This window comes from Ensifer sp. Root142, from assembly GCF_001426785.1.
Classification (GTDB): Bacteria; Pseudomonadota; Alphaproteobacteria; order Rhizobiales; family Rhizobiaceae; genus Ensifer; species Ensifer canadensis.
This window is the reverse complement of sequence record NZ_LMFK01000011.1, coordinates 114,248-170,607: the sequence shown is the minus strand read 5'-3', so window position 1 is coordinate 170,607 and position 56,360 is coordinate 114,248. Positions and strand designations below refer to the sequence as shown.

Here is a 56,360-nt window from a genome sequence, read left to right as displayed (position 1 = left end):
GTGGCGCAGTCGAATGCCCGATTGTCGATAGGCGGAAAAAAGTGCCTTCCATCGAGCCCGTGCCGTGCGGGGCTGAGGTACGGCTTCAACGCCGTCGATCGGTTGGCGATATATCGCGCCGCCGACATTCGGTCGCTGCTCGATGATCTCGACTGAGAGGCCAGATCCGCTTGCCTCTAGGGCGGCGGAAATCCCGGCAACCCCGCCTCCAACAACGATGATGTCCAGATCAGTCAAGGTCCACCTCCAATCCAACAATCACCATCCCATCCCATGCCGGGGTAAGGCAGGCCTCCGTAGCGACGCCATTGATGCTGACGAGGCAACATTGGCAGGCACCGATGCCGCAAAAATATCGGGTTTCGCGGTCAACGGCGTCGCGGCCGAAGCTCGTGATCCCGGCTGCCTCCAGTGCTGCCGCGACGCTTTCACCTTGGCGAAACGGGATATCCTGCGACATCCAGCGCAACGTTTTGGGACCGTTCATGTCATTCACGCCCATGCGACGGTCTCACTTTTCCCAAACCGTGCAGGGTCGAATGCCGCAAGCGACATATCCGGCGTCTCCCCGCAGACCATCTGCGAAATTGCCTTTCCGGTGATCGGCCCGAGGCAAATGCCGTCGCCCTCGAAGCCGGTCGCGACATAGGCATTTATGAGATGCGGTAATCGCCCGACCAGTGGCAGCCCGTCGATCACCGCCGTGCGGACTCCGGCAAAGCTGCGCAGAAGCCTCACATCGGCAAGGCCCGGCACAAGGGCGACGGCATCTCGCAAGATCCGCGATACCGCGTCGATGTCATTGTTGCGGCGGTCCCCATGATCTTCGCGTGTTCCTCCAATCAGGAACTGCCCCGTTTGCAGGGGGTCGATGACAAGCCCCAGTCCCTTCGGGAGTTTGGCTTGTGGGGCATTTTGGCTGCCCTTGCTGAGCAGATATCGCCCTGACATGATCGCCCCGGGCATGGCCGCGTTCAGTGCGCGCGCCCTTTCGGTGATGAGAAGCTGACCCTTGCGTGGGATAAGGGCGTGTTCAATACCGAGCAATCGGGCCGATCCGGTGCCAGCTGCAACGACCACTGCGTCGGCTCTGACGTCGCCTTTCGCCGTGGCGACACCCTCGACACGGCTGCCGTCACTCGCAAGAAGCAGGCTCTCAACAGCGTGGCCGCGGTGAACAACGACACCGGCAGCTGTAAGGAAGCGGTGCACGATTTGATAGCCGATCGCGTGACCCTCATCATGCACCTCGACGATCATCAACGCGTCCGGCGACAGTACGGGAAATCGATTGCGGGCAGCCTGCGGGGCAAGTGTCGCCGTCCGCACGCCAGCACCTGCAAGTGCCTTCGAGTGGGCTTCAAGGACATCGCACTCCGCCTTGGAGGTTGCGACGATGAAGGTCGATCGGCTTTTGAAGCAATCTGCAAACAGACCGTCTCGCGCCAGCTGGCGATAGAGCGCGATGCCGCAAAGCGCCGCCTCCATCATCGGACCGGGGCGTTTGCTCGCCACGGAAACCGCACCGTCGGCTGCTCCCGTGGCCTGCGATGCCGGAACATCCGCATCGAAAAGGTCGACCCTCACTCCGCGGCGCGCAAGAAAATAGGCCGCCGCCGCACCGACGATTCCGGAACCGGCTATGACGACGGAAGATGGCTGTGCAAATGGCATCGTTGTTGAACCGGCACTGTTTCTAACTCGCCCTATGTTGCGGGCTGCCGGCGGCTGGCGTCGATACAAGAAGACGCCGTTGCTTGTTCACGAAATTTGTATCGGCTACTAACGAAGGGCCCCTTAATCCTCAGGGCGGGGGAATACAGTTATGGCCAAAATCAGCCTCACGCTCATCCAGACGTTCTACCAGGTCGCCAGATACGGGTCATATTCCGGTGCGGCGCGGGAGCTTAACTTGAGCTATCAGTCGGCCTCGAACCATGTTCGACGGTTGGAGCAATTGCTCAACGGAAAGCTCATAGATTCCGAGCAGGGTGCTAAGCGGATCACGCTGACCCCGAGGGGGCGCGCACTGTATAACCTCCTGCATCCCGAGCTGGACATCATGCTGGAGCGGCTGAGCAAGCTGATCGAGAGCCAACGGTCATCGCTGCGTGTTGGAATGCCGCAAGCAATTTTCTTCTACCTTTTTCCAAAGGTGCTTTCGAAATTTCGCGAGAGTTTTCCAGACATGGAGTTCGCAGTCTATGAACGCGATACGGTCTTGGCGGAGCTTGTCAAGAACGGAAGCCTGGATGTGTGTATTTCGGAGCGGTACTTCGGTGACCCGGTCGTGCCGCAGCGGCTGTTGGGTAGCTATCACCTCAGCCTTGTCTATCCTTGTCAATGGGGAGCGCCACCGGAGCAGAAGGACATCCCGTTATGGGCGAAGGATCGGCCGTTCATCACCTATGAGCCGGGTCAGACTTTGCGCAATCTTGCGGTCGACTTCCTCGGTCGCGATGGAGCCGTCGTCCAGCCCGTGATCTCTACCTCGGGAAGTTCCAGCGTGAAACGCTGCGTCGAGGAGGGTATGGGCTTTTCAATCATCCCGTCCTGGTGCGTCCTGCCGGAAGACAAAACCATCGTCAGCACGAAGCTGGCAAACCTGCCGGAGGTCCGCGTGTACTTCGGTAGTGCAGGCTTTCTGCAAAAGCATCCGGCGGTACAGCAGCTTTTTGAGGAATGTCAGTCAGAGCTGGTTGGCCCCGTCCTGGATCCTCCGCGCAGCGGCGAACTCACTCCTGCAGCGCCGTAAACCGGCAACCTACAAAAAACGGGATAAGCGTGGTCGATTCTCTAGCATTGTTCCCGGCTGACTGCGCGGTAACCTGCTCGCGGTCGCAAGGACCAAAGAAGGCGCATGACTGATAAAATCAAACAGGGGAATATGGAGAACCGAGAATGAATGTTATTGCGAAAATCTGTAGTTGCGCCGCCGTCGCCCTGTCATTGCTGGGAACGACGGCGTCTGCTGGTACGATCGAGGATATAAGGGCGCGTGGTGCTCTTCGTATCCCCGCGATCCTCAATGAAGTTCCCTATTTCAACAAGGATCCGCGCACAGGAGAATGGCAAGGATTTGTCATTGATATGGCCACCGACATCGCCAAAACGCTTGATGTGAAGCTTGAAGTGGTCGAGTCGAGTTGGTCGAATGCAATCCTCGATGTGCAAAGCGGCAAGGTCGATATGGCTTTTGCGGTTACCGCAACGCCTGTAAGGGCGATGTCCGTGTCGTTCTCCGATCCGACCTACTACAACAGCTTTGTGGTCGTGTCGTCCAAGGATGAAGTCAATAACAAGACCTGGAGCGAACTGAACGATCCGAAATACACCTTCGCCGTCGACCTCGGTTCGGCTCAGGACTTGATCACGCAACAGTATCTGCCGAAGGCAAACATCCTTCGCTTCAAGACGCGTGACGAGGCGATTGTCGCGGTGACGACGGGCAAGGCCGACGGTCTCGTCAACACGATGCTCAATGGCCTTGTGATTTCAAAGAAGGCCCCGGCAGTTGGAAGCGTCAAGGTGCCAACCCCGGTTCTGGCCACGCCCTCGGTCATCGCGCTTAACTACGGTTCCGACGAGACCTTCAAGTCCTTTGTGTCTGCCTGGGCAGAGTACAACCGCCGCATCGGCAACAATCAGACATGGATCGTCAAGAGCCTTGAGCCTTTTGGCATCACCCTTGAAGATATGCCGGTCGGTTTCGGCTTCGGCGGCTGACGACGGTGACCCTGCTCAGTTTGCAACCACCCGTACTGAGCAGGGTCTTGAGTTGGAAGGGGCGCCGTCGCGAACATCAGCAGGTCGTCGAGGAAGCTTTTGAGTGCGGGTCGGATGGCGGTCTGGACCGCGAACAGTCGAATTGGATCGCCTGCCTTCGTCGGCCGGATCTGAACGGATCCGTCCCGTGGTGGTCGTCTCCGACCATGCCGATCTTCTCTGCCACGCGTATTGACGGTAAATTGCCCGGGTCAATATCAGCGACAATACGGGTGAGGGCCGAGCGTATGAAATGCATGCTCCACGATTGGCCGAATTGCTTCAGCCGCAAATCCCTTTCCCCACGTCGAGCGACATAAGCGCCAGCCGATCTCTATTTCGGGACCAACATCGTCGTACGGTATGAGAAGAATCCAACCCGCGAACTGGTCAGGCTGCGCTTTCGGGAAGATTGACCAGTATCCGAGCCCTAACGAAGTTTCGATTCTGTCCTTCAGGAAGGCTTCATGCCTTGACGGATCGTCCCACGGGCCAGGAATGAATTTCGTTACCTCCGGGTCACGATCCATGGCAAGACACGCGTCAAAATCTGCCATTGTGCGACCTCGAACTAGAAGTCTTTCAGTTTCAAAAGTTGGCAACAGCAAACTTCCTCCTTGTTTGAAAGCTCCAATCCGTGGCAATCAGACCGTCTTCCGGCTGACAAACAAGCCGCTTTCCTTTCGACTTCAAGGATGCCCTTGCCTACCTAAATGCCTCGGTGATCGCGCCATGTGCATTGCAGCGGCATCGAAAGAACCATCCTCAAAGGGTAAAGCGGTTTCATCGGCCTCCCGGCCCGTGACGCTTTTAAAACGGTAGTAGGTAGGCCGGGAGCTGCATGATCTCGCCGGGTGTGAACAGCGGGCGGGCTGAATGCCGTTTGCGCATTGCATTCTCCCGCGAATTTCCACGATGCTACTGGCGAGCCAGCTTATACGCCTTGCTGAGAAGTTCTCGGCATTCAGGGTAGCATCTATCCGGATTGACTGCGCCAACCCAGTGCATGCGTCCATAGACGGGGTGCGGCAGGAGTTGGTCGCGGGCTGCGTAGTCGAAATCGGCAGCTTCCAAAGCCGACCGGGACGGATGATCGGGGAACAGCGCCGCAAAACCATCCCGGCCAAGCGCGATATTGAGCCGGAATGATCCATCGCCATCGAGCCGCGCGAAACTGTCGAACTCGGTATCACGCGTAACAATGGTGGCGAACGGCATGCGCATCGCCGCGCCACGGAAAAAGAAGATGTCGGGCGTGCTCGTATCAACATGAATATCCGCCCCACTTGAAATGATGTCGGATTTGATCGTCTCCAGTGATGGCATGATAACCTCCGGTTTAGCCAAATTTGGTCAAACGCGATATAGCGCTTTTGACCAAGCTTGGCTATAGGTGGCCAGAGAGATTGGGGCATCATGAACGTCACACGCCTGCTCGTCCTAGGGACGATTCGACATCTGGGCACCGCCCATGGATATGCGGTGCGCCGCCAGTTGGATGACTGGCGCGTCGAAACGTGGACAACGGTGAGATCAGGTTCAGTTTACCACGCGCTTGGGCAACTACAGAAGGAAGCAAAGCTGGCAACCTCCGGCAGCGAGGCCGGAGCGCGTGGCGCGGAACGCACTGTCTTTTCCCTAACACCGAGTGGTGAGATCGAGTTCTCTTCGCTACTGGAAGAAGCACTGGGAAGTTTCGATCTTACACAACTGAGCGCCGGCATTGCTTTCCTTGACCAACTGCCGTCAGAACACGCTCAAAATCTTCTTACGGCCTTACACGACAGGCTAAGCGCCAATAAGGATTTTCTCCTACGGCTTGCAGAGAAGGTGCCGAACGAACACGCCGTGCCCCGCACCGCTGATCTCCTGGATCTTTGGATCGGCTATCTTGATGCCACCGCACAGTCCGTGGCACGACTTAAATTGGGAATTACAAAGAAATAGCACATTTGAATGGCTGTGACTTTGGGAGCGTCTGTCGGCTATATGTCCTTTTGAGCCGCTCGATAGGTTAACGCAATGTCTCGAATACCTAGACGCCAAGAGTTCGCTACCGCCTCAACCGCCGCGAGACCTCGGAATGCCCTCCTTTAAGGTCAACCCAAGGCAGCCAGAAGTCATCCCGATCGCTGCGCGTGACGCTTCCATGCAAGCCCTGGGTTACGTCCGTGGAAAAGACCCCTCTGGATAGCGGGTGTTTTTCGCACCCGCTATCCAGCGATCGACGGCGGCGACGAAAGCCGGCGCGGTCGTCGGCCGGCCCTTGCGCTGGCGCTATTGCCCCCAGCCGGCAACGCCCTTGATTTCGAGGAAGTCCTCAAGGCCATATTCGGCATATTCGCGCCCGTTGCCCGATTGCTTGTAGCCGCCGAAGGGAAGGCCGGTGTCCCAGTCGGGATAGTTCATAAAGACGTTGCCTGACCGCATCCGCCTGGCGAACCGCCTTCCCTCCTCGACATTCTGGGTTTGCACATAGCTGGCGAGGCCATAGGGCGTATCGTTGGCCATAGTCACGGCCTCATCGGTGGTTGCGTAGGGCAGGATCGAGAGGACCGGCCCGAAAATCTCCTCGCGAGCGATGCGCATGTCGGGCGTGACGTTGGCGAAAATGGTCGGCTTAACGAAATAGCCATGTTCGCGTCCGTCGGGTCGGCCGACGCCGCCGGCAACTAGCGTGGCGCCCTGATCAATCCCGACCTGGATCAGAGCCTGAATCTTGTTGAATTGCACCTCGCTGACGACGGGTCCAAGAACCACGCCCTGCTCGTCGGCGGGGCCAACGACATAGTCGGCAGCGGCTCGGCGGGCTATCGCGATGGCTTCGTCATGCAGATAGCGTGGCACGAACATGCGGGTCGGTGCATTGCACGATTGCCCCGAATTGCCGAAGCACCCTTCGACGCCCTTGGTGACAGCCGTTTCCAGATCGCAGTCGGGGAGCAAGATATTGGCCGATTTGCCGCCCAATTCCTGGGCTACGCGCTTGACGGTGTCGGCGGCGGCCTTGGCCACGGCGATGCCGGCGCGGGTGGAGCCGGTGAAGGACACCATGTCGATGTCGGGGTGGCTCGAGAGCGCCGCGCCGACCGTTGGGCCATCGCCATTGATGAGATTGAAGACGCCATTGGGTGTGCCGGCTTCGTGCATGATTTCGGCAAAAATCAAGGCGCTGAGCGGGGCGAGTTCGCTGGACTTCAGGATCATGGTGCAGCCCGCCGCAATCGCCGGCCCGACCTTGCACATGATCTGGTTGAGCGGCCAGTTCCACGGGGTGATCAGCGCTGCCACCCCGATCGGCTCCTTCAGTACCATCGAGGTGCCCTTCTGGTGCTCGAATGAATAGTGCCTCAGTACGTCGATGAGTTTTTCGAGGTGCCCGTCGCCCGAGCCGACCTGGCTGTCCCGCGCAAAGGGACGTGGCGCACCCATTTCCGAAGAAATCGCCAGGGCCAGATCGTCGGCGCGCCTGCGGTAAACAGTGAGCATGCGTTCGAGCAATGCCAGCCGTTCGGCGCGGTCGGAAAATCCGAAATCGGCAAATGCCCGGCGGGCCGCTATGACGGCGCGGTCGACATCGGCGGTCGAGCCCATGGCAATGGTGGTGAAGGGGCGGCCGGTCGAGGGGTTGATGACGTCGCGCGTCGACAGCGCGACAGGATCAACCCATTTTCCGTCGATATAGAACTGATGATTGTTCAAGGTCTTTTGCCTTTTTAGCTAACGCGCTTCCCGACGAAAACGCGATAAACAAGGGAATTATGCAGTCAGCCGAAAGCGCCCGACGCCGCATGGGGGCAGCATGGGCCCGCCAAGAAGCGCCGTCCGCCCGGCAACGAGGGCGGAGACGTCGACCGGCTCCGGGCCGTGATTGAAGATGTAGCGATCGGGTCCATTGTCGCGCACCCGAATGTCGCGGTGCAGCTTTTGGGCGAGTATTCCAGCCTGCTCCAGGAGATTGGCCACAACCCGGTCCGCATAGGCCTGGTTCGGCTGTCCGGACAAGTAGTGGATGCAATCGCGTGAACAGAGGGCGATCTGCCCATCAACGGTTTGATCGATCACGGAGACCTCTCCGGACGTGGAAACGATCTCGCGCCAAACCTCCAGCGCGTGGTCAGCATTGCCCGCGATGCCGATCTTTGCCTGCGGGGGCAGGGTTTCGACGCGCGTAACCCGAATGGGAAGGCGCGACTGTGCCGCGGTGCCGGGTGGCAGGGTTTCGGGAATTGAAAAGCTCGTTGTGCGCGAGCCGGTTCGTGGGCCGAGCAGGGCCACCTGACCATTTTGGCCGAAAGCGGCCATGAGCTTGTCGTCGATGGTGAACAGCCCCGGCACCAATAGCAGGCGATAGCCTTCGACTGCTTCAGGTTTTGCCGGCACGATATCGACGGTGATCCCGTGACGCCGCAGGGCGCGGTAGAAGGTCAGCACGAGCTTTCGATAGTTGAACTCGCGCCCCTGTGGCTGGATCTGCCAGGCCCAGTCGCTTTCGTAGTCAAAGACAATGGCCACATCGGCGCGCTGCGCGCCGACGCCCGATTGTGTCCCGATTTCCTCGGCGACTTGCGTGGCGACGTCGATGGCTTCATTGGGCGTGCCATCGGGCAGGCACAGGGCCTCGTGCATCTGCTCCTGCGCGAAGGGGGCCTGCCGCCAGCGGAAATAGCTGACGACTTCTGCACCCGCTGCGAACGCTTCCCAGGTCCATAGGCGCACTGCTCCCGGAGCGGGGGCCGGATTGTGCGGGGCCCAGTTTACCGGCCCGGGTTGCTGTTCCATGACCCACCAGCGACCGCGCCCGCAACCGCGATAAAGATCGTGAAAGAAGGCCTGGAAGTCGGGATCGCCGACGCGCAGGTAACGCATCTTGTGCTCGTCGCTGCAATCGTCGAGATCGAGGAACCCGAGGGGGTAGCTGTCCCACGACGCGACGTCGAGATCCTGCGACAGGCGCCAATGGTCGAACAGCGTCGGCTTGCCCATGAAGTTGTGAAGGACATCGCGCCCCGGCGAGTGGGCGCGGATGATTTCGACCTGGAGCGCGTTGAACGCCACGACTTGATCCGAGGAGTAGCGATGGAAATCCAGCCGATGGATCGGCGCGGCTTCCGCAACGGTCAGGTTGGGCAGCTCGATCGCATCGAATACGCTATACTCCATCGACCAGAATACCGTGCCCCACGCGGCATTGAGCGCGTCGATGGTGCCGTATTTCTGCGCCAACCATTTCCGGAACCCCGCTTTGGCGGCGGGCGAATAGCTCAGGCCGGTATTGTGGTTGGCATATTCGTTGTCGATCTGCCAGGCGACCACGGCCGCATGGCTCCCGAAGCGCTCGGCGAGCGCCGTGACGATCCGGCGGCACTCCTCGCGAAATCCCAGATGGCTGAAGCAATAGTGCCGGCGCGAGCCAAAGCCGCGCACCCGGCCTTCGGCATCGACCGGCAGCATGTCCGGCATCTGATCCACCAGCCATTTCGGCGGCGTCGTCGTCGGGGTGCCGATAATGACCTGAAGCCCCTCGGCGGCCAGCGTGCCGATGGCCCGCTCGAGCCAGTCGAATTCATAGCGCCCTGCTTCGGGTTCCAACCGCGACCAGGCGAACTCGCCGATGCGCACCAGCTTGATCCCGGCCTCGCGCATCATGCGGGCGTCGACCGCCCAGCGCGCTTCGGGCCAATGCTCGGGATAGTAGCAAACGCCAAGTTTCATGACAGACGCTCCGGATGGCGCAAGGCGACGCCGTCCGGGTCGAAGAGGTGGCATTGGTTGAGGGACATGTAGATGGTGGTGGTTTCCCCGGCCCGCCCCGGATCGTGGCCGCCGCCCTTGACGACGACGCTCTCTCCCCCCGCGAGGGTGACGTGGAACATGGTTTCCGATCCGAGCCGTTCGACGAGGCGAATGGTGCCTAGGAGTTTGATATCGCCGGTCTGCAGGCTGACATTTTCGGGACGCAACCCGAGCGTCAACCTGCCCTTGTCGGCCCCGGTGAACTGCCCGGCATCGATCCTCGCCTTGTGGCCTCCGGGGAGCGTCAGGACGATTGCGTCATCCTGGCACGCCGCCGCGACCTCGATCAGGTTCATGCTGGGCGAGCCAATAAAACCGGCGACAAAGGTATTGGCCGGCTTATGGTAGAGATCGAGCGGGCTGCCGATCTGCTCGATCTTGCCGGCCCGCAACACGACGATCTTGTCGGCCATGGTCAGGGCTTCGACCTGATCATGGGTGACATAGATCATGGTGGCGCCAAGGCTCTGGTGCAGGTTGGCGATCTCCACGCGCATCTGCACCCGCAGCGAAGCGTCCAGGTTCGACAGCGGTTCGTCGAACAGGAACACATCGGGTTCACGCACAATGGCCCGCCCGATGGCGACACGTTGCCGTTGACCGCCCGACAATTGCGCCGGCTTGCGCAGCAGGAGTGGCTCCAGTTGCAGCAACCTGGCGGCTTTCGCCGTCTGTTCGGCGATTGCTGCCCGCTTGTGGCCTGTCATCTTGAGGCCGAAGCCGATATTTTCGGCCACCGTCATATGCGGGTAGAGCGCGTAGGACTGAAACACCATGGAGACGCGCCGCTCCGACGGCTCGAGCGCCGTCACGTCGCGTTCGCCGATCGACACGGCGCCGCCGGAGGTGCTTTCCAGCCCGGCAATCATGCGCAGCAGGGTCGATTTTCCGCAGCCGGACGGCCCTACAAACACACAGAACTCGCCATCGGCGATATTGAGGTCGACGCCCTTGATGATCTCCACTGGCCCGAACGACTTGCGCAGCGCCTTTAGATTTACTTCTGCCAATTCATTATCCCTTGGTAGCGCCGAGCGTCAGGCCCGCGACAAAGTGCTTTTGCATCAGGATGAACATCACTGCCGGCGGGATCGCCGCGACGATCGAGCCCGCGGCCACGAGTTGCCAAGCGGCCACCCATTGTCCCTTGAGGGCATAGAGCCCGGCCGTTACCGGCATGACGTGGTTGCTCTGCACCAGCACCGTTGCCCAGAAATAGTCATTCCAGACGAAGGTGAAGACCAGGACCGACAGCGCGGCGATTGCGGGCCTCACCAGCGGCACGATGATGAAGATGAAAATCCGCCATTCGCTGACCCCTTCCACCCGCGCGCTTTCGATCAGCGCGGTGGGCAGCGCCTTGATGAAATTGCGCATGAACAGAGTGCAAAAGCCGGTCTGGAAGGCGATGTGGAACAGGATCAGGCCGCCGATGCTGTCATAGAGGCCGGTTTGCAGCGTCCATTGCCGGACCGGCACCATTAGGATCTGGAACGGAACGAAATTGCCCGCTACGAATATGATGAACAGCACGATGTTGAGCCGGAAATTGTAGACCGCCAGGGCAAAGCCCGCCATCGACGACAGCACCAGCGCCCCGATGACCGTCGGCACGGTGATCATCAGCGAGTTGAGCATGTAGCGAGCCATCGGGCTGCCGGTGAACACCGCCACGTAGTTTTCGAAGGCGAAGTCGGACGGCGCGCCGAAGTAGTTTCCGGCCGCGAGATCGCTCGCCGGGCGCACCGAGGTCATGGCGACGCCAATCAGCGGCAGCAACCAGATGCACAGTACGATGGGGATGGAGAGGGTATAGATAAGCCGCGCGCGGGGCGACATGTCCGCAATGGATTTTGGAAACATCAGCCGGCGCGCTCCTGCATCAGCATCCGATAGATGATGATTGAGATGAAGATCATCATGATGGCGAAGAGGATGACCGAGATGGCCGCGCCGTAACCCATGCGGTAGCCATATTCAGACAGTGCCTGCTCATACATGAAGAACGAGAGAACCCGCGTCGATCCGTAGGGGCCGCCGCTGGTCATGATCGACACCAGGTCGAAGGATCGCAGCGAGCCGATAATGGTCACCACCAGCGCCATGAACGTGGCCGGACGAAGCTGTGGTAGGATGATGTGCCAGAGCATCTTGAGGCCCTTGGCATTGTCGATGCGCGCTGCCTCGACCTGTTCGGGATTGATGTTGTTGAGGCCGCTGAGAAACAGGATCATGCAATAGGCCGTTTGCGGCCAAAGCCCGGCTGCAATGATGCCGAGCGTGGCAAAGCGCTCGTCGGCCAGGATGGCGATCTCGACCCCGGTCAGCGCCTTGATCGCCCCGGCGACCGGGCCGAAGCCGGGCGCGTAGAACCACGAAAAAATCAGGCCGACGACAACCTGGGAAATGATGAAGGGCAAAAAGAACAGCGACTTGTAGAGGCGAATTCCGGTGACGGTCTGATTGAGAAATATCGCCAGCGCCAAGCCTACAGGAACCGCCAGCAGATAGAGCGTCAGCCAGAGCAGGTTGTTCTTGAGCGAGACATAGAACACCTCGTCGGAAAATAATTCGGTGTAATTGTCGAGGCCGATCCAGATGGGGGCCGTAAACCCGTCCCATTCATAAAACCCGATCACGATCGACTGTCCGATAGGGACAACGACATAGACCGCGAACATGATGAGGGCCGGCAGAAGGAATAGCCAGGGCGTCAGCGCGCGTCGCGCCTGTGCCCAGGAATTCGGCATTGCCTGATGGCTTGCTTGCATTGATATGGGCCTTGTTGAGAAAAATGGGGTCCCCGCGAAGGGCCCCGCAGTCGCGTTATTTGTAGACTTTGAGCCGGACGCGCTCGAGGCGCTCCAGGATCCGGTCGACGTCATCGGGCTTGACCATGAATTCCTGGAAAGCCTCCATGCCGGCCTTGGCCATTTCGGCGGGCGCATCCCGATCGTAGAACTGGGCCAGGCCATCGGCGGTCGACAGCATCTGGAAGCCCGCCTGCAGGAACGGATCGTCAGCGGCCTTGGCCACATTGCTCACCGGCAATTGCTGCAGGATTTCGTTCATCGCCGTCTGGGCCTCGGGGGAGGCGACATAGGCGAGGAAACGCAGCGCGTCAGGCTTGTTCTTGGCGCCGGCGGGGATGTGGTAGGAATCGGTCGGCGCGTCTTCGGCGCGCGGGATGCCCGCAACGATTTCGGGGAACTGGAAGAAGCCCAGAGTATCGTTGGTCAGGCCCGCTTCCTTGAGCGGAGCGACGAGGAAGTTCCCCATCAGGTACATGGCGGCATTGCCCTGCACCATCTGGGGATAGGCGTCCTGCCAATCCAGCGCGGCGTGGTTGTCGAGGAACGCACCCATCTTGGCGAGCTCGCCCCACTTTTGGAACACGGCGCGAACCCGCGGATCGGTATAGGGCACCTTGCCCGCCGTGAGGTCCATGTGGAACTGGTAGCCATTAATGCGCAGGTCGAGATAGTCGAGCCACCCTGCCGCCGGCCACAGCGCCTTGGTGCCGATGGCAAAAGGCGTAATTCCGGCGGTCTTGAGGGTCTGGCTGGCGGCGATCAGCTCAGCCCAGGTTGTCGGAACGGCAATGCCGTGCTTTGCGAAGATGTCTTTGCGATAGTAGATGCCCCACTGGTAGTAGGTGAAGGGCACGCCCCATTTCTTGCCATCGATCGTCATCGCCGAAGCGGCAGACTTGAGCGTGGTATTGAGGCCTTCTTTTTTCCAGAGCGCGGTAACGTCCTCGAACAGTCCCGCTTCCACGAATGGGGCCATGCGATTGCCGGCCATCCAGGCGACCACGTCGGGCGGATTGGCTGTCAGGAAATTGCGAATGGCGGACTTGTAGCCTTCGCTGTCGAAATTGTTGAGGGTGACGTTGACGTCGGGGTTTTTAGCCTTAAACCCCGCGATGAGCGTTTCGATGGCCTGCTTGGGTGCTACGCCCGATTTGTCGGCGTTGATGACGAGGTCCCCGGCCATCACCATCGAAGCCGACATGAGCAGCACTGCTGCAAGACCCGCCATTTTTTTGAATGTGTGCATGCATTCCTCCCTCAAGGGCGGCCTTACCCCATGGGGGAACAGCAGCCGCGACGGCAGATTGCCGACGCATTGACGGTAGGGGGAAAAGTCGTGATCATCTTCCCGAAAACCGGAATTCATTTCCAGGAATGTAAGATCCCCATGCTCCCCAAAACCGCATACCGCGAAGATTGCTTTTACGCCGAGGGCAGCGGCGGCAAGCCCATGACACCAGTGATCGACAATCACGGCTTTTGCGCCGCGCCGACGCTGGCGGTTCGCCCCATGCTGGGGCCACACATGCACAGCCAGGTGGAGCTCAACCTGCTGCTGAAGGGCTCGATGGAGCTCTGGTTCGACAACCAGCGTTTTGTCATCAACGCCGGTGAGCTGGTCCTTTTCTGGGGAATGCTCCCCCATCAGGTCACGGGTTGCTCCGAGGGATCCCAGTTTGTGGTGGTTCACGCACCCATGGCTCTGTTTCTCAATTTTTCGCGCTCCTGCGCGCTGCGGGAGGCGCTGTTCGCGGGCAATCTGATCCGCGTCGACAAGCTGCTGGCGTACGAGCAGGAACAGCTTTTGCAGTGGCGTGCCGATATCCTGACGCTCGATCGCCCCCGCGAGAAGATTTTGGAAGAGGAAGTGTCGGCCCGAGTCCGTCGCGTCGTCAGTGATGGATGGACGCTCTTGACCACTCCGGCGATGCGCAATGACCCGCAAAAACTGGCGGGCCACGAGCGGCTTCAGGCCGTCGAGCGGATGACCCGCTTCATCTACGAGAATGGCCACACCGAAATCACCGCCGTGCAGGTTGCAAAGTCGGTCGGCTATCATCCCAATTACGCAATGGCGGTGTTCAAGCGCAGCGTCGGCATCAGCATCAAGAAAGCCATTCTCAGGCATCGGCTCGACACGGCGCAGGCCCTGCTGCTATCGACCGATCGCGCCATTTCGGACGTGGCGTTCAACTCCGGCTTCGGTTCACTCTCCAGCTTTTATGCCGCCTTCACCAAGCGTTTCAACGCAAGCCCGGTGGCATTCCGTTTACAGGTTCGCACGGCGGTTCCTGCCTGTGACCAAATGGTCGTCCGTGCCTAACGCCGAATTTGAGGAAGGCCTCGGCGGCGCTCGGGCGGTTCTTGATGGCAGATCGGCAGACAGCGTCTGCCGCAGGAGACTTCGTCGGCGAAACGACGGCGGGGTACAGCGCGGCTATCTGGCGGCCTGAATCAGGCGGGAACTTGCAGTTCGATACAGTGCCGAGCCTTTCGGTCGAATGGGGCGGGCTTTACGCCTCGGTGAATGGCCGGGCGCATGGTTTGCCGAGCCCAACCTGCTGCTCGTGCCGAATAGCGGCCTGCGGGCGGCAGGAGTGCTCGATCCCGCGCTACCCGCGAGATCCTACGGCAAGCTTGCGAGAGCTTCACACTAAGCCCGGTACGACGAAGACGAGCCAGGCGACGATTGGGCCGATGATGGCGATGAGGGCGCTATAAACCAGCAGAGTTCTCAGGACGCCCTCCCGATCGGACTCCTGCGCATTGGCGACGACCAGTGCGCCGTTGGTCGAGAATGGGCTGGTATCGACGATGGTCGTAGATATGGCGATGGCGGCCACCACGCCAATGGCGCTGATATGGCCCTGCAGCAGGAAGGGCACAGCCAGCGGAATGATGGCTCCGAGCAGAGCCGTGGACGAAGCGAAGGCCGAGACGATCGCGCCGGTGAAGCATAGGAGCAGGGCCACCAGGAGTGGCATGCCGAGACTGGAAATCCCGTCCGCGACATAGTCGATCGTGCCGATCTTCTCCATGACGCTGACATAGGTGATGATGCCGGCGATCAGGAGCACCGTCGACCAACTGACCTTGTCGATCGCTGCCTTCTGCGTCTTGGGCGACAGGAGGGCCAGCGCGACCGCGACGGTGACGGCAACCAAGCCGACATTGAACTTGAACACCAGGGCGCCGATGGCCAGCGCGGTTAAGCCGATCACCGTCATCATCCGTTCCGGCGTAAGGCTGGAAAGCAGCGACGCGTTCTTCTGCGGCTCCTCGAAGACACGATGGCTGATCGGAGCGGCCGCGGTGCCTCCATGGCCGACGATGGCCTGCGCCACGCCTTCCGGATGAAGGTCGGGCAGGGGGCCGGTTGCTGCCTTCTGGATACGCAACACTTTTGCGCCGCCGAACACGATGAAGACGAGCATCGCGATGGCCAGGTTGAAGAGGAAGCTAGACAGGAACAGCGATGTCGGCGCGAAGGGCAGCCCGGCCTTGTCGGCGATCTGGTTGGTGATGCCGCCGTAGACGCTGATAGGTGAAAAGCCGCCGGCCTGCGCGCCGTGGATGACCATGAGCCCCATCATCACCGGACTGAGGCGGTACTGAAAGGCAAAGCCGAGTGCTACCGGAGCCAGGATCGCCACTACGGCCGGCCCGAGCGCGCCGAAGCCGGTGATGATGGCCGCGACGAGGAACATCACCCAGGGAATCCAGGCGACATGCCCGCGGACCAGCTTCACCGCCCCCTGGACGAGCCAGTCGATCGTGCCGTTGATCTGTGCGATGGCGAAGAGATAGGTGATACCGACCAGCGTCAGGAAAAGGTCGCTCGGAAAGCCGGCGAAAATGTCGGCGGCTTTCATGCTCATGACGAGTGAGCCGATCAAGAAGGCGCATGCGAACGCCAGCGCGCCCATATTGATCGGCTGTAGGGTCGCGATAATGAACATGCCGGCCAGCAGTGCGATCGACAAGATCTGGATATTCATGATTTCCTCCCTCGGGAAACACCGCAAGGTGCCCGTTCCCACGTTCGACTCTTTTGCTTGAACACCCGCGCCGGTCTCACTCCCAAGCCGACACAGGTCCGTCGTGCCTGCTAGGCGCTGGTGTAGAGACCGCCGTACTGGTCGCGCAGCAGGTTCTTCTGCACCTTGCCCATGGTGTTGCGTGGCAAATCCTCGACGAAGATCACGCGCTTCGGCTGCTTGTACTTCGCCAGCCGGTCCTGAAGGGCCCGCAGGACGTCCCCTTCCGTCAGTGTCGCGCCCGGCCGGGAGACGACGAGCGCCGTGACGCCCTCGCCGAAATCGGGATGCGGCACGCCGATGACGGCGCTTTCGACGACGCCCTCGAGCAGGTCGATCTCGCTCTCGACCTCTTTCGGATAGATGTTGTAGCCGCCGGAAATCACCAGGTCCTTGCTGCGGCCAACGATATGGACATAGCCCTCGTCATCGATCTTGCCGAGGTCGCCACTGATGAAGTATCCGTCCGCGGTAAATTCTGCGGCGGTCTTTTCCGGCATGCGCCAATAGCCCTTGAACACGTTCGGGCCCTTGATTTCGATCATGCCGGTTTGCCCTGTGCCGAGTGTATGGCCGTTTGCCGGGTCGGTGACGCGCACCGAGACGCCCGGCAAGGGCAAGCCGACCGTGCCGGCGCGCCGCTCGCCGTCATAGGGGTTCGACGTGTTCATGTTCGTTTCGGTCATGCCATAGCGTTCGAGAATGGCCTGGCCGGTGCGCTGGCGGAACGCGGCATGCGTTTCGGCCAGCAGCGGCGCCGAACCCGAGATGAACAGGCGGATGCCGGCGACCGCATCCCGCTTCAGCCCGTCCTGTTGCAGCAGGCGGACGTAGAAGGTCGGTACGCCCATCATTAGGGTCGATTTCGGCATCAGCGAAAGGATCTCGTCCGGATCGAACTTCGCCAGAAGGAACATCGATGCGCCGGAAATCAGCGTGACGTTGGTGGCGACGAAAAGCCCGTGCGTGTGGAAGATCGGCAGCGCATGGATCAACCGGTCTGCTGCTGTCACCTGCCAGGTCTGCTGCAGGGCCCTGGCATTCGACAAAAGATTGTCGTGCGTCAGCATCGCGCCTTTCGACCGGCCGGTCGTGCCCGACGTATAGAGGATGGCGGCCAGGTCGTCGGGCGCGCGCGTCGCGTCGATGAAGTCGACGCCCTCATCGTTTGCCAGTTCCATCAGCGAACCCGAGCCGTTGACATCCAGGGTCTCGACGATGGCGCCGTACCGCTGCGCGACCATCGAGACATCTGACTTCGATTTCGGCGAGACTACGACGAGCCGCGGTTCTGCATCGCCGATGAAATATTCGAGCTCGGCCAGCGTATAGGCGGTGTTCAGCGGCAGGTAGACCGCGCCACACCGAACACAGGCGAGATAGAGCATCAGGGCCAGCGGGCTCTTGTCGAGCTGAACGGCGACGCGATCGCCGGGGCGAACGCCCAGCGTATCGATGGCATTGGCGATCTGGCCGGAAAGGCTCAGCGCATCCCCATAGGTCCAACGCCGGCCGTCGGTCGTTTCGATGAAGACCGCTTCACCCGTCTTGGCCGATGCACGAATAGCGTCAAAGAGATTGTTGCTCATCGGTTCCTCCCGGTTGCTTCCAGTTCAGGTTTTCTGCTTTTCACCAAGACGCCATCCGGTGGGCGCGGATTGCTCCGTCTTCAGTCCGGCAATAAGGCTCTTCACCTTGCTCGATGCGGCGACTTCCCCGTGCTGTGCCAGCGCCTCGTGATTGGCCTCGATATCGTCGAGCTGGTAGAGATAGTTGACCATCAGGCCGTGCGATTGGCGCATCGCCTTGGGTGATTGATCGGCAAGAAAGTTCAATTGCTCCAGGCGCGCGCCGTTCCCCAGGTGGAAGCGGGCGACGGGGTCGACCGGACGCTTGCTGCCGTTGCGCTCCTTCAGGAAATAGCGCGCGGCGAGCGGCAGCAACACCGCTTCTGCGGTTCGGGCAAGCTGCGGATCGTCGGCCCAGCCCGGCTCATCCAGATGGCCAAGGGTCGTGAGCGTCTGTGCGGTTAGCTCCGGGTCGCCGTCTTTGCGGAGTTTTGCCAGCCATCCGGCAAAGCCCGGTACCGGCGATAACGTGACAAAGGTTTTGAGGCCGGGCAGGTCGCGCCGCAGATCCTCGACGACCTGCTTGATCAGGAAGTTGCCGAAAGAGATGCCGCGCAAGCCGTTCTGGCAGTTGGAGATGGAGTAGAAGATCGCCGTCGTCGCGTCCTTAGCCCGGATTTGCAGGCGGTCCTCCTGCAGTACGTCGGCAATGGCGGAGGGGATTGATTTGGTGAGCGCCACCTCGACGAAGATGAGCGGTTCGTCCGCAAGGCGCGGATGGAAGAAGGCGAAACACCGACGGTCCTCCGGCGCGAGGCGCCGGCGCAGTTCCTCCCAGCCGGCGATCTCGTGCACCGCTTCGTATTGAATGATTTTTTCCAGGATGTCGGCCGGCGTCGACCAGTCGATCGGCCGGAGCGTGAGGAAACCCCTATTGAACCAGGAGGAAAAGAGATGCGCGAAGTCCGCATCGACCGAGCGGAATTCTTCGGCTTCGCCCTTCATCTCCAACAGACGCTCGCGCATCGCGACGAGCTTCGCCGTGCCCTTCGGAGCGAGGTTCAGTCGGCGGATCAGCTCTTGGCGCCGCGGTTCGGCAGCTTGGTGGAGCGCCATGGCGGTGTCGGCATTTCTGTTTGCCCGGTATCGTTCGACGGCCCTTTCCAATTCGGTGGCATCCGCATCGAAGCGCTCATGCAGCAGGCGCATGAAGGCCGTCTGCTCGGCCGGCTCCATCGCGGCCCAGCGCTGCAGGATTTCCGCCGCCAGGGCCATGCCCGAAGCCTCGCCGCGGCTCGACAGCAGCATATCACACAAGGCGGCTACGGGGGTTTCGACCGCCACCGGCGCCGTGCCGTTGCGCGTCGCCACGGTCAACAGGCGCCGGCCGCGGTCGGAGATGCTTTGCATCATGTCGCTGAAGAAGGATGTGCCTGCCATTGTCAGCCCTCTTGGCAAAACCGTCGAAGCAAAAGAGCACCCGTACGCGTTTCGATGCTTGAAGCGCGGTTGTTTGCGTACGGATAACCCAGTGTGGTATCGTGATTTACCATTCTTGTGCGCAAAGAGCAATATCTTGTATACAAGAATATAAAAATTGCATTAGAGGATGGCAGCTCATGTCGGAAAACGTCGTTCAGAGGCTTCGCGACGAAATTGAAAATGCGATCATTTCCAATAGCTTCGCCCCGGGAACACGGCTTGACGAAGTGCAATTGGCGACCCGCTTCGGCGTGTCGCGAACGCCCGTGCGTGAGGCCCTGATGCAGCTGAACGCCATCGGGCTGGTTGAGATACGCCCGCGGCGCGGCGCGGTGGTGATCGATCCGGGGCCGCACCGCATATTCGAGATGTTCGAGGTGATGGCCGAGCTGGAGGGGATGGCTGGGTCGCTCGCAGCACGGCGGCATACCCAGGAGGATCGCGTCGCCATACTTGCCGCCCACGGCGATTGCGAGCGCTCGGCCTCAGCCGGCGACACCGACGCCTACTACTATGACAATGAGCGGTTTCACAAAACGATCTACGCCGCGAGCCATAGCGGCTTCCTGTCCGAGCAGTGCATTGCCCTGCATCGCCGCCTGCAGCCCTACAGGCGGCTGCAATTGCGCGTGCGCAACCGCATGGCAACATCCTTTGCCGAGCACAATGCTGTCGTCGATGCGATCCTCGCCGGCGACGCGGAGCAGGCCCGCCAGTTGCTTCGCCAGCATGTCAGCATCCAGGGCGAGCGGTTCAGCGACTTGGTGGCGACACTCGCGGAGCGTTAATTCGATCTTCGGTCGAGGTCTCCCCGGTGCATCGGCTGAACATCTCTTCGCAAGCTTGCGTGGACGGCCCCAGACTTGCAGGATATTTTTAGTCGGGACATTTGTGAAGCTTACTTGTTAGCCTATCACATGTTGGTCGGTCAGGTGCCCGCGCAAGAAGTCGATGAAGACACGTGCTTTAGCGGGCAGCTGTGCGCGGCTTGGGTAAAGCAGCCAGGCCGCGGTATCGAAGTCACTGGTGGCGACGTCGTGATACGGGAATAGATCCACCAAACGGCCATCGGCAAGTTCGTCGCGGATCTTCCAGTCTGCCACGAGAGCGGGTCCGGCCCCGGCCACGGCCGCCGAATGTAACGCGAGCGCATTGCTGAAGACGATCGCGCCCGACACGGCAATGCGTTCTATTTCGCCTGCTGGAGTGCGAAACAACCATTGATCGCGATAGCCTGGTAGATCAAAGACCAGGCAAGGATGCTTGCTGAGTTCCACAGGCACCTCGGGCGGCTTTGTATTCTTTAGATAAATCGGGCTGGCCACAACACGATAGCGCGTAGGAAATAACCTAGTCCCGACGTAGCCAACTTCCTGCCGGGGGCCGAGACGAATGGCGATGTCGATGCGCTCCGCAACAAGATCGAGTTCGCTGTCGCTGGACACGATGTCCAATGTAATCGCCGGAAAGGCGCGCTGGAATGTGCCAAGCAGCGGCGCCAACAGTAAGACACTAAAGGCCAGGGGGCAGGCAACCCTGAGCCGCCCGGCGGGTCGGCGCGTAAGGTCGATGGCGGCGGAACGCGCGGACTCGATCTCGCCCAGCAGCGGCTCGATGCGCTCGAGATATAGCTTGCCACCTTCAGTGAGCTCAAGACTGCGCGTCGTGCGCTGGAACAGCCGAACACCGATCTCGGCTTCGAGAGCCGCAATGGCGCGCGATATCGACGAAGGCTCCACGTTACGTATGCGCGCTACAGCCGAGAAGCTTCGCCGTCTCGCAGCCTCAACGAAAAGCGATAGAGTGCTCGTGTCCATTATTGTGAATTTCGCAAAAGAGTTGTGCAAGCGATCATTTGATATGCGCCAAGCGCATTAGTATACCCCCTTGCGACACAGACAAGGGAGAAATTACATGGATGTGGTCGCAGTGCTTGGTCTTGGGGCGATGGGCGGAAGGATGGCAGCGAGGCTGTTGAAGGCGGGCTATCGGCTCCAGGTATGGAACCGCACGCCGGGTGCCGCCGCAGACCTCGTTGCGTCTGGCGCGACTTTGGCAGCCAGCCCGAGGGCGGCGGCGGCAGGAGCGGCCTTCGTCATCGCGATGCTGCGTGACGACGAAGCTTCGCGCAGGGTATGGCTCGACCCTATAGATGGCGCCCTTGCCGGTCTCGAACCGCAAGCCGTTGCAATCGAAAGTTCGACGCTCTCTCTCGACTGGATCCACCAACTTGGGCATGCGGCGCAGGAACGGGGCGTAAGGCTTGTGGAAGCACCGGTTGCAGGAACTCGCCCTCAGGTCGAAGCTGGCCAGTTGATCTATCTCGTTGGTGGTACGACAGCCGACTGGGCCCGGGCAGAGCCCGTGCTCAAATGCCTGGGATCGGCGATCCACCTTGTCGGACCGATTGGCAGCGGCGCGCTTGCGAAGCTCTGCGTCAATACGCTGTTAGGCGTGCAAGTTACGGCTTTGGCAGAACTTGTGGGCATGTTGAAGCGATCTGGAGTTGACGTCGAACAGACGATGAAAGTCGTGGCTGCCACCCCGGTCTGGAGTCCGGTGGCCGCAAGATCGATCGATTCCATGCTGGCGGGCAACTTCGCAACCCAGTTTCCCGTTGAACTTGCCGAAAAGGATTTCGGCTATGTACTGGCTGCTGCAGGCTCGCCGGCGGCGGCACCGACGATAGCCGCCGCCCACAACGTATTCCGAAATGCCCAGGCAAAAGGCCTGCAGCATTTGAACTTGACTGGTGTCGTTCAGCTCTTCTTGTAGGTTGCGCTCAACTGTCATGGCGCCGGCAATGTCGTGAATTCCATATGACTCGAAGTGCGCATCCATTTCCGGCGCCCAATCCGAAAAGTGAAGGCCTCGATTTAACAGGAAGCAGCCCCATGATGATTTTCACTGTCACTTTGAATGTTAAACAGGTCGCTGTTACTTAGGATCCTGCATCAACTGGAGTGCTTTCAGGTCATCGAATGCTATCGCGGTAGCAGTGCTTAGCAAGAGCATATGAGTTCGACGCACGTGCAGGAGCTGTTGCTGCCCACGAGACTTTCCACGGGACAGGCCGCCCGGCGGCTCGAGGACAGATCGGAGGCTTGCCTTCAACAGGGCCTTCGCCCATCAAATGCGCATCAAAAGTGGCGCCACTTGAGATCACTCGTCACGGGCAACCTATCGAACAGATTGCGCCGTTGCACGGGAACTTTGTCCATTGTATCGCAGTCGCGACTGCAATGAATTGAGCGGGGTTTATTTTCGAGATGAGCGAGGACAATGAGGATTTTCGGCTAAAGATAGATCCGTCCAAGCCTGAGTATGACATTGAGGAATGGCCATTCTTCCACCTCACTCGGGTGATCTCACTTTATCATATGAAGATGGATGCGGCCTTGAAGCCCGTGGGCATGGACGTCTCGCGCTGGCGCGTGCTGAACATCTTGGCTGTCAACAAGTTCGCGACGATCACAAAGATTGCTGGCGATGCGGTTATGCGAATGCCGACGATGGCGAAAATTATTCAGCGCATGGTCAACGAGGACCTTGTGACGACCAGAGAAGCTGCGGCCGATGGCCGTTCTACCGAAGTTTCCTTGACAGACAACGGCCGCCAAATGCTTCTGCTCGCGAAGGCCAAGGGCAGTGTTATCGCGCAGCAGGCATTCATGAACATCAGTGATGACGAGTTGAAGGCCCTCAACGAAATCTGCCGGAAAATCTACGGCAATCTGTCTCCATAAGGTTCTGCCGGCCACGCAGGGGCAGGTCCTTCCGACTTCGGCAACGGGATATGGGGCCGTTGCCGAAGACATTGGTCTTCGCGTTCCGCGGTCGACTGCAGGCTCCATGGCCACAGGAAAGGTTCGTTCGACATGGCAAGCAGCAGGAGCAAGGCGTTCGATCACAACGGATACGTCAGGATTGTGCCGATTTGCGGATATAGGGCGCAAGCAGCGCCAGATCGATGTCTCCAAGCCTGTCGGGCACGCTGAGCGCCTGATGCCAATAGGGGTAGGGAAGTGCCGGCAAGCTGACGGCATCGAGGCGCTCCGTCTCGTCCAAGGTCAACCGGATGTCGATCGAGTCCAGGTTCTGCGCCAGTTGCTCTTGGCTGCGCCCACCGATAATGGCCGAGGTCACGCCGGGCCTTGCCAATAGCCAAGCCAGGACGATCTGGGACGCCGGGACATTGCGCGCTTCAGCAATGGCGACCAAGACATCGACGATGTTATAGAGCTTGTCCCAGTCGTTGATCACCGGCTCCCGATAGCCGCCGACATGCCGGCCGGTGTCCGGCCCGCCAGTGCGTCGATATTTTCCGGAAAGGAGCCCGCCGGCGAGCGGCGACCAGACCAGAACACCCAGCCCCTGATCCTGGCTGATTGGGATCAGCTCCAATTCCGATTCGCGCGCGTTGAGCGTGTAGTGAATCTGCTGGCAAACGAAGCGATGGCGGTTGTGGCGGTCGGCGGCGGCCAATGCCTTGGAAATATGCCATCCCGAATAGTTCGAGCAGCCGAGATAGCGCACCTTGCCGCTGCGCACGAGTGCATCGAGCGCCTCCACGGTTTCCTCTATCGGCGTCGATCCGTCCCATTCATGCACCTGGTAAAGGTCGATGACATCGGTCTTGAGCCGCTTCAGGCTTGCCTCGGCCTGTTCGATGATGTGGCGCCGCGACAGCCCCTCGCCATTGGGGCCGTCGTGCATGCGGAAGCGAACTTTGGTGCCGACCAACATGCGCTGGCGGCGCCCGCTCTCGGCCAAGGCGATCCCGATCATCTCTTCGGAAATCCCGGCATTGTAGACATTGGCGGTGTCGATCAGGTTCACGCCACGGTCGAGACAGAGGTCGATCTGTCGGTTCGCTTGGTCCTGATCGGTGTTGCCCACCCGTTCGGAGCCACCAAAGGTGACAGACCCCATAGTCAGCACCGATACCTTGAGGCCAGTGTGGCCAAGATTGCGATATTCCATTTCTCACTCCTTTGCGGCCAGTTTGCCGGCGTTCCAGCGCGCGTGGTCGGATCCGAATGAAGCCGATGCGGGTACCGATATGGAGCGTCTGGCCGCTACCGTGCCTGCGGGCAGGATCGGCAGAAACCAAGGAAGCTGCGTTGCATCTTCGATCATGCGCCACAGTCGGACTGGATCTCGATAGGTCGAAAATAATATGATATTTCATATAAGCGATTGTCAAGTGGGTTGCGAAGGGTGGGCATGGCCGCCCGCATGGAAGCGGCGTTGGGTGTTCTTTGAGGGCGTTGGCGGCTATGCCATACTGGACCGGAAAATCAGAGGAAACGTGAAATGCGGAGCGGAGAAACTCAAGCTGAGGATGACGCCAACGGTCTTCCTGCGCCTGGCGCTTTCGTCCCCAATTACCTGCTTTATCTGCTGGCGGCGACCAGTGATGCCGCGAGCGCCGAGTTCAAGGCGATCGTGCGCCACCACAATCTGCGGCATCCAGAATGGCGCGTTCTGGCCTGCCTCTACGACGAGGAGGGTCTGATGGTGACGCGCTTAGCCGAGTTGGCGCTGATGGAGCAATCGCGCTTGACCAAGATCATCGACCAAATGAACTTGCGCGGCCTGGTGCGGCGGGGTTCCGACGTTGACGATGGCCGGCGCGTCCGCGTCTTCCTGACCCCGAAAGGGCGCGATTTAGCGACCCACCTGGTGACCGCTGCCCAGCGCCACGAAGCGCAAATTTTCGATTACCTGTTGCCTGGCGAAGGCGCACTCCTGAAGGCGCTGCTGCATCGCCTGCATTGCCGATTCTCTGCCAAGCCCGCGGACGCCGACTAGCGGAGGCCGGCTATTCGGCACCTTGGAAAACCTGCGTCGAAATATGCAGGAGAATTTTATCTGGACCTCTGGGGATGCGATGATATATGAAAAAGACTATATCGTTCACGGGGACGTTGCAGATGGCTCGTCCCGAGAGGAAATGTGCTGCGCTTGATTGGTTGCGGCTGGTTTGGGGGGAAGCATGCAGCAGACATGGCGCTGGTTTGGCCCGAAGGACAGCATTATGCTCGCCGATATCCGGCAGGCAGGAGCGACGGGCATTGTGTCGGCCCTCCATCATTTTCCCATTGGCACGCCCTGGACCAGCGAGGCAGTCCGCGAACGTCGCAACATGATTGCTGAAAGCGGCCTGACTTGGTCGGTGGTCGAGAGCATTCCGGTGCATGAAGACATCAAGCGTGGGGCTCCGGGTGCGGATCGTTTTGTCGAAGCCTTCGTGCAATCGATGCAGGCGGTATCTGAGAACGGAATACATACCGTATGCTATAACTTTATGCCCGTGGTCGATTGGACGCGCACCAACCTCTTCCATCCCACGGGGACTGGAGCTGCGGCGCTTCGGTTCGAGATGGCCGAATTTGCCGCCTTCGACCTGCATATTTTGAAGCGCCGCGCTCGGCACGCCTATTCCGATGCGGTGCTCGAAAAGGCGGATGAGATTGCGGCCAACCTTTCTGCCGAAGATGCGCAGCGCATCGAGCGGACCATTATCGCCGGTTTGCCTGGAAGCGAACTACACCATGATCTGGCGTCATTCCGTGCTCTTCTCGACTCCTATGCGGGAATCTCGGCCGACGATATGCGGCAGAACCTGCGCCGTTTCCTGCAAGCAGTGGTGCCGGAGGCCCGTGCCCTCAGTGTCAGGCTCTGCATTCATCCGGATGATCCGCCATTCCCCCTGTTCGGCCTGCCGCGCGTCGTTTCCGGCCTCGATGATCTCAAATGGGTGTTGGCATCCTCCGATCTCGTCGAGAACGGCATCACTTTCTGCGCAGGATCCCTGGGATCTGCGCTGCGCAATGACGTTCTGGCTCTGTTCGCTGCGGTCGCTGATCGTGTGCATTTCCTTCATCTGCGCAACGTAACTGTCGACGCGGACGGCTCATTCGAGGAGTCTGCCCATCTCGATGGGCGAGTGGATATGGCGCGACTGATCCGGCTGATCCGTCAGGAGGAACGGCGGCGCCGATCTGCCGGCCGAACTGACTGGTCCATTCCGATGCGTCCCGATCACGGACATCTTTTTGATGTCGATCGGGCACGCGCGACCAATCCTGGCTATTCCTATGTCGGGCGATTGCGGGGGTTGGCCGAGTTGCGCGGTGTCGAGCGCGCCATCGACGCGTTCTGTCGCGATTAGGGTTTTCAGCGCCATCACCGCAGAGGCAATCCGTAGACCAGGCCGCAGGTCGGCTCTATAGCTTCGTAGCGAGGGTCAGGCACTGACGTTCGCGTATGTCGAGTTGCCGGAGTAGGCGGCAAGCTGTCCGCACAGTTCCGGTGCGCTTTCGCGGCAACCGTTGCCCAAGCGGTATGCCGCAGCGCCGGACGTCGAAATCCGGATCACCAAACGCTTCAACGACGCCTAAGACGTCACGATATTTTTTGATCGAACCGGCAGCGGCCGGATCGAACAGACGTGCGTGCAATCATGGAAGCTTGTGTCAAATACTGACCCTGCCTCAATCGACGTCAGCGCTTCGATGATTTCATCGTCGTCCGCAACTCTGCTGGCCGCCTTAAGGCCCTCATGAGATCCCATCCTTCGCGCGTTCGTCTGCGAAGCATGGGCGAATAGACAGCAAAGCTTCAGAGTAAACCCAATCATCAGGTGCCGGTACTGAAAACCCATCGCCTCAGAGATGTCGCGGCTCGCTCATGTTGTTTCTCGTGGGCGAGGTGAAGAGACGATTGTTCTCAGTAGGGCCTCGAATATTGGCCTGACCAAAATTCTGCCCGGCCCGATCCGGCAAGGGTTCTTGTGTATTCCCTGCCGCCGGCAACACCTGGACCGTGTCCAGGTGGGTGAACGGTGGCCAATTGATGCGGAAAGTGCCAAGAAATGGCAGGAATTTCCAGCTTTCCCGAACCCCTCAATTTCACCGATGCAATATTTGTCTCCTTTTCATATTTTGTGGCTTGACCAAAATGCGATGTGGTGCAATATGGACAGGCCAATCAAGGAGGATGTTTTGGACACTCAGCGCTTCGATGTTGTGATTGCTGGCGGCGGCCATAACAGTCTGGCCTGTGGCGCGCTGCTGGCGCGCAGCGGTCTTTCGGTCTGTGTCGTGGAGCGCAATTCATGGATTGGCGGCGGCTGCGTCACGCGTGAAGTGACTGCCCCCGGCTTCAAGCACGATCTTTTCGGCTCGTCGCATGTCTGGATTCATGCCAACCCGGATTTCCAGGAGTTGCTGCCGGAACTCAAGCGGTTCGGCCTGGAATATATCTGGGAGCAGAACCACATTACCGGTCATCCCAATACCGATGGACCGGGCATCGTCGTCTACAAGGACGTCGCCAAGACCTGCGAGAGCATCGCCCGCTATTCCCAGAAGGATGCGCAGCGCTACCGCGAAATTTACGACCAATGGGGTGGTATAAAGGAGGGCTTCATCAAGGCCATGTTTTCGCCGCCGGGCAAGCCGGCGGCCATGACAGCTGCCCTGCAGACCAGTTACGAGGGCCTGCTTAAACTCAAGGAATTCAATCTTTCATCGCGGCAGTTCGTGATGCAGAATTTCGAGAACGATACCGTTCGCGCCTTCATCCTAGGCTGGGCGTTGGCGCCGCAGATCTTTCCCGATACCGAGGCGACCGGCCAGTCCTTCTATATCCTGATCCCCGGCATCCACACCTATGGCGCAGCCATTCCGCTGGGGGGCTCCATGATGCTGCCGACCGCTTTGGCGCGCTACATCGAGGCTCACGGGGGCAAGGTGATGACCGAAGCGCCGGTCGACAAGTTCATCGTCGGCGACGATGGTGCATGTGCAGGCGTCCGGCTCAAGTCGGGCCAGCAGATCCTGGCAGCCAAAGGCGTCGTTACCGGCCTTGGGCTCAAAGTCTCGTTCATCGATTGCACTGAAGAACGGCACCTCAGCCCCGACTTCATCCAGGCCTGCAAAAACTTCTCCTACGGCTCGGTTTCGATCGCGCGCGCGCATTTCGCCCTTAAGGAACTGCCCAACTACAAGAACGGGCCGGAGATGAATGCCTGCGCCTTCCATCGCATCTTCGGCACGCTGCACGATATCGACGTGCAATATGCCGAGATCATGATGGGCAAGGCGCCTACCAATCCCTTCCTCTGGTCTGCCGGCTGGACCAAACTCGATCCGTCGCGGGCACCGAAAGGTCACCATACGCTGATCCTCGATACCTTCGTTCCAAGCCGATTGGCCAATGGCGTGAGCTGGGCGGACTATATCGAGGAGTATGTCGATACGGTGCTTTTGCCGGTGATGCGCCGCTACACCACCAACATGACCAAAGACAACATTCTCGGCACTTACTACGAAACCGGCGTCAGCCTCGAGGAGGCCAACCCGGCTTTCGTTTCCGGCAATACCACCGGTGGCGAACGGCTGCTTTCGCAGATGGGCTACTTCCGGCCGCTGCCCGGCTATTCGCAGTACAAGTCACCAATTCCCAAACTCTACATGACCGGCCCCAGTTGCCATCCCGGCGGCGGAATCACGGCCATGGGTACCATCACAGCCAATGTCATGCTGCGCGATTTCGGCATGCCTCACCGCGCTCTGAATTAAGCAGGAGAATATCTGAATGCGCCAGCGGATCGAAAAATACACCGCCCTCATTGTTCAACCGCATGTCGAAGTGGCAGTGGATCGCCAAGGGATCAAGCGCAACCTGCAGCGCGCCCTCGACCTGATCGACTTCGGCGTCGGCTATAACTGGGAAGTGCCGGTGCGGCTCGCCGTGTTTCCGGAGTATTTCCTGCAAGGTGTGACAACGCCGGGCAAGGGTGAGCACACTCTCCAGGACTTCATGAAGAAGGCGATTACTTTCGAGGACGAGGAAATCCAGATCCTGATCGAAAAGTGTCGGGAATACGACATGTACATTGCTGGCGGTGGCCTGATCGAAACGGTGCCGCAGTTCCCCGATCGCTGGTTCAACACCGCATTCATTCTCGGCCCTAAGGGGGTCGAACTGAAATACCACAAATACCACATCCCGGCATCGATCGGTCTCGGTACCTCGCCGCACGACATGTGGGACGAATACACGGCCGTCTTCGGCGACAGCATCGAAGACTTGTTTCCTGTCCTTGATTCCCCGATCGGCAAGCTCGGCTGCATGACCTGTCACGACGGCTGTACGCCCGAAGCGTCGCGCGCGCTCGGCTATAACGGCGTCGAAGTGATCTGCCATCCGGTCGCGCTGCAGGAAATTGAAGGCGTCTCTGCGCCATGGGATTTCTGGATGTTCACCCGACGCACGCGGGCCCATGACAACATGGCGTATCTGCTTGGCTCGAATTGGGGCACCGTCGACTACAAGTACTATCCGAAAGCCTTCTGCGCGGGCAATTCCTTCGGCATTGACTACACCGGCATGGTGATGCGCCACGCTCCGTATCCGGAGGAGCAGGTGCTTTCCGTGACTATCGATATCGAGGCGTTGCGTGAACACCGGACCCAGATCAACCACAACACGTGGGTTGATGTGCGCTCCGAGGCGTTCCGAAAGATCTACGAACAGCCGATCTATCCGCCCAATCTGTTTCCGTCGGGCAATCCGCCACGCAATCTCGCGCACAAAATGCAGGGCGCCTACACCTCCATGGATCAGATGTATGCGCGCGGTCAGTTCGTCATGCCGTTCGACAAACATGGGATGAAACACTCCGACCTGCTCAAGTCGCGCATCACGTCGGCGCAGGCCCGCGGAACCCTGAAGAAGGATTGAGCCGATGCGCGTGACCACACCGATCACGGATCTGGACGTGACCATCGCTAGCTTGCGGGTCAAAGACGGCGCCCTGGTTATGGAAAATGCGGCCACGGACGCCATGAAGACCTGCGCGGTGCTTGAGCCGAGCGACGTTCGTCTGGTGTTGCGTGCCGTCCTGCGTCCAAGCGTGATCTGGTTTGCGTTCACGAGCGCTTTCCGGCCCGCGGGGCCTACGCCCAGAGCTACGCAAAAGCCCATCGAAGATCATCCTACGGCAAACCCTTGGTAAGGCGACGAACATGAACAAACCTCTGAACTCCACCGAAAACGGGGCAGCCGAAACGACCTCCGTTGCGCAGCAAACCGGCGCCGACGTGCTGGTTTCTGCACTCAAGGCCAATGGCATCTCCACGATGTTCGGTTTGCCCGGCGGGCAGCTGGACAATCTGTTTGACGCTATTCAGCGCACCGAAGACTTCAAGATTATCCGCAGCCGGCATGAACAGGGTGCTGCCTACATGGCGTTCGGCGCGGCGCGTTCGACTGGCAAGCCGGCCGTGTTCTCGGTGGTGCCCGGACCCGGCATCATGAACGCCATGGGGGCACTCTCGACGGCTTGGGCCACCAATGCGCCAGTCCTCAGCCTTTGCGGCCAGATCCCGAGCGACGCCATCGGTTCGGGCCGCGGTTACCTGCACGAAATCCCGGATCAACTCGCCACCATGCGGACGATGCTGAAACATGCCGAGCGGATCAACACTCCGCACGCCGCCCCGCAGTTCATCAATGACGCGTTCGTGGCGATGCAAACCGGACGTCCCGGCCCCGTCCACCTGGAAATGGCGCCGGACGTCATGGGCGCGCAGACCCGTGCTGTCGACTGCCAGGCTGCCGATGTGCCCGAGCGCCCCAGCGCGAATGTAGCTTCGATCTCAGAGGCCATTGCGCTTTTGAGGACTGCCAAGCGCCCGCTGATCTATGTCGGCGGGGGTGCCGTGGGTGCAGCCGTCGAAGTCAACCAGTTGGCGCGCTTGATCGAAGCGCCGGTGACCAGCTTCCGCTCGGGGCGGGGGATCGTGGACGACCGAGACTATCACGCCCAAGTCTTCCCCGCCGGGCGGCGGCTTTGGGCCAATGCCGATGTGGTCTTTGCCATCGGAACGCGGCTCAAATATCCGCAACTCTATTGGGGGCTCGATGAGAACATCAAGATCATCCGGCTCGACATCGACGCGCATGAGTTCGACCGCTACGCGCAACCGGCCGTGGCGCTCCACGGCGACGCCCGCGCCACGTTGCGCCATCTTCTGCCTGAACTCGAGCGGTCGATGACGTCGCGCCCCGCTTCGCGAGAAGAAGAGTTGACTATGCTCAAGCAGAGCCTGAACGCCAAGATGGCCGACCGTGTGGGTCCGCAGATGGCCTATCTCAAGGCGATCCGCGATGTACTGCCAGCCGATGGTATCTTCTGCGACGAGATCACCCAGGTCGGTTACACCTCCTGGTTCGGCCTGCCGATCTACAATCTACGCGGCCATGTCAGCTGTGGCTTCCAGGGCACGCTGGGCTATGGCTATGCCACCGCGCTCGGCGTAAAGGCGGCCAATCCGGACAAGGTTGTGATCAGCGTTTCCGGCGATGGAGGATTCCTCTTCACTGCCACTGAACTTGCAACCGCCGTCGAATACGGCATCAAACTGATCACCGTCATTTTCAACGATAACCGCTATGCCAACGTCTATCGCCAGCAGAAGGATTGGTACGACGGCCGCTTCATCGCCTCGGATCTGCATAATCCCGATTTCGTCAAGTTTGCCGAGTGCTTTGGCGCGAACGCCATGCGCGTCGCCAATCCCGACGAACTGCGACGGGCGCTTGAGACCGCGATGACGCTCGACGGGCCCACTATCATCGAGGCGCACCAGGAACGTGACCTGCCGGCACCGTGGCAATACATCCTTGAGGCTCCGGTCCGAGGCCCCAAGGCAGCGCTCGGAGCTTAAATCATGGCGCGCCACGTTCTCTCATCGACAACATTGAAGCGCCTTGAGCAGCCGGCTCCCTTCTGGATCGACGGCAAGCCGGTGCGCAGCGGGCGAACGGTCTCGCTCTGCAATCCGGCAACCGGCCAGAGCTTTGCAGAATGCCACGTCAGCACTGGGCACGACGTCGATCAGGCCGTGGCGGCTGCCCGTGCCGCGTTCGTTAATCCGGACTGGGCGGGGATGAATGCGGCCGTGCGCGCCCGTATCCTCTGGCGCCTGGCCGAGCTGATCGATGCCCATGCGATCGAGCTCGCGGAGCTTGAAACCCTCTGCATGGGCAAGCCGATCGCTGCTGCCATGCGGATGGAGGTACCATTCTTCGCCGAGACGTTTCGATATTTCGCCGGCTGGTGCACCAAGATCTCCGGGATGTCGGCGCCACTGTCCTTCCCTGCTGGTGATCTACATGGGCTTACCTTGCAGGAGCCTGTGGGCGTCGTCGGCATGATCCTGCCCTGGAACGGTCCGCTGGTCATTGCCGGCTGGAAGATCGCACCAGCGCTTGCTACCGGCTGCACCTGCGTGATCAAGCCTGCGGAAACCACGCCGCTCAGCCTGTTGCGGTTTGCCGAACTCGCTGCGCAGGCGGGTGTGCCTGATGGCGTCATCAATATTGTGACCGGCAGCGGCAGCGAGGTCGGCAGCGCCATCTCCCGGCATCCCGGCGTCGACAAGCTCGCATTCACCGGGTCGACGGGAACCGGGCGCGCGCTGCTGCAGGATGCTGCCGCCAGCAATCTCAAGAAGCTTAGCCTCGAATTGGGCGGCAAGTCGCCGGTGCTGGTGTTTGACGATGCCGATCTCGATGCGGCGGTTGATGGTGCGGTCGATGCGATCTTTGGCAATTCCGGGCAAGTCTGTGTCGCCGGGTCACGTCTCTACCTTCACAAGTCCATCCGCGACGATTTCGTCGCCCGCCTGACCGAGAAAGCCAACGCATTGCGTATCGGTGATCCTATGGACGAGAAGACTCAGCTCGGTCCGATCGCATCGCAGGCTCATCTGGATGCCATTCATCGCCGGGTCGAAGAGGGTGTAGCCGGCGGCGCGGTTCTCCTTTGCGGGGGCAGACAGGCAGATAGTCCCGGTAGCTACTACCCGCCAACGATACTCGATGTCGCCGATCAGTCGAATGTGCTCGTTCAGGACGAGATCTTCGGACCGGTGCTTTGCGTCGCCACCTTCGAGTCGGAGGAGGAGGCCATCGCTCTCGCCAATGGCACGCGCTATGGACTCGCCGCCAGCGTTTGGACTAGCCAGATCGACCGGGCTTTTCGCGTCTCGCGTGCGGTTCAATGCGGCGTCTTTTGGGTCAACACCCACAATATTCCCGATCTCGGCACCCCCATCGGGGGGTATGGGCAATCTGGCTGGGGGCGTGAACTGGGTCATCTCGGCCTTAGCGAATACCTCCAATCTAAATCCGTAATGTTCAAAATCTCGCCGGCCCCGATGTCGGCAGGGAGGCTTCAATGACGATCAAGACCAAGTCAACGCTCGAGACGATCAAGCCTTACGTTCAGGGAAAGAGCACGCTCGAGGGCATTGCCGAGCCGCTCAAGCTCTCGTCGAACGAGCTTCCGTATCCGCCAAGTCCCGCTGCGATCAAGGCTTTCCATGCCGTGTCCGCATGTCTCGGCCGTTATCCCGATGGCGCCCAGACTGCGTTGCGCCAGGCAATCGCCGAGATCTATGGTATCGATGCCGGCAGCATCTTTGCCAGCAACGGATCCGAGGAGGCTATCGGTCTCGTTATCCGCTCCGTTCTTTCGGCTGGCGACAACATGGTCATCAGCGAGAACAGCTTCTTAATGGCCGAGATCTATGCGCGGTCCTGCGGGGCCGAGATCCGCAAGGCCAAGGAGACCGACTATCGGGTCGACGTCGACGCACTGCTGGCTCTTGTCGATCAGAATACGCGCATCATGTATGTTTGTTCGCCCAACAATCCCACCGGCACCTTCACGCCGGCAAGCGAGTTGGCGCGTTTGGAGGCGGCTCTTCCCCCCGGCGTGCTGATGATAATAGATTCAGCCTACGCGGAGTTCGTCACGGACCCAGCTTACGATTGCGGCATCGCCACGCTGTTCAAACCACAGGGCCGTGTTGTCGTCACTCACACCCTCTCGAAAGCCTACGGGTTGGCCGGTATCCGGATCGGTTGGGCAGCGGCACCCACCGATATTATCGATGCCGTGTCGCGCCTGCGCACACCGTTCAACACCAATATCGCTGCCCTGAGCGCGGCGGAAGCGGCCATTCGTGATCGCGGCTATCTGGACGCGATCACGGGAATGATCAATCAGACGCGCGAATGGTTCACCGAAGGTCTGACGGCGCTCGGCCTTTCGGTTGTCCCAAGTCATACCAATTTCGTTCTGATCGTCTTTCCAGCAGGGGGAAGTCAAGCGTGCGATCTGGATGCCACGCTGCAGCGCGCGGGTATTTTGGGACGCGCAGTGACCGGGGGGGCGAACGAGTTTCGCATTACCATCGGCACCAAGGAGCAGATGCAACAGACACTCGATGTGGTCCGCCAATGGGTCAGTTCGTACTCGTCATACTAGGCGCAGCCTGGAGGCGTAATTAAAGCGGGAGCCGACCGACCTGAACGAAGTACGGTTTGGTTGGGAACAAAGGGAGAGAGAAATGAAACGTCACGTTCGAGACTTGATCGCCGCCGCATCCGTGTTGCTCGCAACGACAGCTACGGTCAAAGCGGACAGCGATATTTCGCACAACTGGAACTCGGAAAGTGAAGTAGCCGCGCTACGCGTATTCCGAGCCAAGTATGAGGCGCTGGGAGGCACCTGGAAGGAGACGTCGTTTCCGGATACCGAAAAGAGCTTGGCGTCGACGAAGACCCGAATCATCGGCGGCAACCCGCCAATGGTGCTGCAAAGCGCTCTCGGGGGCACTCTGAAGAGCTTCCAAGAAGGCGGGCTTTTGCAGGATATGGACAGCGTCGCCGTTCCCGAGAACTGGGACTCCAGGTTGCCGGAAGTGCTGGCTGCCAGCGTTAAATATGAAGGCCACTACGTTGCCGCGCCTGTGTTCGTCGATGTCATCAACTGGATGTACACCAACAATGACGTTCTAACCGCTGCCGGCGTGTCGCCGCCCAATAGCTGGAGTGAATTCATGACCGCCCTGCCTAAGATCAAGGCAGCCGGTTTCATTCCGCTGGCGGTGGGCGGCGAGTCCTGGCAGGAGGGTATCCTCTTCGATCACGCGCTGCTATCGGTTGGTGGAGCGGACCTTTATGACGCCGTCATGCGTGGCGACGTGGATTCCGTCGACGACGGAAAGCTAACCGAGGCCTTCAATGCGTTCGGTGCCCTGCGGGAATTTACCGATGAAGGCAAGGTCGGTCGCAGCTGGAACGACACTAATACCTTGATGGTGACGGGCAAGGCCGCGTTCTTCTTCATGGGGCCGTGGGCGGCCGATAGCTATGCTTCCCTCGGTGCTGAAGGCAGCAAGTGGTCCTGCCGTCTGACCCCGTGGTCGAAAGCGCTCGCAGTGGTATCCGGTGGATTCCAGTTCATTAAAGTCGCCGACGAAAACGACGTCAAGGCCCAGGCACTGTTCGCCACCGCCGTGATGGATCCGGCCACCCAGATTGCGGCAGCTCAGGCAATGGGCACGTTGCCTGCCGTCAAGAGTGTCGATCCGACCCAATTCAGGGGCTGCGTGGCCAAGGCCGGCTTGGCGATGAAGTCCGGTGACATCGTGGACCATTGGAACGGTCGCACCGCCATTGTCGGCAATGCGCTCAAGGACACGGTCACCGCGTTTTGGAATAGCGAGATGTCGTCTGAAGACGCGGTCGCTGCCTTCAAGGCGGCGCTGCAATAATTCCCGACCGGAGCCCGCGGCGCGCGGCTCCGGTCGATTTCTACTGTCAAAAAAAGGGGAGGGGTATGCGCGGAACCTGGAATCATACGAAGGCCGCCCTGGTGCTGATCCCCAGCGCCGTCGTCGCATTCTATTTCATCTGGGGATTCGGTGGCTACACGGTTTTCCTGTCGATCACCAAGTCGACTTTTCTTCCCGATCACACGGTGATCGGCGCTGCCAACTTCGCCGAGCTGTTCGCCGACAAGCGTTGGTGGGTTGCGTACCGCAACATGTTCATATTTGGCGGGCTCTACCTCGTTGGCTGCATAGTCGGCGGTGCACTTTTGGCCGTTCTGCTCGATCGGCTGACAAAGGGCGAGGCTCTGTTCCGGACGATCTTTCTGTACCCGATGTCGCTCTCCCTTGTGGTCACTGGCCTGTCGTGGCAATGGCTGCTCAATCCCACAAGCGGCATCCAGGAACTGCTTCGAAGCGCCGGTTTTCACGGTTTCAAGTTCGACTGGCTCGTTAATCCGGATCGAGCCATCTACGCGATCGTCTTTGCCGCAGTCTGGCACGGGACCGGCCTGATCATGATTCTGTTCCTCTCGGGCATCAAGTCGACGGACGTGGAGCTCTGGAAGGCTGCCCGTATCGATAACATTCCCGTCTGGCGTGTCTATGTCAGTATCATTTTCCCGCAGCTTCGTTCGACGCTGCTGACGGCCATCATGCTGTTAGGCTTCCAAGTCGTTCGCAGCTTCGATGTCGTCGTCGCATTGACCAATGGGGGCCCCGGCTTCGCTTCTGACGTGCCGGCGCGCTACGTATTCGAGTACTTCTTTCAGCGTGGTGAAATCGGTCGCGGTGCTGCAGGCGCTGTGGTCATGGTGGCCACGATGATCACAATCATTATGCCCTATCTGATCTTTGAACTGCGGAGGAAGCACTCATGAGACAACGGCGCACCTTCCGCACAGCTGTGCTTTATGCGGGCCTGTTTCTGTTCGCGCTCTATTTCCTCGCGCCGATCTATGTGATGACCGTGGCGTCATTCAAATCGCTGGACGACGTGCGCAGCTCGTCGATTATCGCCCTGCCGCGAGTTTGGACCATCGAGCCTTGGATAAAGGCATGGGCGGGCGCCTGCAGCGGCATGACCTGCGACGGCATTCGCCCCTATTTTATCGCCACTTTCGAGATCGCCATTCCAGCGGTGATCCTAGCGGTGCTGATAGGATCGCTCAATGGTTACGTGATGGCGAAATGGCGGAGCCGCGGCGCCGATGTCCTGTTCGGCATGCTGCTGATCGGCAGTTTCATCCCGCTACAGCTCTTCTTGATACCTCTGGCGATCACTCTTCGAGAGCTCAACATGTATGGCACGACCGTCGGCCTGATCCTGATCCACACCGTCTACGGCATTCCGTTAACGACGATGCTGTTTCGCAACTATTACGTGACGCTGCCCAATGAGCTTGTCAAAGCGGCGATCATGGACGGGGCTGGGTTCTTCAAGATCTTTTTCCACATTATCCTGCCTCTCTCCCCGTCGATCATCATCGTGGCCGTGATTCTGGTGTTCTCCGGCGTCTACAACGATTTCCTGTTTGCGCTGACGTTCGGGGATACCAGCAAGAAACCCATCATGGCGGCGGTGCAGAATATCGTGGGGTCCACCTATGGCATCAAGGAATACAACGTCAACGTTGCGGCTGTGATGATCTCAGCGTTGCCGACTTTGATTTTGTTCTTGGTGGCAGGAAAGTTTTTCGTGCGTGGTCTCACGCAAGGCGCAGTCAAGGGGTAGCCCAATGTCGTTGGAATTGGCGAATGTCGGTAAATCGTTCGGGAGCGTTTCCGTGCTCCAGGACGTCAACATCAAGATCGAGGACGGCGACTTTCTTGTCTTGCTAGGCGGCAGCGGGTGCGGCAAGTCCACATTGCTCAACTGCGTCGCCGGGCTCGACGACGCGTCCGCAGGGCGGATATTGATCAAGGGTCGCGATGTCACGATGCTTGATCCGAGCGCGAGAAACGTCGCGATGGTGTTTCAGTCCTATGCACTTTATCCCACTATGACGGTCGAGCGGAACATTAGTTTCGGGCTCGAATGCGCCGGGGTAAGCAAGGCCGAAAGATCCAAACACGTCGAGCGCGTTGCCGCGCTGCTCAGGATTTCCGACCTGCTCAAGCGTCGGCCTTTTCAGCTTTCAGGCGGTCAGCGCCAGCGGGTTGCCATTGGCCGTGCGCTCGTGCGCAATCCCGATATTTTTCTGCTCGACGAGCCGATGTCGAATCTGGATGCGAAGCTGCGCAATCAGATGCGTGAGGAGCTGCGCGAGCTGCACAAGACCCTTGGCGCCACCTTTGTCCTCGTGACACATGATCAGATCGAGGCGATGTCGATGGCAACGAAGATTGCCGTGCTCGACCGTGGCCGTGTCCAGCAGTTCGGTACGCCCTACGAAGTCTACCATCGTCCGGAAAACATGTTCGTGGCTGCGTTTGTTGGCGCGACCAAGATGAACTTCCTCGAAGGCAAGTTCGCTCTGGTTGACGCCGTTCCCCACATCCAGATTGGATCGAGCCGGATCTCGTTGGCTGGCTATGTGTATGCGGATCAGCCTCCGAAGGAGGGGGACACCGTCGTTCTCGGCGTTCGGCCCGAAAATATCTATCGCTCGCTGGAACGTGTCGAGGGCAATCACTATCTCGAGGTGGACCTCAAGGTCGAGCGGACTGAGCTGACCGGTGGCGATGTGCTCGCGTCCTTCGAATTCGAGCGGCAGGCACTGTTATGCCGGTTCCGCTCCAGCCGGACGCCTGATGTTGGCGCCGTCCAGAAGCTTTATGTGGATATGCAAAACTGTTCGCTTTTCGATAAAAGGACAGAACGCAGACTCTGAAGCATGCCTGGATGGAGACTTAACCCGCATGATCAATTCACTGGCAAACGGTCGGCTTTATCAAAAGGTCGCAATTGATCTGGCGCATCGCATCAGTGCGGGAGAGTTTTCAACCTCGGATCGATTGCCGACGGAGCGCATGTTGGCTGAAACCCTACAAGTTTCGCGACCAACGGTTCGAGAGGCCCTGATCGCTCTGGAGATCAAGGGGCTCATTGAGATTCGGGGCGGTTCTGGCAGCTACGTGTGTCGCCAGCCGGATGTCACGACCGAACTCGATCGTCTGTTCGATCTGGGCCATTCACCGTTCGAGATCATGCAAACGCGCCTGCTCTTCGAGGGCGAAACGGCTGCGGTTGCGGCCGAGAAGGCCGGTGAGGCTGATCTGGCAGCGATGCAAGCGGCGATTGCAAAGTCTTGGGAGGAGTTCGAAGCCCACACCATGCGCCGCTCGAACATTGCCAACGATGCCGACGGCATGTTCCATTTTGCCATCGCCAATGCATCCGGAAACAGCCTGACAGCCTCGATCATCCACCATCTCTGGAAGCGGCTGCGCTCGCCGATTATGGGGGCGATGGAGGACCGGGTGGACATCGAACAATATGCCGAAATTCAGATCATGGACCATGAACGGATCTTCCAGGCCATTAAGTCCAAGGATGCGGCCGCGGCCAAGGACGCTATGCACCGTCACCTGCGTCGCTACATCAAACTGTTGCAGACCAAGTAAGACGTCCCGCCTTTCTTGCCGGAACCCGGTCGACCATCTGAAACGGTCCGTTTCGGACGGCGAGGCATGAGTACAACGCAGGAGCAGATCGTGGTGTTGAGGTGCAGGCAAGGACTATCGATCGGTGAAATCGTGGATTCCATCCGTGGTGACTTCGAAGAGCTTAGCGACCGGGTCTGGGAGACACCGGAACTGCTCTACCAGGAGGTTCGTTCCGCTTTGCTCCACCGCCAGGTTCTCGAAAAATACGGATTCCGTATTGAAGCGCCGCTCGGGGGTGTCGTTACCGCCATGACCGGCGAATTTGGAGCGGGCGGGCCGGTGATCGCCATTCTCGGTGAGTTCGATGCCTTGCCCGGACTTAGCCAGCGGGCCGGGCTCGATCGTGCCGAGCCCGTCGAAGCCGGCGGCAATGGTCACGGTTGCGGGCACAATCTACTCGGGGCCGGAGCTCTTCTGGCCACTGCTGCCGTGAAAATTTACCTGGCCGAACATGGCCTGCCGGGCCGCGTGCGCTATTACGGCTGCCCGGCCGAGGAGGGTGGCGCTGCCAAGACCTTTCTGGTGCGAGACGGATACTTCGCCGATTGTGCCGCCGCTCTCAGCTGGCATCCCATGGCATTTAATGGCTTGATTCCGGCTCGCTCGCTCGCGGCAGCCAGCATCGATTTCACCTTTGTTGGCCGTTCCGCTCACGCCGCGGCCAATCCGCATCTCGGGCGCAGCGCGCTCGATGCTGTTGAGCTAATGAGCGTTGGCGTGAACTACATGCGCGAACACATACCCACCGATTGCCGGGTACACTATGCCATTCTCGATGCTGGCGGACGTGCGCCGAATGTGGTGCAGGAGCGGGCGGTCGTGCGCTACTCGGTCAGGGCACGCAACCTGGCCGATATGGCCGGGCTGGTCGAGCGCGTGCGGCAGGTGGCCGACGGCGCGGCACTGATGAGCGAGACTAGGGTGAGCGCTAAGGTTGTTTCAGCAATGTCTGACCTCCTGTGCAATGCGCCGCTTAATTATCTTTTGCACGATAAACTGATCGAGGTGGGCCCGCCGCAGTTCGATGGTGCCGAACGAGCGTTAGCGGCTCGTATGCAGGCAACTTGGTCAGAGCAGACGACGGAGGCGGCCTTTATCTCGGCGGGTATTGCGCAACGTCCGGCCGTTCTTTGCGACTGGGTCTTGCCACATGAGGCCGATAGTGGGCAGGCGCCGGGGTCTACCGATCTCGGCGATGTCAGTTGGGTTGTGCCGTTCGCGCAGATCGGTATGGCAACCTGCGCCATCGGCACCCCGGGTCACACCTGGCAGATGACTTCACAAGGTAAGACCAGTGCAGCACATAAGGGCATGGTGCAGGCCGCCAAGGTGCTGGCGACGGCGGCCATCGAGCTAATCAACCAGCCGGAGACGCTCGAACGGGTCCGAGCTGACTTTGCACGCCGGACTGCGGAGAGGCCCTATCGGTCGCCGTTGCCGGCAGAGGCCATGCCGGGCGTTGTCTAATCGACGGTCACATAGCCAAGCCAAGTCAAGCCTCACATCGCACTCATGCGCTCCATCGGGACCGTCTCCGCCAGCATCGCTTGGTTCGATGAGGGTGTTCACTAAAGCAGTTCGTTCGGCGCCGAATTTCTTCTCATCACGAGAATGGAGGCTGCAGTTACAAGGCTTGGGTCCATCGGGTACGAAGTTATGGAAGAGATGCGAAGCCGGCCTCACCGATCGGAGTTGCTGTCTCCGCGGAACGATGGGCGCGGTTTCGACGGCGGTCAGGGCCGCGTCAGCACCGAATAGCTCGGATAGTCGCTTGCCCAACCGTGTTTAAGCGGGGCGACGAAAACATTCTCCGTGCGTGTGCGTGCAATTTTCCAGATGCCGTCGACTTTCTTATAGAGATTATTCAGGCGGCTTGAGCGAAGCAGCGCAGAGCCGTCGGAAAATATCCAAGGCTGGCAGTGGACCCACTGTCCGTCGGCGTGGTCGCCGTCGACGTGAATCTGTTCGGACGTCAAGTAATGGACGTTCAATAGAAGACGAGGATCGCGTTCCTTGTCCCAGAAAGCCTGAAAGTGCTTGCGGATAGCCGCCTTTCCTACACAGCGGCCAAACTGGTTGTCATAGTACTGTCCGACGCCTTCCCAGATCGCGTCCTCGGCGTAGAGGGCGAGTATCGCTTCGATCCGTGCTTCCTCGTTGACGATACTGTAGTCGGGGCACGGCGTATCGCAGAGGAACATGTAGCGTGCCTGGATACGGCGGATGTCTGCCTCCGCCTCCAGCAGTTCGATTCGACGGACCAGCCCCGCCACGGTTTGCGCAATATCGGTGTCCGACATCGTCTACGTCCTCTGTCTGTTGTCAAAATCTCGTTGCGCCGACTGCGACGATGCGCCCACGCGTCGCGGCGGGGTGAGTTGACGTGCCGCGGTCTGATGTCGGATGATATTGCCCTTCCGCCCGGGACGCGATTGCTTTGCCTTGAGGTCGGATACGGCACAGTCGAAGGGATGCAGGTCTTGAATGCCCGGAAAATGACAAATGCGAACCCGGTCCGCATCGATGTGGCCGATGCTCCTTCCGCAACGGTCTCTCTGGAGGACGGCGTCGAATCTACATTTTCTGGTAAGGGCGATTGGCCCTATTACTGGGTTTCCCGCGTCAGCGCGCTCTATGCGCTGGAGCTGGAGAAACGCCTGAAGCCCATCGGGCTCGACGTTTCGCGTTGGCGCGTGCTCGCGTCGTTGCTGGAGCACGGCGGCCTCGGTGTGTCCGAGATTTCCGACTATTGTATTTTGAAGCTCAACACCACCACCAAAATCGTGCAGCGGATGACAGCGGAAGGGCTGGTGACGACGCGCGGCAGCCCGTTCGACGGGCGCGTGACCGAAGTGCAGTTGACTGAAGCGGGGAGTGAAGCGGCGCTTCGCGCGGCGCGGATTGCGCAGCAGCTTTTCGAACGGACCTTCTCCGATTTCGAGAAAGATGAGATCGCCCAGCTTAATCGGCTTCTCAAACGGCTCTTCGCCAAGCTGGCCTGATCCGGTCGGCATGCCCACCCCCCTTCCCCTCGCAGCTCGAGCGGTGGCGCAGGCCATCGTTACAGGGCGGGAATTTCCAGCGCGCGTCCCATTCGCGCCTCGATGCGCATGAAGCGCCAAAGCCGGTATTCGCCGATTTCGATCGTCCGGAAGAGGTTGCACGCCGCCTTGACAGTCTCTCTGTCCGGGCAATCCGCCATCAGGTAACAGGTCCAGGGAAAGCCTGCGGGCGAGGCTCCGACCATTGTCTCGTCGTCATCGAGCGTACCGATGATGGACACGTTAGGCAGAGCCGCGACCCGCTGCAGGAACTGTGAAAAGCCCGCCCACACTGCGCCGATGTCCTTAGACGGCAGGTCGAAGAAATTCTGATCGACGGCGATGCAGAACAATGTGCGGATGGGTTTCATTTCGGTCATGTCGGACCCCTTATTCTCTTAGAGTTCAAGTGGTTGATGCGGCGCGTCTGCGATCGCGCACGCTGTATCTATGCCCAGCAGGGGCAAGGTCAACGGTTGAAAGCGTGCATCAAATTACTAGAAAAATAAAGTGAAAAATATAGTACATAATCAATTACGCCGCGATGACATGGGCAGTCCCGTTGCAGTCTGGTCAAGGCTGGCTGCTGTGCGCCGCCCACGATCCTGGCGGTTAGATAATAGAAAAAGAGATAGAAAATTCTAGTAAATTGCCATAACGGCGTTGACGCTTTACCGAAATACGGTAATATTACCGTTATTGAAGGGAGGGAGAGCCGGTGACTGAAACCCCTATGCAGCCACAAAATTCTGCGTTGTCCCAAACCTTCAGGATTGGGGGCGACGGCCTGACGGTGGTGATCAAAGAGTGCCTGTCGATCCGTGGCCTTGTCACCCGCTGCGGATGCCGCGCGCTTGCCTGCGGCCCTTCGTCCTCGTCTAACGCCGATGTTGTCGATGCATTGATTGACAATGGTTGCGCGATCATCGGAACGGCCAATATGCATGAGTTGGCCTTTGGCGTGACCGGCGTAAACGATTATCTGGGAACGCCCCTCAATCCGCGGTGGCCCGACCGCATTCCCGGCGGCTCGTCGTCAGGCTCGGCTTCGCTCGTGGCGGCAGGCGCATGTGATTTCGCCGTCGGAACAGATACGGGCGGCTCCGTCCGCGTTCCGGCCTGCTGTACCGGGATCTTCGGGATGAAGCCGACCTACGGCCGAATTAGCCGCACGGGGGCCATTCCGGCGGAAAGCTCGATCGACTGTATCGGTCCGCTGGCCCCCACGGCTGCGATGCTTACGCGCTCGATGGAGTGCATGGACCCGTCTTTCAAGCGGCAGGATGCTGCCGGACCGTTCCGACTCGTTGCGGTAACCGTCGCGGCTTCGCAAGAGGTTCAGGCGGCGTTCGACGCAGCGCTCGAGGGGCTCGTTGCGGCTTCGACGCCGCTCGAAGGGTTGGCGCGAGCTTACCAGGCGGGCCTTGTCGTCATCAATGCCGAGATGGCGCGGGCATTTGGCGATCTCGCGCGGGCAAGCGAGGGGCTTGATCCCGAGGTGCGCAGTCGCATTCTCGCCGCTGTCGACAGTTTCGATTCGGCGGCACTTGAGCGTGCCGAAGAGGTGCGTACCCTTTTCCAGCAAGAGGTCGATGCGGCGCTCGCGCATGCCGATGCGCTGGTCTTGCCGACCATGCCCGTCGTTCCGCCGCGTCTTGCCGAGGCCGGCGATATGCAGGCCCTCATCCCACTCACAGTGCTTGCGCGCCCGTTCAATCTGTCTGGGCATCCGGCTGTGACTGTCCCGATCCGCACTGCGGGCGGTCTGCCGGCTGGTGTTCAACTCATTGGCCGGCGCGGTGAAGACGAAACGCTTTGCGCCGTTACGGAATGGGTCGCGCAACAGCTGAAGATCAACGGAGATCCGCTTTAATGAACATCCCAATAGCCGCCAGACAGCGGAACGAATCCGCCGCTCTCGATGCGCTTCTCGACGAGATCCGTTGCCGGCGCGACGAATTTGAGAAACTGACATATGTGCCGCTCGACATCGTGGAAAAACTGCAGCAGGTCGGCGTCTATCGCGCCTTCGTGCCCAGGGAGTTTGGTGGCGATGCGCTCTCGCCGATGTCGTTCCTCAGGCTGGTCGAGGCGCTTTCAACAGCGGACGCCTCCACCGGCTGGGTCGCCAGCTTTGGCGTCTCATCGACCTATTTGGCGGCGCTGCCGCCCGAAACCTTCGCGAAGATATATGCTGACAACCCCGATACAGTCTTCGCCGGTTCGATCTTTCCGCCACAACAGGCCGTGCGAACCGACGGCGGCTTCAAGGTGGCGGGCCGCTGGCCCTATTGTTCCGGTTGCATGGGCGCATCGCTGATAGGTGCGGGAATCCGGAGCGACGAGGGCAATGCCGGTGGATTGCCGCGCATGGCCGTCATGCCGCGCAAACAAGTCGCGATCAAGCATACCTGGGAGACGGTGGGGCTTGCTGCGACCGGGAGTCACGACATTGTTGTCGAAGACGTATTTGTGCCCGAGGAGTGGACTTTTGTGCGCGGTTCGAAGGCGCAGCGCGACGATGCGATCTTCCGATATCCGTCAATGGCCCTCGCTGCACAGGTTCTCGCCGTTGTGGGTCTTGGAACAGCGCGCGAGGCGCTCGACTGGATCCACGCCGAGGCACTTTCGGGTCCGTCCATTACGGGGGCGCCGTCGATCGGCATGCGACCATACATCCAGGCCGAACTCGGGCGGGCAGAGGCGCAACTGCGCGGAGCACGGGCATTCTTCTATGAAACGACCGAGGAAGTTTGGGAGGCCGTAAACCGGGGCGATGAGATCTCCCCGCAGATGCGGGTGCGCCTCAGGCTTTGCGCAACCAATGCGGCGAACGAAGGCGCGGCGGTAGCCCAGGCGGCATTCCGCATGGGCGGCGCGTCGGCCATCAATCGGGGCCACGTGCTCGTGCGTTGTCTTCTGGATTCCGCCGCAGTGGCCCAGCACGCCTTCCTCGGAATCGGGACGTGGACATCGGCCGGTGCGGGCCTGCTCGCTCAGGCTGTGCCGCCCGGTTTTCCGTGAGGCAGTTGAAAGACACGTAGCTAACAAGCGTCAGCAAGGAGGGAGTGATGAACATCGCATTGAAGGAAGATGACCGGGATTATGCGGAGTGGGTCGGCAAGGACCGCGTCCGCACGCCCGTCTACAGCGACCCGTCGCTGTTTGAAGCAGAGATGGAGAAGATCTTCAGCAAGACATGGGTCTGGGTTGGGCATGTCTCCGAAGTTCCGGACAAGGGGTCGTTCAAGACCTCCTGGGTCGGCACGCAGCCTGTGATCATCTCGCGTGACCGCAAGGGAGACCTGCATGTTCTCGTCAATCGATGCCGGCATCGCGCGGCAACGGTCTGCGAACACACGCGCGGCAAGACCAGCTCCTTCCAGTGCCCTTACCACGGCTGGGGCTACGCCCTCGACGGCTCGTTGCGCGGCGTTCCCTACTCCGAAGGCTACGACGAGACGTTCGACAGGAGCCAGTTCGCACTGAAGCGGCTGAAGGTCGACGTCTATGCGGGCATGATCTTCGCCTCGTTCAACGGAGACGTGGAGCCGCTGGAGGACTTTCTCGGGAACGCGCGGCGCTGGATCGATCTCTTCTTGAAGCAGGGTGGCGGTTTCCCCGTGAAGGTAAATGGCGAGCACCAGTTCCAGTTCCCGGGCAACTGGAAGATCCAGCTCGAGAATACCACCGACGCCTACCACTTCCCTGTGGTCCACAAACCTTTCCTGCAATCACTCGATTCCGAAACCGAGGAGCTTTTCTCCTTCCTCGGGGGGGACGGTTTCGTCGAAGATCTCGGCAACGGCCACTCTGTCATGGTGATGATGCCAAGCCTCATCGACCTCGATGGCGAAGGCTGGGAGATTCCAGACCGGTTCGCAGAACTCGCGGAGCAGTTGCGCGGCCGATATGACGAGGACCAGGTTTGCCGGATCGTCAAGGCGGTCGGTGGCGTCGGCTTCAACCTCAATCTGTTTCCGAATGTGGCCTGTTCCCTCTCGTTCTTCCGCGTGCTGCATCCCGTCAGCGCGGACCGCACAGACATCAGGCACCTCGCACTCGGCATGGAGGGTGGTCCAGAGGAAGCCAACCAGATGCGCTTGCGGCTGCACGAGCACTTTCAGGGGCCGATGGGCTTTGGCAGCCCTGACGATGCCGAGGTCTGGGAGCGTGTCCAGCGCGGAACGGCCGGCGCGCCCGAGCTCGATATCATGGTCAATCGCGGGGACGGGCTTGAAAAGCCAGGCCCGAACGGCCTGCCGCAGGGCGATGTCAGTGCCGAAACCGGCATGCGTGCGGCCTATGCGATGTGGAAGAGGATGATGTCCCAATGAACGAACATGTGAGAGTGGACGGCGGCATTTCGCTGCGTGAAGCCGAGGAGTTCATCTGGCGCGAGGCAGAGATTCTCGACCGCGCCGACTACAACGCTTGGTTAAAACTCTGGCTCGACGGGGGCTTCTATGTGATTCCGCTGAAGCCTGACGAAACCGACTTCAAGAACACGCTGAATATTGCCTACGACGATGCGCATATGCGGCGTATGCGAGTGGATCGTCTCCAGGGTGGCTTTGCCATTTCGGCGACGCCGGCAGCCCGCACTGTGCGCCTCCTGTCCCGTTTCGTCCCGATCGAGATCGGCGCGGATTTCATTCGGGTAAGATCGGCAATGCATCTGACCGAAGACAAATTCGGACGGCAGCGCTCGTTCATCGCAAATGTCGAACATCGACTGGAACGGGGGGATGGCGGGCTTTTCATTCACGACAAGGTCGTGAGATTGATCAATGCCGATGGGGTGCTGACGTCGATCAGCTATTTGTTCTGATGCCAGCGCCTCTTCCCATCCTAACGCAGACGGCAGTGGTGACCGGCGCCGGGAGCGGCGTCGGAGCCGAAATTGCCAGGGCGCTGCACCGGGCAGGCTTTCGCGTCATCCTCACTGATATCGACGAGCCAGCCTGCAATAGGCTGGCCGAGGAACTGGACCTTGCGTCGGAAACGGCGCTGACGGCCTGTCTCGACGTGTCGAAGCCAGAGGATTTCCAACGAGTGCTCGACAAGACGGTTGAACGCTGGGGCTCTGTCGAGGTGCTCGTCAACAATGCCGCCGTCACGCGCGCCAAACCTCTTCTCGATATAGAGACGGACGAGTTCAACGCGGTTATGGCTATCAATGCAGGCGGCACCTTCACGGGTTGCCGGATCTTCGGCCGGCATTTCAAGGAGCGAGGCTATGGGCGGATCGTCAATTTGGCGTCGCTTGCCGGCCAGAACGGAGGCACCGCGACGGGCGCGCATTATGCGGCGTCCAAAGGGGCAATCCTCACGCTGACGAAGGTCTTCGCCCGTGACTTGGCGCCCTTCGGCGTCACCGTGAATTCGATTTCGCCCGGGCCTATGGACACGCCCATGGTTCGCTCCATCGTGCCGGAAGATGCCATCGACGAGATGGTGTCGGCAATTCCCGTAAAGCAACTCGGCGATCCGGCACTTATCGCTGACATGGCGGTGTTTCTCGCGTCGGCCAAGGCGGCATTCGTTACCGGCGCGTGCTGGGACGTCAACGGCGGGCTTTTCATGCGATGAGAGGACAGGGATGACCGAGGAAATATTGTCGCTAAAAGTCGTAGAACGCAATGAGGATCTCGGTGGTGTCCTCCGGCTGACGCTGGTGTCCGCCGATGGCCGCCCCCTGCCGGCGTTCGACGCGGGCGCTCATCTCGACATGCACGTCAAACACGGGGATGTCGATTTGTGGCGCCAGTATTCGCTGTGCGGCGATCCTGGGGAAAGGAACGTCTATCGGCTTGGCATTCTAAAGGACCCGAAAAGCCGTGGCGGTTCGGTTGCTGTTCATGAGATGGCGCGCGAGGGCGCGGTGCTCGAGGCCAATGTGCCCAGAAATCACTTCCCGCTGAAGGAGGAGGCTGAGCGCTCCATCCTGCTTGGCGGGGGTATTGGCATTACACCGATGCTGGCGATGGCGCACCGCCTCGGTGTGCTCGGTCGTGAATTCGAGCTTCACTACTGTACGCGGTCGCGATCGGTGACTGCATTTCTCGACATTCTTGAGGCCGTACCGTTTTTCGATCGAATCCGATTCCATCACGACGACGAAAAGACGTGCTTCGTTCCCGCCACGCTTCCACGCCCAACGCCGGAAACACATCTCTACGTGTGCGGGCCGCAAGGCTTCATGGACTGGCTGATTGGAGCCGCACAGAGTGCAGGATATGCCAGCGATCACATTCACCGCGAATACTTTGGTGCGAATGTCGATCTGACGGGTGGCAGTTTCGAGGTTGAAGCCCGCGCCTCCGGCATAAGCGTGACCGTCGGTCCCGGCGACACCATCGCCAAGGCGCTAGCGAAAGTCGGCATCGACGTTGAGGTTAAATGCGAGGAAGGCGTATGCGGTACCTGCCTTACGGAAATCATCGAGGGCGTTGCGGACCATCGCGACATGTTTCTCACCGATGAGGAGAAGGCCCAGAATGCGGAGATGACGGTGTGCTGCTCGAGAGCGAAGAGCCGCAAGCTCGTCCTGAACATCTAAGGAGGGAGCCGTGGAAAATACTGCACTGGAATTTCGTGAGGGCATGAGCCGTCTCGGCGCGGCCGTGAACCTTATAACGTCCGACGGGCCGGAGGGGCGTCACGGAATGACGGCGTCAGCCGTCTGCTCGATCACCGACAGCCCGCCAACCCTTCTGGTCTGCGTCAATCGCGGCAACAGGTCCCACGATGTCTTCAACGGCAATGGAAACCTCTGCGTCAACGTTCTCGCCAGCCGGCATCAGACGCTATCAAACGCCTTTGCGGGTCGCGGCGACGGCGATCGCTTTGCCGCAGGCGATTGGACTGTCCTTGCGACGGGTGCCCCGGTTCTCGCGGATGCTGTGGTCGCCTTCGACTGTCGTATAATCGAGCGACGAGCGATTGGGACGCATTCGGTGTTCTACGCTCGCGTTGCTGCCACGTACCTCGGTAACGTGCCAGCGGAGACCCTAATCTGGTTCGACCGCTCGTATCATCCGCTTATTGCCCGGACGTAGGATCATTGAGGGGAAGGTGCCAACCTTCCTCTTCCTGCGGCTTTGCTTGGAAACTAGAGGGGCCGTGATGCTGCGTCGGAGCCTTTCGCCGGGGCTTACGCCGATACCTAAGACAAAAAGCCAAGGCGCTCTTTCTTAACATCAACTCCAAAGACCTCTTCCGTCGGCACGGAAAGATGGCGTTGAGCATGCGATGATCGTGAAAAAAGAAGCTGGGTCGTCAGCTCTGAGCAGGTGGGTTGGCCCAAACTCAGTGTCCGAAAGCTGGCAATAGGCTGTGGCGCCGTACTATTTTTCCGAGGATTCTGGTCATGGTGGGCGTCCGGATCGACGCCCTGAAAAACTCTCCAGCTCGAGATGGTGTCGGACAAGAATTGTCCGCATTCGCACCTCCCCCTCAGGCCGTTACTGGCCGCATTCGCGACAGCGCGTTGGCAAAATAGGGGCGGAACGCCGCGGGGTGTTCGCTCATCGGAAAGTGACCGAGTTCATCCATAATGGTCAGGGTCGCACCTGGAATGGCAGACGCGGTCCGCGCGGCATCCTCTGGAGTACAGGTCAGGTCGTAGGCCCCGCAAAGAATGTGGACCGGCGTCTTATTCGTGTCGATCGATGCAAGCCTGCCGACCAGGCTGTCGTCGCGGGTGTAGAAGGAAAGGTCGCCGCGGAAGACGCCCGGACCCGATTGCATGAACATCCATTGCGTGTTCCAGCGCTCCACTGCCGGCGCGTATGGGGAGATGTTTGCAGAAACCAGTGCTGCGCCCATTTCTCCGCCGTGGGCGTCCGGGCGGTGGAACCAGTCGATGTCGTACCATGCTGGCTGGAAGTCGGATGCTTCGATCGCGATGAACCCGCCGAAGCGGGCAGGGTGCAGCGCCGCGAGTTGCAGGGCAATGCGCCCTCCCATCGAGCAGCCGGCAAGAAGCGGTCTGTCGAGCCCAAGCGCGTCGGCGAAGGCAAGGACCGTCGCCACGTAGGTTTCCGTCGTCAGGAGATAATCTTGCGTCTCGAAACCTTGCGGCGGCAAAGACTTGCCGTGCCAGGGCATGTCGAAGGCGATGAATCGGTGGTTTGCCGTCAGTTCGTCGTCGTTCAGGATAAAGCGCCACTGACGGCTGTCGGCGCCAGCAGTGTGGAGGCAGAGGACCGTGCGACCAGCGCCAGCCTCTTCGAAATAGATGCGTTGGGCAACACCTTCAACGGCGAGGTTGACATAGCGGCCACAGAGCGGCTCGAGACCTGCTATCGTCATGCTGCGGCTCCCCGGCGGCCGAGCGCCATGAATTCTTTAAAGAAGCGCAGGTTGCGAACCAGCGTGAGGATGTCTCCCTCGATGCGCCCGCGCCCGATTTTCACGAGCCCGAAAATGTCGTGGAAGCCGGGCTTCGGCAGTGGTTGCCAGAACTCGTCGAGCGCGGCCCGCTCCGTTCGAAGAGCGAAACGCCATGAGGTGCGCCGGCTTGGACCGCGGGCGAGGGAGATCAACGCGCCCTTCTCGAAGGTAAGGTAGAACTCCTCGCCGTCGACTTCGATAAGCACTGTTTCGCTGAAGAGCCGGCCAATACGCAACAGGTGTGGGCGGCGGAGCAGCGCCGCCTGCATCGTCTGAAGAATGTCCAGCATGATTTCCTCCTTGAAGATCGCCTCGAACATCGGCCACAAACGCCGCCACATCAATGCCTGGGGAGATATGCGGCAATACCCTTGTCGGCCGGTCAGGCTGGCAGATCCGGCTTCTGGACCAGCTTGCGGGCGATCTCGAGGAGCCGCTGGATATGCCGCTCGCGGTTATCGATGCGGTAGTTGATGGAAAGCCGCGTAACGGCATCAGCGCGTGCCAATGGCAAAAAGCGAACGCCTTGGTGGCCTGTCTGTCCGACAGAGCGAGGTACAATTGACACCCCCTCTCCAACAGCCACGAGGCTTATGGCGGTCTGGTAGTCCATGCAGAACACGCGGTTCTTCGGTCGGAAGCCTTCCGCCTCGCAAAGGGCGAACACGACGTCTGCGAAGCTCGGTCGAGGACGCTCGGGGTAGAGGATGAACGGCATGTCGTGCAGAGCGGCAAGCGGGATCGGCGCCTTCGTTTCGAGCATTGCGGTATCGCTTGACGCGAGTATGAGGGGCTCCTCGTGAAAGGGAACCGACTTAATCTCCGCATCCTTGAGTTCCGGCCGGGCAATTGCGATGTCGATCTCCCTGCGGATGAGCGCGCGATGCTGTTGTGCGTTGTTCATTGCGGAGAGAATAAGGTTCACCTCGGGATAGGTCCGGCGGAAGGATTTGATAAGATTGGGCAGGATACCGTGGGTTGCAGACCCGACGAACCCGATGCGCAGCCGGCCCTGGGCCCCCTGATCGATACGCCGCACCTCAAGGCGGGCGTCTTCCATCCGCTCGATCATGTCCCGTGCGTGCCGGAGCAGGGCCTCACCAGCCTGCGTCAGGCGTATTTGCCCACGTCCCCGATCGAATAAGGTTGCGCCAAATTCTTCCTCAAGTTGCATGATCTGACGCGACAACGGCGGTTGGGCCATGTCCAGGCGCTCGGCCGCCCGACCGAAATGCAGCTCTTCGGCGACCGCGAGAAAATATTCCAGACGTTTCAGATTAAAAGACATGTCCATCCCCCCGGGCGATCGGGAAGACCTTAACCGCTCCGTGAGACCTGTCGAAGTACTTCCTCATCCACGGTGATACCGAGACCTGGTCCGGATGGACACCAAACCTGAAAATCACGGTATTCGGCGCCTTTGCACACGAGGTCCTGCACAAGAATCTGCGGCCCGAACTGCTCAGTGCCCCGTTCAAGATGCGGTAGAGTCGAAAAAACAGCGAGGTGTGCGGCCGCGCCGATGCCGCTTTCGATCAAGCACCCGCCGTAAAGTTCCATCCCGAAGGACGACGCAACGCCGGCGGCGCGTTTCATTTCCATCAGGCCCCCGCTCTTGACGAGCTTGAGCGAATAGACGCTGCCTTCGGCATTAATGCCGGCGCGCGCGATGTCGGCGGTCGTGAAGGCGCCCTCGTCCACCATGATCGGGATCGGGCTGCGTGCCGCGACCCGTGCCATGGCAGCCACATGGTTGGCGGGCAGGGGCTGTTCTATGAGCCTGACGCCCATTTCATCGAGCACAGGAATGAAGCGGAGCGCCGTCGCTTCGCTCCAGGCTTGGTTGATATCGACGATGATAGAGGCCCGTCCTTGGAGTGCATCGACGATCCGGCGCAGTCGCCGTATATCATCCTCCGGAGACTTGAAGCCGAGTTTGATTTTGAACTGGCGGTGCAGCCGCTGTTCGAGTTTGCTGTTCGCTTCTTCGATCTCTTGTTCCGGATCGCCGGACGCAAGCGCCCAAATAACCTCTATCGACTGACGGACTGCGCCTCCGAGCAATGCGCTGGCCGGCAGGTCGAAGGACTTGCCAACCGCGTCGTAGAGAGCGCTTTCAATGGCAGCCTTGGCGGAATAGTTGCGTGTGGCTGCCGCGGCCATGCGAAGAGCGTTCCGCTCGAATGCCGATGCGTCCGTGCTGATGACTGCCGGCGCCAGATAGATGTCGATGACCGACTTGATGGATTCGACGCTTTCTTCCGCCCAACGAGGCCCCCCCAAGGTGGAGGCCTCGCCGTATCCTATGGAACCGTTGCGCAGCACGACCTTGACAATGACGTAGGACTGCTGGGCGATCTCCGTGTTGGAAAGCTTATGGCGCCTGGTGGTTGGGCAATCGACGATGTGGCTTTCAACGATATCGATTGTCAATCCGGAGGCGGTTTGACCTAGGATTTCCTTTACAGACGTCGTCGGGGCCTTGGAGGATGCAGTGGTCATGATCGTCTCTGCGCGGAGCCCGATTACTCGGCGGCCATGGAGGCCGCGAGTGCGGGCAGGGTGAAATCGAAATGAAGGATCAAATCCGTGTCGCCGCCGCTCGGGGTCTTCTGGAAGTGTCCCACGAGACTTTCCTTCACGGCAAAGACGGAATCGTTCTCCAGATAGTCGCTTTCACCGTCAAAGATCTGTGAGATGAGAGTCCGGTACCCTTCTTTGAAGAGCATGAAATGAATGTGCCCGGGCCGCCAGGGATGGTGTCCCATATAATTCAGCAGTTCGCCGGCCGTACCGTCATACGGAATGGGGTAAGGTAGCGGCCGGATGGCGCGGAAGGCATAGTGCCCGTTCTCGTCCGTCTCGAACCGGCCCCTAAGATTGTATTCCGGCTGATCCGGATCCTGCTGCTCATATAGGCCGTTCGGGGCGTCCTCCCATACGTCGAGCGTAACGCCGGCGATCGGGTTTCCAGCCGTGTCGCGAACATAACCTTCGACGAGGACCGTCTCTTCGTTGTCGAAATGCTTCTGTACCGTCGAGGCGCCTTTCGGAAGGACCGGCGGGTTCTCGCGGTAGAACGGGCCAAGTACGGTCGAAGCGCTTTCATTGCCGCGGACGGGATTGGTCAGCATGTCTACCAGTACCTCGACGCCGAGGATATCGCCCAACAGGATGAACTCCTGGCGTTTGCCGTCGCACATCTGCCCAGCGCGCATGAGATAATTGCAGCCGTCGATGAATTCTGCATGCGTCACGTTCACCTCGCGACAGAATGCGTGCAGGTGACGGATCAGGCCGGCGATGATCTCCCGCCGCCGGCCGGCGCATGGTTTATGCTTGCCGAGCGACTCGAGGACAACGTCGGTGACGTTCTCGATAGTGACGTTGCGCATGCTCAATCCTCCTCCATACGCGTGTTGTGGCCGGCGACATTTCCCCAGCGCGCCGACAATCTGATATTGCCGCGCAACAAAGGCGTGCGCCAATGACGAACACGGTATCGTGCGATACGTTGCTTGTGTGAAAGGGCACGAAGGTCGGTTTCTCACCAGTCGAACCTCGTCAATAACGGGACGAGGTGGTTCCTTGAACGGATGCACTTGCGCCGGTCACGGCTCTTCATTGCGCGAGGGTGCAGATCGGACGAGCGTGGGGGGCGAGAGCTGAGGCGGCCGGCGGGGGGCTTCGATCGATAGGGCTTCGACTTGCAATGCGGCCGCGCGCGCTCTACACCAGTGTCGACGACCGCATAGGATCCGACCATTTCCACCGCCTACATGCCCAGAGCGTTGACATGGCCGTGGTAGGCGTCGCCCTCTTGCAGATGGACACGCAGCAATGCGAGCGGAAGCCTCCCACAAGCCCTCATCGATCAGGCTTTGCGGCATCGACGCATCGAGTCGGGATATGTGTTCGCCGCATCCAGCCCTGCTGGTTGCGGGCTCGACGATCCATGAATATGCGCCGAGCTTTAGCGCAAAGTTATTGGACGCCCCATGAAAACAGGCAGACGAAAACCCACTATCTACGACATCGCGACTGCGAGTTCGGCCTCTCCAACGGCGGTCAGCATGGTGTTGAACGGCCAGTGGAAAAAGCATCGTATTAAACCGGAGACGGCATCGCATATCCTAAGGTGTGCAGGCGAATTGGGCTATTCGGTTAACCAGAAAGCGCGAGCCTTACGCCTATCTCGGTCTGGCTTGGGAGGCATGGTCCTCCCGCACTATCGAAATCGGTTCTTTGCAGGGCTGGCCGAGGCTTTCGAAGCGGAGGCCCGCGAACGAGACCTGTGCCCGATCGTTGTCAGCACGCAACGCGACCCGTCCATTGAGGCACGTGTGGCCGAGACCTTGCTGGCCCAGCAGGTCGAATTTCTCTTTATAGCTGGGGTTCATGATCCTTCGCCCATAAATGACATGTGTACCGCCGCGGGGATTCGATGTGTCAATGTCGACCTACCAGGTCCCAAGGCACCTTCCGTTGTCTCGGACAACCGCGGCAGCGCGATGGAAGTTACCGAGTTGCTGATCGGTAAATTCCGCTCATCTGGCCTTCCCATCGATGACTGGTTCTTCTTTGGCGGCGTCCGGGATGACAATTCGACGCGTGAGCGGATCGAGGGCTTTAACGCAGCGCTCGCGAAACATGGAGTCAATCTCGGCGCGGATGCGTTTCGATGTGAGGGATACGCCCCCCGCATTGCCGCGAGCGCACTCGCGGATCGGTACTCCGAAATCGGGCGGCTGCCTACTGGGCTTTTCGTCAATGGCATAACCGGCTTGGAAGGGGCTGCGAGCTTCCTTGCCAGTCTCCCAAGGGAAACCTGGAACTCGACGCGAATTGCTGCCTTCGACTGGGATCCATTTGCTGCGCAAATGCCCTTCGACGTGACCATGGTACGGCAGGATGTTGAAGCCATGATTGCTGCCAGCTTCGCGCTTATCGACGATTATCCGGAAGGGCAAACGCCGTTGATTGTCGTTCCCGCCAAACTCCGCTGACACACGTCGAAAGAAGCGGAATTCTCCAACGCACCCTCCGCTCTGTTTTTTAACACATGCAAAGAAATATTTGCTAAACCGATTGCTAAATCCATTTAGCAATTGACTTTTAGCTGTTTTGGCTTTAGTTGGAGAACCTGCCCGGA

Annotated in this window: 53 protein-coding genes (1 of these 53 cut by a window edge); 30 read left to right on the top strand and 23 right to left on the bottom strand. The window is 59.8% G+C overall.

Annotation, left to right across the window (positions count from 1 at the left end; all coding sequences use genetic code 11):
- The 3 genes in view from ASD52_RS12385 to ASD52_RS12375 are tightly spaced (each overlapping or abutting the next) and all read right to left on the bottom strand, a layout consistent with a single transcriptional unit that may run on beyond the window.
- Window positions 1-237: the 5' portion of an FAD-dependent oxidoreductase gene (locus tag ASD52_RS12385; RefSeq protein ID WP_057224562.1), read on the bottom strand. Its footprint begins 1,119 nt before the window's first position; 237 of the gene's 1,356 nt are visible here — the first part of the coding sequence; its start codon is at window positions 235-237; its stop codon lies beyond the left edge, outside the window.
- Window positions 230-502: a 2Fe-2S iron-sulfur cluster-binding protein gene (locus tag ASD52_RS12380; RefSeq protein WP_244497463.1), complete on the bottom strand. Its 273-nt coding sequence runs from the start codon at window positions 500-502 to the stop codon at window positions 230-232. The genes ASD52_RS12385 and ASD52_RS12380 overlap by 8 nt, the downstream gene beginning before the upstream one ends.
- On the bottom strand, window positions 493-1,674 hold the full coding sequence (locus ASD52_RS12375) for an FAD-dependent oxidoreductase (RefSeq protein WP_057224560.1): 1,182 nt from the start codon (window positions 1,672-1,674) through the stop codon (window positions 493-495). The genes ASD52_RS12380 and ASD52_RS12375 overlap by 10 nt, the downstream gene beginning before the upstream one ends.
- 151 nt (window positions 1,675-1,825) lie before the next feature.
- Here ASD52_RS12375 and ASD52_RS12370 point away from each other — a divergent pair, with 151 nt between their 5' ends.
- Both ASD52_RS12370 and ASD52_RS12365 read left to right on the top strand, forming a co-directional pair.
- Window positions 1,826-2,755 (top strand): LysR family transcriptional regulator, encoded by a 930-nt coding sequence (locus ASD52_RS12370; protein WP_025429815.1) that lies wholly within the window; start codon window positions 1,826-1,828, stop codon window positions 2,753-2,755.
- Window positions 2,756-2,901: 146 nt separating this feature from the next.
- Window positions 2,902-3,726, top strand: coding sequence for a transporter substrate-binding domain-containing protein (locus ASD52_RS12365; RefSeq protein ID WP_025429816.1), 825 nt, complete (start codon window positions 2,902-2,904; stop codon window positions 3,724-3,726).
- A gap of 257 nt (window positions 3,727-3,983) precedes the next feature.
- On the opposite strand, the gene ASD52_RS39965 is transcribed toward ASD52_RS12365, so the two are convergent.
- Window positions 3,984-4,322 carry a GNAT family N-acetyltransferase gene (locus ASD52_RS39965; RefSeq protein ID WP_063991836.1) on the bottom strand — a complete coding sequence of 113 codons (339 nt, stop codon included), beginning with the start codon at window positions 4,320-4,322 and terminating at the stop codon, window positions 3,984-3,986.
- A 361-nt stretch (window positions 4,323-4,683) separates the two neighbouring features.
- Window positions 4,684-5,091, bottom strand: coding sequence for a DUF6194 family protein (locus ASD52_RS12355; protein WP_025429817.1), 408 nt, complete (start codon window positions 5,089-5,091; stop codon window positions 4,684-4,686).
- Between the two features lie 90 nt (window positions 5,092-5,181).
- On the opposite strand from ASD52_RS12355, the gene ASD52_RS12350 reads away from it, so the two are divergent.
- The gene (locus ASD52_RS12350; protein ID WP_057224557.1) at window positions 5,182-5,712 is read left to right on the top strand and encodes a PadR family transcriptional regulator; all 531 of its coding nucleotides are present in this window, start codon (window positions 5,182-5,184) and stop codon (window positions 5,710-5,712) included.
- A gap of 330 nt (window positions 5,713-6,042) precedes the next feature.
- On the opposite strand, the gene ASD52_RS12345 is transcribed toward ASD52_RS12350, so the two are convergent.
- Genes ASD52_RS12345 through ASD52_RS12320 form a run of 6 tightly spaced genes read right to left on the bottom strand, consistent with a single transcriptional unit; the run spans window position 6,043 to window position 13,620 of the window.
- Window positions 6,043-7,467, bottom strand: a complete 1,425-nt coding sequence (locus tag ASD52_RS12345; RefSeq protein WP_025429819.1) for an aldehyde dehydrogenase family protein — start codon at window positions 7,465-7,467, stop codon at window positions 6,043-6,045.
- 57 nt (window positions 7,468-7,524) lie between these two features.
- Window positions 7,525-9,480: a beta-galactosidase gene (locus tag ASD52_RS12340; protein ID WP_057224555.1), complete on the bottom strand. Its 1,956-nt coding sequence runs from the start codon at window positions 9,478-9,480 to the stop codon at window positions 7,525-7,527.
- Window positions 9,477-10,571, bottom strand: a complete 1,095-nt coding sequence (gene ugpC / locus ASD52_RS12335; protein WP_057224553.1) for a sn-glycerol-3-phosphate ABC transporter ATP-binding protein UgpC — start codon at window positions 10,569-10,571, stop codon at window positions 9,477-9,479. The genes ASD52_RS12340 and ugpC overlap by 4 nt, the downstream gene beginning before the upstream one ends.
- A 4-nt stretch (window positions 10,572-10,575) precedes the next feature.
- Entirely contained in the window at window positions 10,576-11,424 is an 849-nt protein-coding gene (locus tag ASD52_RS12330; protein ID WP_025429822.1) for a carbohydrate ABC transporter permease, read from the bottom strand.
- Window positions 11,424-12,332, bottom strand: coding sequence for a sugar ABC transporter permease (locus tag ASD52_RS12325; protein WP_200954036.1), 909 nt, complete (start codon window positions 12,330-12,332; stop codon window positions 11,424-11,426). Before ASD52_RS12325 ends, ASD52_RS12330 begins: the two co-directional genes overlap by 1 nt.
- A 55-nt stretch (window positions 12,333-12,387) precedes the next feature.
- On the bottom strand, window positions 12,388-13,620 hold the full coding sequence (locus ASD52_RS12320; RefSeq protein ID WP_025429824.1) for an extracellular solute-binding protein: 1,233 nt from the start codon (window positions 13,618-13,620) through the stop codon (window positions 12,388-12,390).
- 30 nt (window positions 13,621-13,650) lie between these two features.
- Between ASD52_RS12320 and ASD52_RS12315 the strand changes: the two genes are divergently transcribed.
- Window positions 13,651-14,697, top strand: a complete 1,047-nt coding sequence (locus ASD52_RS12315; RefSeq protein ID WP_082571809.1) for a helix-turn-helix domain-containing protein — start codon at window positions 13,651-13,653, stop codon at window positions 14,695-14,697.
- 325 nt (window positions 14,698-15,022) lie between these two features.
- Here ASD52_RS12315 and ASD52_RS12310 read toward each other — a convergent pair whose 3' ends face one another.
- The 3 genes from ASD52_RS12310 to ASD52_RS12300 form a co-directional block, all read right to left on the bottom strand.
- Window positions 15,023-16,372, bottom strand: coding sequence for an SLC13 family permease (locus ASD52_RS12310; protein ID WP_057224549.1), 1,350 nt, complete (start codon window positions 16,370-16,372; stop codon window positions 15,023-15,025).
- Window positions 16,373-16,482: 110 nt separating this feature from the next.
- Window positions 16,483-18,000 (bottom strand): malonyl-CoA synthase, encoded by a 1,518-nt coding sequence (locus ASD52_RS12305; RefSeq protein WP_057224548.1) that lies wholly within the window; start codon window positions 17,998-18,000, stop codon window positions 16,483-16,485.
- 24 nt (window positions 18,001-18,024) lie between these two features.
- Entirely contained in the window at window positions 18,025-19,419 is a 1,395-nt protein-coding gene (locus ASD52_RS12300; protein ID WP_025429828.1) for a malonyl-CoA decarboxylase, read from the bottom strand.
- A gap of 179 nt (window positions 19,420-19,598) precedes the next feature.
- Here ASD52_RS12300 and ASD52_RS12295 point away from each other — a divergent pair, with 179 nt between their 5' ends.
- The gene (locus ASD52_RS12295) at window positions 19,599-20,249 is read left to right on the top strand and encodes a GntR family transcriptional regulator (RefSeq protein WP_057224546.1); all 651 of its coding nucleotides are present in this window, start codon (window positions 19,599-19,601) and stop codon (window positions 20,247-20,249) included.
- Window positions 20,250-20,366: 117 nt separating this feature from the next.
- On the opposite strand, the gene ASD52_RS12290 is transcribed toward ASD52_RS12295, so the two are convergent.
- The gene (locus ASD52_RS12290; protein WP_057224543.1) at window positions 20,367-21,278 is read right to left on the bottom strand and encodes a LysR family transcriptional regulator; all 912 of its coding nucleotides are present in this window, start codon (window positions 21,276-21,278) and stop codon (window positions 20,367-20,369) included.
- Between the two features lie 97 nt (window positions 21,279-21,375).
- Between ASD52_RS12290 and ASD52_RS12285 the strand changes: the two genes are divergently transcribed.
- Both ASD52_RS12285 and ASD52_RS12280 read left to right on the top strand, forming a co-directional pair.
- Window positions 21,376-22,236, top strand: a complete 861-nt coding sequence (locus ASD52_RS12285; RefSeq protein WP_057224541.1) for an NAD(P)-dependent oxidoreductase — start codon at window positions 21,376-21,378, stop codon at window positions 22,234-22,236.
- 494 nt (window positions 22,237-22,730) lie between these two features.
- Complete coding sequence (locus ASD52_RS12280; RefSeq protein ID WP_025429832.1) at window positions 22,731-23,207, top strand: MarR family winged helix-turn-helix transcriptional regulator; 477 nt, start codon at window positions 22,731-22,733, stop codon at window positions 23,205-23,207.
- Between the two features lie 175 nt (window positions 23,208-23,382).
- Here ASD52_RS12280 and ASD52_RS12275 read toward each other — a convergent pair whose 3' ends face one another.
- Window positions 23,383-24,444, bottom strand: a complete 1,062-nt coding sequence (locus ASD52_RS12275) for an aldo/keto reductase (RefSeq protein WP_025429833.1) — start codon at window positions 24,442-24,444, stop codon at window positions 23,383-23,385.
- 333 nt (window positions 24,445-24,777) lie between these two features.
- Between ASD52_RS12275 and ASD52_RS12270 the strand changes: the two genes are divergently transcribed.
- From ASD52_RS12270 to ASD52_RS12200, 14 genes are all read left to right on the top strand, one after another.
- Complete coding sequence (locus ASD52_RS12270; RefSeq protein ID WP_025429834.1) at window positions 24,778-25,275, top strand: MarR family winged helix-turn-helix transcriptional regulator; 498 nt, start codon at window positions 24,778-24,780, stop codon at window positions 25,273-25,275.
- A gap of 184 nt (window positions 25,276-25,459) precedes the next feature.
- The gene (gene uxuA / locus ASD52_RS12265; RefSeq protein ID WP_025429835.1) at window positions 25,460-26,638 is read left to right on the top strand and encodes a mannonate dehydratase; all 1,179 of its coding nucleotides are present in this window, start codon (window positions 25,460-25,462) and stop codon (window positions 26,636-26,638) included.
- Between the two features lie 832 nt (window positions 26,639-27,470).
- A complete protein-coding gene (locus ASD52_RS12255) occupies window positions 27,471-29,051 on the top strand; it encodes an NAD(P)/FAD-dependent oxidoreductase (RefSeq protein WP_025429837.1) in 1,581 nt (526 codons plus the stop codon).
- A gap of 16 nt (window positions 29,052-29,067) precedes the next feature.
- A complete protein-coding gene (locus ASD52_RS12250; RefSeq protein ID WP_025429838.1) occupies window positions 29,068-30,216 on the top strand; it encodes a nitrilase-related carbon-nitrogen hydrolase in 1,149 nt (382 codons plus the stop codon).
- 4 nt (window positions 30,217-30,220) lie between these two features.
- Window positions 30,221-30,490 (top strand): hypothetical protein, encoded by a 270-nt coding sequence (locus ASD52_RS12245; protein WP_025429839.1) that lies wholly within the window; start codon window positions 30,221-30,223, stop codon window positions 30,488-30,490.
- Window positions 30,491-30,500: 10 nt separating this feature from the next.
- The gene (locus tag ASD52_RS12240) at window positions 30,501-32,204 is read left to right on the top strand and encodes a thiamine pyrophosphate-dependent enzyme (protein WP_025429840.1); all 1,704 of its coding nucleotides are present in this window, start codon (window positions 30,501-30,503) and stop codon (window positions 32,202-32,204) included.
- Between the two features lie 3 nt (window positions 32,205-32,207).
- Window positions 32,208-33,722 (top strand): aldehyde dehydrogenase family protein, encoded by a 1,515-nt coding sequence (locus ASD52_RS12235; RefSeq protein WP_057224539.1) that lies wholly within the window; start codon window positions 32,208-32,210, stop codon window positions 33,720-33,722.
- Window positions 33,719-34,813 carry a histidinol-phosphate transaminase gene (hisC, locus tag ASD52_RS12230; RefSeq protein ID WP_057224537.1) on the top strand — a complete coding sequence of 365 codons (1,095 nt, stop codon included), beginning with the start codon at window positions 33,719-33,721 and terminating at the stop codon, window positions 34,811-34,813. Before ASD52_RS12235 ends, hisC begins: the two co-directional genes overlap by 4 nt.
- Window positions 34,814-34,895: 82 nt before the next feature.
- Entirely contained in the window at window positions 34,896-36,104 is a 1,209-nt protein-coding gene (locus tag ASD52_RS12225; protein WP_057224535.1) for an ABC transporter substrate-binding protein, read from the top strand.
- Window positions 36,105-36,169: 65 nt separating this feature from the next.
- A complete protein-coding gene (locus ASD52_RS12220) occupies window positions 36,170-37,042 on the top strand; it encodes a sugar ABC transporter permease (protein ID WP_057224533.1) in 873 nt (290 codons plus the stop codon).
- Window positions 37,039-37,896 carry a carbohydrate ABC transporter permease gene (locus tag ASD52_RS12215; protein ID WP_025429845.1) on the top strand — a complete coding sequence of 286 codons (858 nt, stop codon included), beginning with the start codon at window positions 37,039-37,041 and terminating at the stop codon, window positions 37,894-37,896. The genes ASD52_RS12220 and ASD52_RS12215 overlap by 4 nt, the downstream gene beginning before the upstream one ends.
- Before the next feature lie 4 nt (window positions 37,897-37,900).
- The gene (locus ASD52_RS12210; protein ID WP_025429846.1) at window positions 37,901-38,995 is read left to right on the top strand and encodes an ABC transporter ATP-binding protein; all 1,095 of its coding nucleotides are present in this window, start codon (window positions 37,901-37,903) and stop codon (window positions 38,993-38,995) included.
- Window positions 38,996-39,023: 28 nt separating this feature from the next.
- Window positions 39,024-39,728, top strand: coding sequence for a FadR/GntR family transcriptional regulator (locus tag ASD52_RS12205; protein WP_025429847.1), 705 nt, complete (start codon window positions 39,024-39,026; stop codon window positions 39,726-39,728).
- Window positions 39,729-39,794: 66 nt separating this feature from the next.
- Window positions 39,795-41,237: an amidohydrolase gene (locus tag ASD52_RS12200; protein ID WP_082571808.1), complete on the top strand. Its 1,443-nt coding sequence runs from the start codon at window positions 39,795-39,797 to the stop codon at window positions 41,235-41,237.
- Window positions 41,238-41,503: 266 nt separating this feature from the next.
- On the opposite strand, the gene ASD52_RS12195 is transcribed toward ASD52_RS12200, so the two are convergent.
- Window positions 41,504-42,070, bottom strand: a complete 567-nt coding sequence (locus ASD52_RS12195; RefSeq protein ID WP_025429849.1) for a nuclear transport factor 2 family protein — start codon at window positions 42,068-42,070, stop codon at window positions 41,504-41,506.
- A 96-nt stretch (window positions 42,071-42,166) separates the two neighbouring features.
- Between ASD52_RS12195 and ASD52_RS12190 the strand changes: the two genes are divergently transcribed.
- A complete protein-coding gene (locus ASD52_RS12190; protein ID WP_200954035.1) occupies window positions 42,167-42,772 on the top strand; it encodes a MarR family winged helix-turn-helix transcriptional regulator in 606 nt (201 codons plus the stop codon).
- 59 nt (window positions 42,773-42,831) lie between these two features.
- Here the strand turns inward: ASD52_RS12190 and ASD52_RS12185 are convergent, their stop codons facing one another.
- Window positions 42,832-43,191: a hypothetical protein gene (locus ASD52_RS12185; RefSeq protein WP_025429851.1), complete on the bottom strand. Its 360-nt coding sequence runs from the start codon at window positions 43,189-43,191 to the stop codon at window positions 42,832-42,834.
- Between the two features lie 338 nt (window positions 43,192-43,529).
- Between ASD52_RS12185 and ASD52_RS12180 the strand changes: the two genes are divergently transcribed.
- Genes ASD52_RS12180 through ASD52_RS12150 form a run of 7 tightly spaced genes read left to right on the top strand, consistent with a single transcriptional unit; the run spans window position 43,530 to window position 49,872 of the window.
- A complete protein-coding gene (locus ASD52_RS12180) occupies window positions 43,530-44,684 on the top strand; it encodes an amidase (RefSeq protein WP_200954034.1) in 1,155 nt (384 codons plus the stop codon).
- Window positions 44,684-45,835 (top strand): acyl-CoA dehydrogenase family protein, encoded by a 1,152-nt coding sequence (locus ASD52_RS12175; protein ID WP_025429853.1) that lies wholly within the window; start codon window positions 44,684-44,686, stop codon window positions 45,833-45,835. The genes ASD52_RS12180 and ASD52_RS12175 overlap by 1 nt, the downstream gene beginning before the upstream one ends.
- 47 nt (window positions 45,836-45,882) lie before the next feature.
- On the top strand, window positions 45,883-47,148 hold the full coding sequence (locus ASD52_RS12170) for an aromatic ring-hydroxylating dioxygenase subunit alpha (RefSeq protein ID WP_057224527.1): 1,266 nt from the start codon (window positions 45,883-45,885) through the stop codon (window positions 47,146-47,148).
- Window positions 47,124-47,642: an aromatic-ring-hydroxylating dioxygenase subunit beta gene (locus ASD52_RS12165; protein WP_210179271.1), complete on the top strand. Its 519-nt coding sequence runs from the start codon at window positions 47,124-47,126 to the stop codon at window positions 47,640-47,642. The genes ASD52_RS12170 and ASD52_RS12165 overlap by 25 nt, the downstream gene beginning before the upstream one ends.
- A 38-nt stretch (window positions 47,643-47,680) precedes the next feature.
- Window positions 47,681-48,403, top strand: coding sequence for an SDR family NAD(P)-dependent oxidoreductase (locus ASD52_RS12160; protein WP_244497461.1), 723 nt, complete (start codon window positions 47,681-47,683; stop codon window positions 48,401-48,403).
- A 10-nt stretch (window positions 48,404-48,413) separates the two neighbouring features.
- The gene (locus ASD52_RS12155) at window positions 48,414-49,373 is read left to right on the top strand and encodes a PDR/VanB family oxidoreductase (protein ID WP_057224522.1); all 960 of its coding nucleotides are present in this window, start codon (window positions 48,414-48,416) and stop codon (window positions 49,371-49,373) included.
- 10 nt (window positions 49,374-49,383) lie between these two features.
- Entirely contained in the window at window positions 49,384-49,872 is a 489-nt protein-coding gene (locus tag ASD52_RS12150) for a flavin reductase (RefSeq protein ID WP_038578018.1), read from the top strand.
- 397 nt (window positions 49,873-50,269) lie between these two features.
- Here the strand turns inward: ASD52_RS12150 and ASD52_RS12145 are convergent, their stop codons facing one another.
- From ASD52_RS12145 to ASD52_RS12125, 5 genes are all read right to left on the bottom strand, one after another.
- Window positions 50,270-51,127, bottom strand: a complete 858-nt coding sequence (locus ASD52_RS12145) for an alpha/beta hydrolase (protein WP_025429859.1) — start codon at window positions 51,125-51,127, stop codon at window positions 50,270-50,272.
- Window positions 51,124-51,528: a hypothetical protein gene (locus ASD52_RS12140; protein ID WP_234907859.1), complete on the bottom strand. Its 405-nt coding sequence runs from the start codon at window positions 51,526-51,528 to the stop codon at window positions 51,124-51,126. Before ASD52_RS12140 ends, ASD52_RS12145 begins: the two co-directional genes overlap by 4 nt.
- 62 nt (window positions 51,529-51,590) lie before the next feature.
- Complete coding sequence (locus tag ASD52_RS12135) at window positions 51,591-52,496, bottom strand: LysR family transcriptional regulator (RefSeq protein ID WP_038578679.1); 906 nt, start codon at window positions 52,494-52,496, stop codon at window positions 51,591-51,593.
- A 29-nt stretch (window positions 52,497-52,525) separates the two neighbouring features.
- Window positions 52,526-53,710, bottom strand: a complete 1,185-nt coding sequence (locus ASD52_RS12130; RefSeq protein ID WP_082571807.1) for a muconate/chloromuconate family cycloisomerase — start codon at window positions 53,708-53,710, stop codon at window positions 52,526-52,528.
- Between the two features lie 23 nt (window positions 53,711-53,733).
- Window positions 53,734-54,603 (bottom strand): intradiol ring-cleavage dioxygenase, encoded by an 870-nt coding sequence (locus ASD52_RS12125; RefSeq protein WP_025429863.1) that lies wholly within the window; start codon window positions 54,601-54,603, stop codon window positions 53,734-53,736.
- Window positions 54,604-55,206: 603 nt separating this feature from the next.
- Here ASD52_RS12125 and ASD52_RS12120 point away from each other — a divergent pair.
- Window positions 55,207-56,214 carry a substrate-binding domain-containing protein gene (locus tag ASD52_RS12120; RefSeq protein WP_025429864.1) on the top strand — a complete coding sequence of 336 codons (1,008 nt, stop codon included), beginning with the start codon at window positions 55,207-55,209 and terminating at the stop codon, window positions 56,212-56,214.
- The last annotated feature ends 146 nt before the right edge of the window (window positions 56,215-56,360 follow it).

What these genes read in the sequence shown, in the direction of transcription:
- ASD52_RS12250 (WP_025429838.1), top strand. Translation starts at nt 29,068, where the DNA reads ATGCGCCAGCGGATCGAAAAATACACCGCCCTCATTGTTCAACCGCAT.
- ASD52_RS12375 (WP_057224560.1), bottom strand. Translation starts at nt 1,674, where the DNA reads ATGCCATTTGCACAGCCATCTTCCGTCGTCATAGCCGGTTCCGGAATC.
- ASD52_RS12155 (WP_057224522.1), top strand. Translation starts at nt 48,414, where the DNA reads ATGACCGAGGAAATATTGTCGCTAAAAGTCGTAGAACGCAATGAGGAT.
- ASD52_RS12380 (WP_244497463.1), bottom strand. Translation starts at nt 502, where the DNA reads ATGGGCGTGAATGACATGAACGGTCCCAAAACGTTGCGCTGGATGTCG.
- ASD52_RS12295 (WP_057224546.1), top strand. Translation starts at nt 19,599, where the DNA reads ATGTCGGAAAACGTCGTTCAGAGGCTTCGCGACGAAATTGAAAATGCG.
- ASD52_RS12350 (WP_057224557.1), top strand. Translation starts at nt 5,182, where the DNA reads ATGAACGTCACACGCCTGCTCGTCCTAGGGACGATTCGACATCTGGGC.
- ASD52_RS12235 (WP_057224539.1), top strand. Translation starts at nt 32,208, where the DNA reads ATGGCGCGCCACGTTCTCTCATCGACAACATTGAAGCGCCTTGAGCAG.
- ASD52_RS12215 (WP_025429845.1), top strand. Translation starts at nt 37,039, where the DNA reads ATGAGACAACGGCGCACCTTCCGCACAGCTGTGCTTTATGCGGGCCTG.
- ASD52_RS12285 (WP_057224541.1), top strand. Translation starts at nt 21,376, where the DNA reads ATGGATGTGGTCGCAGTGCTTGGTCTTGGGGCGATGGGCGGAAGGATG.
- ASD52_RS12320 (WP_025429824.1), bottom strand. Translation starts at nt 13,620, where the DNA reads ATGCACACATTCAAAAAAATGGCGGGTCTTGCAGCAGTGCTGCTCATG.
- ASD52_RS12305 (WP_057224548.1), bottom strand. Translation starts at nt 18,000, where the DNA reads ATGAGCAACAATCTCTTTGACGCTATTCGTGCATCGGCCAAGACGGGT.
- ASD52_RS12370 (WP_025429815.1), top strand. Translation starts at nt 1,826, where the DNA reads ATGGCCAAAATCAGCCTCACGCTCATCCAGACGTTCTACCAGGTCGCC.
- ASD52_RS12190 (WP_200954035.1), top strand. Translation starts at nt 42,167, where the DNA reads ATGTCGGATGATATTGCCCTTCCGCCCGGGACGCGATTGCTTTGCCTT.
- ASD52_RS12135 (WP_038578679.1), bottom strand. Translation starts at nt 52,496, where the DNA reads ATGTCTTTTAATCTGAAACGTCTGGAATATTTTCTCGCGGTCGCCGAA.
- ASD52_RS12175 (WP_025429853.1), top strand. Translation starts at nt 44,684, where the DNA reads ATGAACATCCCAATAGCCGCCAGACAGCGGAACGAATCCGCCGCTCTC.
- ASD52_RS12280 (WP_025429832.1), top strand. Translation starts at nt 22,731, where the DNA reads ATGAGCGAGGACAATGAGGATTTTCGGCTAAAGATAGATCCGTCCAAG.
- ASD52_RS12355 (WP_025429817.1), bottom strand. Translation starts at nt 5,091, where the DNA reads ATGCCATCACTGGAGACGATCAAATCCGACATCATTTCAAGTGGGGCG.
- ASD52_RS12205 (WP_025429847.1), top strand. Translation starts at nt 39,024, where the DNA reads ATGATCAATTCACTGGCAAACGGTCGGCTTTATCAAAAGGTCGCAATT.
- ASD52_RS12200 (WP_082571808.1), top strand. Translation starts at nt 39,795, where the DNA reads ATGAGTACAACGCAGGAGCAGATCGTGGTGTTGAGGTGCAGGCAAGGA.
- ASD52_RS12245 (WP_025429839.1), top strand. Translation starts at nt 30,221, where the DNA reads ATGCGCGTGACCACACCGATCACGGATCTGGACGTGACCATCGCTAGC.
- ASD52_RS39965 (WP_063991836.1), bottom strand. Translation starts at nt 4,322, where the DNA reads ATGGCAGATTTTGACGCGTGTCTTGCCATGGATCGTGACCCGGAGGTA.
- hisC (WP_057224537.1), top strand. Translation starts at nt 33,719, where the DNA reads ATGACGATCAAGACCAAGTCAACGCTCGAGACGATCAAGCCTTACGTT.
- ASD52_RS12310 (WP_057224549.1), bottom strand. Translation starts at nt 16,372, where the DNA reads ATGAATATCCAGATCTTGTCGATCGCACTGCTGGCCGGCATGTTCATT.
- uxuA (WP_025429835.1), top strand. Translation starts at nt 25,460, where the DNA reads ATGCAGCAGACATGGCGCTGGTTTGGCCCGAAGGACAGCATTATGCTC.
- ASD52_RS12130 (WP_082571807.1), bottom strand. Translation starts at nt 53,710, where the DNA reads ATGACCACTGCATCCTCCAAGGCCCCGACGACGTCTGTAAAGGAAATC.
- ASD52_RS12195 (WP_025429849.1), bottom strand. Translation starts at nt 42,070, where the DNA reads ATGTCGGACACCGATATTGCGCAAACCGTGGCGGGGCTGGTCCGTCGA.
- ASD52_RS12315 (WP_082571809.1), top strand. Translation starts at nt 13,651, where the DNA reads ATGGGGGAACAGCAGCCGCGACGGCAGATTGCCGACGCATTGACGGTA.
- ASD52_RS12300 (WP_025429828.1), bottom strand. Translation starts at nt 19,419, where the DNA reads ATGGCAGGCACATCCTTCTTCAGCGACATGATGCAAAGCATCTCCGAC.
- ASD52_RS12340 (WP_057224555.1), bottom strand. Translation starts at nt 9,480, where the DNA reads ATGAAACTTGGCGTTTGCTACTATCCCGAGCATTGGCCCGAAGCGCGC.
- ASD52_RS12270 (WP_025429834.1), top strand. Translation starts at nt 24,778, where the DNA reads ATGCGGAGCGGAGAAACTCAAGCTGAGGATGACGCCAACGGTCTTCCT.
- ASD52_RS12145 (WP_025429859.1), bottom strand. Translation starts at nt 51,127, where the DNA reads ATGACGATAGCAGGTCTCGAGCCGCTCTGTGGCCGCTATGTCAACCTC.
- ASD52_RS12210 (WP_025429846.1), top strand. Translation starts at nt 37,901, where the DNA reads ATGTCGTTGGAATTGGCGAATGTCGGTAAATCGTTCGGGAGCGTTTCC.
- ASD52_RS12330 (WP_025429822.1), bottom strand. Translation starts at nt 11,424, where the DNA reads ATGTTTCCAAAATCCATTGCGGACATGTCGCCCCGCGCGCGGCTTATC.
- ASD52_RS12225 (WP_057224535.1), top strand. Translation starts at nt 34,896, where the DNA reads ATGAAACGTCACGTTCGAGACTTGATCGCCGCCGCATCCGTGTTGCTC.
- ASD52_RS12365 (WP_025429816.1), top strand. Translation starts at nt 2,902, where the DNA reads ATGAATGTTATTGCGAAAATCTGTAGTTGCGCCGCCGTCGCCCTGTCA.
- ASD52_RS12120 (WP_025429864.1), top strand. Translation starts at nt 55,207, where the DNA reads ATGAAAACAGGCAGACGAAAACCCACTATCTACGACATCGCGACTGCG.
- ASD52_RS12290 (WP_057224543.1), bottom strand. Translation starts at nt 21,278, where the DNA reads ATGGACACGAGCACTCTATCGCTTTTCGTTGAGGCTGCGAGACGGCGA.
- ASD52_RS12140 (WP_234907859.1), bottom strand. Translation starts at nt 51,528, where the DNA reads ATGTTCGAGGCGATCTTCAAGGAGGAAATCATGCTGGACATTCTTCAG.
- ASD52_RS12325 (WP_200954036.1), bottom strand. Translation starts at nt 12,332, where the DNA reads ATGCAAGCAAGCCATCAGGCAATGCCGAATTCCTGGGCACAGGCGCGA.
- ASD52_RS12125 (WP_025429863.1), bottom strand. Translation starts at nt 54,603, where the DNA reads ATGCGCAACGTCACTATCGAGAACGTCACCGACGTTGTCCTCGAGTCG.
- ASD52_RS12275 (WP_025429833.1), bottom strand. Translation starts at nt 24,444, where the DNA reads ATGGAATATCGCAATCTTGGCCACACTGGCCTCAAGGTATCGGTGCTG.
- ASD52_RS12220 (WP_057224533.1), top strand. Translation starts at nt 36,170, where the DNA reads ATGCGCGGAACCTGGAATCATACGAAGGCCGCCCTGGTGCTGATCCCC.
- ASD52_RS12240 (WP_025429840.1), top strand. Translation starts at nt 30,501, where the DNA reads ATGAACAAACCTCTGAACTCCACCGAAAACGGGGCAGCCGAAACGACC.
- ASD52_RS12170 (WP_057224527.1), top strand. Translation starts at nt 45,883, where the DNA reads ATGAACATCGCATTGAAGGAAGATGACCGGGATTATGCGGAGTGGGTC.
- ASD52_RS12185 (WP_025429851.1), bottom strand. Translation starts at nt 43,191, where the DNA reads ATGACCGAAATGAAACCCATCCGCACATTGTTCTGCATCGCCGTCGAT.